Origin of the sequence: Nocardiopsis sp. NPDC006198 (genome assembly GCF_040613895.1) — a bacterium.
GTDB lineage: Bacteria > Actinomycetota > Actinomycetes > Streptosporangiales > Streptosporangiaceae > Nocardiopsis > Nocardiopsis tropica.
Genome location: NZ_JBEXSY010000041.1, coordinates 1 through 57,671 on the forward strand (window position 1 = coordinate 1; position 57,671 = coordinate 57,671).

Annotated in this window: 41 protein-coding genes and 1 pseudogene; 25 read left to right on the top strand and 17 right to left on the bottom strand. The window is 74.7% G+C overall.

What is annotated here, in order from left to right:
- Window positions 1-96: 96 nt before the first annotated feature.
- Together ABZ234_RS23485 and ABZ234_RS23490 are read left to right on the top strand one after the other, a co-directional pair.
- A pseudogene (locus ABZ234_RS23485) lies at window positions 97-279 on the top strand (hypothetical protein); the annotation flags it as partial.
- Between the two features lie 134 nt (window positions 280-413).
- Complete coding sequence (locus ABZ234_RS23490) at window positions 414-2,555, top strand: TIGR03986 family CRISPR-associated RAMP protein (RefSeq protein WP_355013485.1); 2,142 nt, start codon at window positions 414-416, stop codon at window positions 2,553-2,555.
- 157 nt (window positions 2,556-2,712) lie between these two features.
- On the opposite strand, the gene ABZ234_RS23495 is transcribed toward ABZ234_RS23490, so the two are convergent.
- Window positions 2,713-3,864, bottom strand: a complete 1,152-nt coding sequence (locus ABZ234_RS23495) for a hypothetical protein (RefSeq protein WP_355013461.1) — start codon at window positions 3,862-3,864, stop codon at window positions 2,713-2,715.
- A gap of 375 nt (window positions 3,865-4,239) precedes the next feature.
- On the opposite strand from ABZ234_RS23495, the gene ABZ234_RS23500 reads away from it, so the two are divergent.
- The 7 genes from ABZ234_RS23500 (at window position 4,240) to ABZ234_RS23530 (ending at window position 16,092) form a co-directional block, all read left to right on the top strand.
- Window positions 4,240-4,614 carry a hypothetical protein gene (locus ABZ234_RS23500; protein WP_267949013.1) on the top strand — a complete coding sequence of 125 codons (375 nt, stop codon included), beginning with the start codon at window positions 4,240-4,242 and terminating at the stop codon, window positions 4,612-4,614.
- Between the two features lie 163 nt (window positions 4,615-4,777).
- Entirely contained in the window at window positions 4,778-6,940 is a 2,163-nt protein-coding gene (locus tag ABZ234_RS23505; protein WP_355013462.1) for a CRISPR-associated protein, read from the top strand.
- 328 nt (window positions 6,941-7,268) lie between these two features.
- Entirely contained in the window at window positions 7,269-8,843 is a 1,575-nt protein-coding gene (locus ABZ234_RS23510) for an alpha/beta hydrolase (protein ID WP_355013486.1), read from the top strand.
- A gap of 226 nt (window positions 8,844-9,069) precedes the next feature.
- Window positions 9,070-10,596, top strand: a complete 1,527-nt coding sequence (locus ABZ234_RS23515) for an alpha/beta hydrolase (RefSeq protein WP_355013463.1) — start codon at window positions 9,070-9,072, stop codon at window positions 10,594-10,596.
- Between the two features lie 120 nt (window positions 10,597-10,716).
- Window positions 10,717-12,843: a multicopper oxidase domain-containing protein gene (locus ABZ234_RS23520; RefSeq protein ID WP_355013464.1), complete on the top strand. Its 2,127-nt coding sequence runs from the start codon at window positions 10,717-10,719 to the stop codon at window positions 12,841-12,843.
- Between the two features lie 671 nt (window positions 12,844-13,514).
- Window positions 13,515-15,017, top strand: coding sequence for a UDP-N-acetylmuramoyl-L-alanyl-D-glutamate--2,6-diaminopimelate ligase (locus ABZ234_RS23525; RefSeq protein ID WP_355013465.1), 1,503 nt, complete (start codon window positions 13,515-13,517; stop codon window positions 15,015-15,017).
- A gap of 214 nt (window positions 15,018-15,231) precedes the next feature.
- Window positions 15,232-16,092, top strand: coding sequence for a MerR family transcriptional regulator (locus ABZ234_RS23530; protein WP_355013466.1), 861 nt, complete (start codon window positions 15,232-15,234; stop codon window positions 16,090-16,092).
- An 82-nt stretch (window positions 16,093-16,174) separates the two neighbouring features.
- Here ABZ234_RS23530 and ABZ234_RS23535 read toward each other — a convergent pair whose 3' ends face one another.
- The 6 genes from ABZ234_RS23535 to tkt form a co-directional block, all read right to left on the bottom strand.
- Complete coding sequence (locus ABZ234_RS23535) at window positions 16,175-16,777, bottom strand: pyridoxamine 5'-phosphate oxidase family protein (RefSeq protein WP_267949019.1); 603 nt, start codon at window positions 16,775-16,777, stop codon at window positions 16,175-16,177.
- 148 nt (window positions 16,778-16,925) lie between these two features.
- Window positions 16,926-17,672, bottom strand: coding sequence for a 6-phosphogluconolactonase (gene pgl, locus ABZ234_RS23540; RefSeq protein WP_355013467.1), 747 nt, complete (start codon window positions 17,670-17,672; stop codon window positions 16,926-16,928).
- Window positions 17,669-18,595 (bottom strand): glucose-6-phosphate dehydrogenase assembly protein OpcA, encoded by a 927-nt coding sequence (locus ABZ234_RS23545; protein ID WP_355013468.1) that lies wholly within the window; start codon window positions 18,593-18,595, stop codon window positions 17,669-17,671. The genes pgl and ABZ234_RS23545 overlap by 4 nt, the downstream gene beginning before the upstream one ends.
- Before the next feature lie 28 nt (window positions 18,596-18,623).
- On the bottom strand, window positions 18,624-20,189 hold the full coding sequence (gene zwf / locus ABZ234_RS23550) for a glucose-6-phosphate dehydrogenase (RefSeq protein ID WP_267950321.1): 1,566 nt from the start codon (window positions 20,187-20,189) through the stop codon (window positions 18,624-18,626).
- 144 nt (window positions 20,190-20,333) lie between these two features.
- Window positions 20,334-21,440, bottom strand: coding sequence for a transaldolase (gene tal, locus ABZ234_RS23555; protein ID WP_267949022.1), 1,107 nt, complete (start codon window positions 21,438-21,440; stop codon window positions 20,334-20,336).
- Between the two features lie 84 nt (window positions 21,441-21,524).
- Window positions 21,525-23,618 (bottom strand): transketolase, encoded by a 2,094-nt coding sequence (tkt, locus tag ABZ234_RS23560; protein ID WP_355013469.1) that lies wholly within the window; start codon window positions 23,616-23,618, stop codon window positions 21,525-21,527.
- Between the two features lie 669 nt (window positions 23,619-24,287).
- On the opposite strand from tkt, the gene ABZ234_RS23565 reads away from it, so the two are divergent.
- The 6 genes from ABZ234_RS23565 to ABZ234_RS23590 all read left to right on the top strand — a co-directional run bounded on the left by ABZ234_RS23565 (window position 24,288) and on the right by ABZ234_RS23590 (window position 38,661).
- A complete protein-coding gene (locus tag ABZ234_RS23565; protein WP_344183291.1) occupies window positions 24,288-25,253 on the top strand; it encodes a heme o synthase in 966 nt (321 codons plus the stop codon).
- 275 nt (window positions 25,254-25,528) lie between these two features.
- Window positions 25,529-26,422 (top strand): DUF4132 domain-containing protein, encoded by an 894-nt coding sequence (locus ABZ234_RS23570; RefSeq protein WP_355013470.1) that lies wholly within the window; start codon window positions 25,529-25,531, stop codon window positions 26,420-26,422.
- Entirely contained in the window at window positions 26,419-31,272 is a 4,854-nt protein-coding gene (locus ABZ234_RS23575; protein ID WP_355013471.1) for a hypothetical protein, read from the top strand. Before ABZ234_RS23570 ends, ABZ234_RS23575 begins: the two co-directional genes overlap by 4 nt.
- Window positions 31,273-31,455: 183 nt before the next feature.
- Window positions 31,456-32,598 carry an AAA family ATPase gene (locus tag ABZ234_RS23580; RefSeq protein ID WP_267949027.1) on the top strand — a complete coding sequence of 381 codons (1,143 nt, stop codon included), beginning with the start codon at window positions 31,456-31,458 and terminating at the stop codon, window positions 32,596-32,598.
- A 5-nt stretch (window positions 32,599-32,603) separates the two neighbouring features.
- Entirely contained in the window at window positions 32,604-36,446 is a 3,843-nt protein-coding gene (locus ABZ234_RS23585; RefSeq protein WP_355013472.1) for a DUF5682 family protein, read from the top strand.
- A gap of 286 nt (window positions 36,447-36,732) precedes the next feature.
- Window positions 36,733-38,661, top strand: a complete 1,929-nt coding sequence (locus tag ABZ234_RS23590) for a hypothetical protein (protein WP_355013473.1) — start codon at window positions 36,733-36,735, stop codon at window positions 38,659-38,661.
- A gap of 72 nt (window positions 38,662-38,733) precedes the next feature.
- Here the strand turns inward: ABZ234_RS23590 and ABZ234_RS23595 are convergent, their stop codons facing one another.
- A complete protein-coding gene (locus tag ABZ234_RS23595) occupies window positions 38,734-39,135 on the bottom strand; it encodes a hypothetical protein (protein ID WP_267949030.1) in 402 nt (133 codons plus the stop codon).
- A gap of 186 nt (window positions 39,136-39,321) precedes the next feature.
- Here ABZ234_RS23595 and ABZ234_RS23600 point away from each other — a divergent pair, with 186 nt between their 5' ends.
- On the top strand, window positions 39,322-40,617 hold the full coding sequence (locus ABZ234_RS23600; protein ID WP_355013474.1) for a PrsW family intramembrane metalloprotease: 1,296 nt from the start codon (window positions 39,322-39,324) through the stop codon (window positions 40,615-40,617).
- Here the strand turns inward: ABZ234_RS23600 and ABZ234_RS23605 are convergent.
- The 4 genes from ABZ234_RS23605 to ABZ234_RS23620 all read right to left on the bottom strand — a co-directional run bounded on the left by ABZ234_RS23605 (window position 40,544) and on the right by ABZ234_RS23620 (window position 43,772).
- The gene (locus tag ABZ234_RS23605; RefSeq protein WP_355013475.1) at window positions 40,544-41,677 is read right to left on the bottom strand and encodes a COX15/CtaA family protein; all 1,134 of its coding nucleotides are present in this window, start codon (window positions 41,675-41,677) and stop codon (window positions 40,544-40,546) included. The genes ABZ234_RS23600 and ABZ234_RS23605 overlap by 74 nt on opposite strands.
- A gap of 257 nt (window positions 41,678-41,934) precedes the next feature.
- Window positions 41,935-42,135, bottom strand: a complete 201-nt coding sequence (locus ABZ234_RS23610) for a hypothetical protein (protein WP_267949033.1) — start codon at window positions 42,133-42,135, stop codon at window positions 41,935-41,937.
- Window positions 42,136-42,383: 248 nt separating this feature from the next.
- Entirely contained in the window at window positions 42,384-43,328 is a 945-nt protein-coding gene (locus ABZ234_RS23615) for an EamA family transporter (RefSeq protein WP_344182361.1), read from the bottom strand.
- Between the two features lie 6 nt (window positions 43,329-43,334).
- Entirely contained in the window at window positions 43,335-43,772 is a 438-nt protein-coding gene (locus ABZ234_RS23620; protein WP_355013476.1) for a hypothetical protein, read from the bottom strand.
- 133 nt (window positions 43,773-43,905) lie between these two features.
- On the opposite strand from ABZ234_RS23620, the gene ABZ234_RS23625 reads away from it, so the two are divergent.
- Complete coding sequence (locus ABZ234_RS23625) at window positions 43,906-44,595, top strand: RICIN domain-containing protein (RefSeq protein WP_355013477.1); 690 nt, start codon at window positions 43,906-43,908, stop codon at window positions 44,593-44,595.
- A gap of 55 nt (window positions 44,596-44,650) precedes the next feature.
- Here the strand turns inward: ABZ234_RS23625 and ABZ234_RS23630 are convergent, their stop codons facing one another.
- From ABZ234_RS23630 to ABZ234_RS23640, 3 genes are all read right to left on the bottom strand, one after another.
- Window positions 44,651-45,448 carry an inositol monophosphatase family protein gene (locus ABZ234_RS23630; protein WP_344182367.1) on the bottom strand — a complete coding sequence of 266 codons (798 nt, stop codon included), beginning with the start codon at window positions 45,446-45,448 and terminating at the stop codon, window positions 44,651-44,653.
- A gap of 66 nt (window positions 45,449-45,514) precedes the next feature.
- Entirely contained in the window at window positions 45,515-46,360 is an 846-nt protein-coding gene (locus ABZ234_RS23635; protein WP_355013478.1) for an ABC transporter permease, read from the bottom strand.
- The gene (locus ABZ234_RS23640) at window positions 46,357-47,298 is read right to left on the bottom strand and encodes an ABC transporter ATP-binding protein (RefSeq protein WP_355013479.1); all 942 of its coding nucleotides are present in this window, start codon (window positions 47,296-47,298) and stop codon (window positions 46,357-46,359) included. The genes ABZ234_RS23635 and ABZ234_RS23640 overlap by 4 nt, the downstream gene beginning before the upstream one ends.
- Window positions 47,299-47,594: 296 nt before the next feature.
- Between ABZ234_RS23640 and ABZ234_RS23645 the strand changes: the two genes are divergently transcribed.
- Genes ABZ234_RS23645 through ABZ234_RS23680 form a run of 8 tightly spaced genes read left to right on the top strand, consistent with a single transcriptional unit; the run spans window position 47,595 to window position 54,242 of the window.
- Complete coding sequence (locus ABZ234_RS23645; protein WP_355013480.1) at window positions 47,595-48,371, top strand: metalloregulator ArsR/SmtB family transcription factor; 777 nt, start codon at window positions 47,595-47,597, stop codon at window positions 48,369-48,371.
- A gap of 19 nt (window positions 48,372-48,390) precedes the next feature.
- Complete coding sequence (sufB, locus tag ABZ234_RS23650; RefSeq protein ID WP_355013481.1) at window positions 48,391-49,803, top strand: Fe-S cluster assembly protein SufB; 1,413 nt, start codon at window positions 48,391-48,393, stop codon at window positions 49,801-49,803.
- 1 nt (window position 49,804) lies between these two features.
- Complete coding sequence (gene sufD / locus ABZ234_RS23655; RefSeq protein ID WP_355013482.1) at window positions 49,805-50,965, top strand: Fe-S cluster assembly protein SufD; 1,161 nt, start codon at window positions 49,805-49,807, stop codon at window positions 50,963-50,965.
- Complete coding sequence (locus tag ABZ234_RS23660; protein WP_267949043.1) at window positions 50,958-51,293, top strand: non-heme iron oxygenase ferredoxin subunit; 336 nt, start codon at window positions 50,958-50,960, stop codon at window positions 51,291-51,293. Before sufD ends, ABZ234_RS23660 begins: the two co-directional genes overlap by 8 nt.
- Before the next feature lie 9 nt (window positions 51,294-51,302).
- Window positions 51,303-52,064 (top strand): Fe-S cluster assembly ATPase SufC, encoded by a 762-nt coding sequence (gene sufC, locus ABZ234_RS23665; RefSeq protein WP_344183881.1) that lies wholly within the window; start codon window positions 51,303-51,305, stop codon window positions 52,062-52,064.
- Window positions 52,065-52,067: 3 nt separating this feature from the next.
- Complete coding sequence (locus ABZ234_RS23670) at window positions 52,068-53,369, top strand: cysteine desulfurase (RefSeq protein ID WP_267949045.1); 1,302 nt, start codon at window positions 52,068-52,070, stop codon at window positions 53,367-53,369.
- A 19-nt stretch (window positions 53,370-53,388) separates the two neighbouring features.
- Window positions 53,389-53,865 carry a Fe-S cluster assembly sulfur transfer protein SufU gene (sufU, locus tag ABZ234_RS23675; RefSeq protein WP_355013483.1) on the top strand — a complete coding sequence of 159 codons (477 nt, stop codon included), beginning with the start codon at window positions 53,389-53,391 and terminating at the stop codon, window positions 53,863-53,865.
- A complete protein-coding gene (locus tag ABZ234_RS23680) occupies window positions 53,865-54,242 on the top strand; it encodes a metal-sulfur cluster assembly factor (protein ID WP_355013484.1) in 378 nt (125 codons plus the stop codon). The genes sufU and ABZ234_RS23680 overlap by 1 nt, the downstream gene beginning before the upstream one ends.
- Before the next feature lie 137 nt (window positions 54,243-54,379).
- On the opposite strand, the gene ABZ234_RS23685 is transcribed toward ABZ234_RS23680, so the two are convergent.
- Both ABZ234_RS23685 and ABZ234_RS23690 read right to left on the bottom strand, forming a co-directional pair.
- Complete coding sequence (locus tag ABZ234_RS23685; RefSeq protein WP_267949048.1) at window positions 54,380-55,138, bottom strand: DUF2470 domain-containing protein; 759 nt, start codon at window positions 55,136-55,138, stop codon at window positions 54,380-54,382.
- 164 nt (window positions 55,139-55,302) lie between these two features.
- A complete protein-coding gene (locus tag ABZ234_RS23690; RefSeq protein ID WP_267949049.1) occupies window positions 55,303-57,669 on the bottom strand; it encodes a hypothetical protein in 2,367 nt (788 codons plus the stop codon).
- Window positions 57,670-57,671: the final 2 nt, after the last annotated feature.

Genomic DNA, 57,671 nt, shown 5'->3' on the forward strand with positions numbered 1-57,671 from the left:
GCCCCGCCCCCCCCCGCCGCGCCGGCGGCGCGGGGCGGGGGCGGGCCCGGCCCCCCCCCCCCCCGCGGGGCCGCCCCCCCCCCCCCCCCCCCCGCGGCCCTGGAGAGCGCCGGCACGTGGCTGACCGTGCGGGAGTACTGGGCGTCCGACCCCGGGACGGGGGCGGTGGGGGTGGCCTTCCACCGGCTCACGGGGATGCGGTCCGGCGCCAAGCCGACAGGACCGGAGTTCGACGTGGGCACCGGGGACGAGATCGCCGAGGAGGAGCGCCGGTGGTGAACCCCCGCGACGTCGCCTCACGCTTCGGGGGCAGGCCGTGCCCGCCGCCGGGGGCGGCCCCCGGGCCCGCCGCCGCGGCGGACGCGGCCGCGGGCGGGCGGGGCGGGCGGTTCCACGCCACCGCGCCCTACGGCCTGGTCGCGCTCGCCGAGACTCCCGTGCCCGCGGCCGACCTGCACGCCGGGCACGTGACGGACGACCTGCTGCGCAGCCACGACCGCACGGTGGACGGAACCCGCTCGGGGTGGATCGACCTGGTCGTCACCACGCTCACCCCCACCTTCGTCGGCCAGACCCCCGAACCCGGCCGGGTCGGCTCCTCCCTCCGGTTCCCCCACGGCGAACGCCTCCTCCCCGCCCTGCCCGGATCGAGCCTGCGCGGCCTCGTCCGCAACACCGTGCGCATGCTCACCGGCGGCGAGACCGGCCCGGTCAACACGCCGATGCTGTTCTTCCGCGCTCCCGTGCGCATCGATCCCGGCAGCGCGGACAGCGGCCTGTCCACCCGCGCACGCCGGGTCATGGCCCGGCAGCACGCCGACTACCGCAGGCGCCGCGCGGGGCTGCGCACCAGGCAGGGGTTCCTGTTCCACTCCCCGCCGGACGGCTGCTGGTACGTCGTGGAGGTCCCCGGCACCGCTGTCTCGGCCGAACCGGGCCAGGCCCTCAAGGTGCCCTTCACGGTCCTGCGCGAGAGCCTGCGCACCTGGGACTTCGGGGTCGACGACTTCCCCGACCCACCCCGCGGGAACACCTACGTGCCCACCGCCCACGAGCAGCACGGACGCCTCCAGCACCGGTGGGTGTACGCCGTCCACCTGCCGGGGGAGCGGCGGATCGCCGCCGTCGCCCCCACGGCCCGCCAGGCGCGGGAGTACCTCGCGGCCCTGACCGCCGGAGCGGGCGGCCCCGACCGGGGAGGGGTCGTGCAGGCCCTGGTCGTGCTGACGGGGGCCGCCGCGGGGGACCGCCGCAACGCCTACCTCTTCCCCCGCCCCCGCGACCTGCGCGGGGGGCGGTTGCGGGTGCCCGGGTCCATGGTGGAGCTGTTCGAGTCGGCCGAACAGGTCACCGGCTACCAGAGGGCGGCCTTCCCCGACGGCCTGGGGGCCGGCGGCGCCGAACCGGCCCGCGAACCGGTGGCCGGGACCGGCGGCGGCGGACTGCCGCGCCGCAGCCTCGAACCCGTGTGGTTCGACGTCGACCTGTCCGGGGCGGTGGTGTCCTTCGGCCGCTCGGGCGGCTACCGCATCGCGGTCAGCGAGGACAACCCCGTCCGCCGAGCCGTCCCCGGGCCCGTGCTCGGGCCCCAGCACGGCGACCCCGACCGCGCCGGGCGCGCGGGCCGCCCGGTGGACGTGTGCCGCGCGCTGTTCGGCGACACCGACACCTTCGCCGGCGAGGCCGGGGCGTCCAAGGGACGCGTCTCCTTCGGCAGCGCGCTCTCCTTCGACCCCGACCCGGACTACCCCGACGGGGCGGTCCTGCGGGTGCGCCTGCTCTCGCCCCAGCGCGGCTGCTTCGCGAACTACCTGGTGCAGGGGCCCGACGCGGGGTCGGGGGACCGGCCGGACATCGTCACCTGGTCGCACGAGGGGCACGTGCGCCTGGGCGGGTACAAGGTGTACCTGCACCGCCACCCCGCGGGCGGCGCCCGCCCCTTCCGCCACGACGCGCGCGCCCAGGAGGAGCTGGACCTGACGGTGCTGGACCCCGGACACCGGGCGAAGCCGCCCCGGGACACCGAGCGCGACGTGGTCCCCCTCCGGGACGGCCTCACCTTTCACTCGCGAATCACCTTCACCAACCTCACCGACGGAGAACTCGGCGTCCTGCTGCGGGCCCTGCTGCTCGACAACCCGGTCGGCGGCGGGGACCCCGCCGACCCCGAGTACGCGCACAAGATCGGGATGGGCAAGTCGCTGGGCATGGGGAGCGTGCACCTGGCGCCGGAGCTGTACCTGGTGGACCGGCGCGCCCGCGCCCTGGACCTGGACCCGTCCGCCGGGGTCGTCCGGGCCACCGACGAACAGGTCAGGGGGTTCCTCGACGCCTTCGACGGCGCTCTGGCGGCGCGGCGGCTGCCCGGCGGGCCCGGCCCGGAACGGTGGCGCGAGGTGGAGCAGGCGCGCGACGTGTGCCTGGCCGGCCGGTGGCGCGGACGCCTGCCCCTGGAGGAGACGGCGGTGATGTCCTTGCGCGAGTTCGCCGAGTACCCCGTGCTCCCCCCGCTGGCCAGGCGCTTCTCCGAGGCGGGGCGGGGGCCGGGGACCTGAGCGGCGAGGGGCCCTTCCGGCGCGCCGCGCGGCAGGCCCCCGGCCCGCGGGGCCCGGAGTACGGTTCGGTGACCGGACCCGCCGCGGTCCGGGGCCCTCGGGCGCGCCCCCGCTCCGCACCGGCAGCGGTCCGGGCCCCGGGCCGTCCGGGGAGGCCCTACCTGTCGATGGCCTCCGCCAGGGCCTCCACGAGGTCCGCGCGCAGGTCGGGGTCGTCCTGGGCCCCCGCCCACAGGACGGGGACGTCGGTCCCCTCGTCGAGCAGCCGGCACAGCAGGGTCTCCAGGGCGCCCTGCGGGTCGGCGTCGAAGGCCGACCGCGACTCCTGGGCCCGCGTCGTCAGCGCGAGGCCGGTACGGCGCAGCCAGGAGCGCTCCGCCTCGCTCAGCACCTCGCGCCGCCGGGAGGGGTCCTCCGCCGGGTCCGCCGGGTCGGGGTCGGGGACGGGGGAGTAGGGGGCGCTGCGGGCCCGGCCGCGCGCCTGCTGCACCAGGGCGAAGTGCCGGGGCATGGTCGTGGCCATCCGCCCCAGCACACCGGTCAGCCGGCGGGCGACGTCCTCGCCGTTCAGTTCCGGCAGGAGGCCGCGGAGCACGAGGCGCCGCCGCTGGTCGGGGGTGCGGCCCGGGTCGGCGTCGCGCCCGGCGGCCAGCTCGGCCAGCTTGCGCAGCAGGTAGTCGCCCGTGGCGGTCGAGACCATGGGCGGCTCCTTGACGGCGGTGAGCGTGCGGCCGTGCAGGTCGGCGACCGGCACGGCGCTGCCGTCCTCCGTGAAGGAGACCGTCTCGCCCGGGTGGATGTCCTCGGGCAGGTCGGCGGCGGGGTTGCCCCAGCCCGCGGTGAGCACCAGCATGGCGAGCGCCTCCTGGTCGACCACGTCCGTGGCGACCAGGGCGACGTCGCGGCGCTGCGCCCAGCGGCGCGGGCGCTCGGAGAACGCGCAGCGGATGCGGCCGTCGGGCGCGCTCTGCGGGTAGACGCGGCGCAGGTTCTTGTAGGAGCGGTCCCGGCGCACGTCGTCCAGGGCGTCCCGCAGCCGGTGCGCGGCGGTGCGGTCCACCCCCGCGGCGCCGGGCGCGGCACGCCGCATGCGCACGGCGATGACGCCGTCGGGATCCGCTCCGTGCACCGGGCACGGGCAGTGCTCGGCGCACAGGTCGACGTAGTCGCAGAACTGTTCGGAGTGGCCCGAGCAGCCCTGCGCGGTTCCGTCCGCGGAGCACGGCCCGCACCCCAGGACGCGCGTGAAGACGCGAAGGAAGGCGGCGGAGCCGAACAGCTCCCAGGCGGAGCAGTGGTGCGTGCTCACGAACTCTTCTCCCCGGGTGTTCCGGGGCCGGTTGCTTTCCCAGCCCTCCGGGAAAGCACATGTGGAAGAGACGTGAGACCTCAGGTGACACCCCCGCGTGAACGGGAGGTCGTATAGCAAAATAGGGCCACACATAGGGAAATGTCAATTCTTGGGCTGGATTATCAGGTTGCATAAACCAGTCCTGATGCTGATGAAATGGACATCCGAAACAAGGGCCCCACGTCTTTCCCGGGATTGGCCCGGTACGCACGTCCGCCGCCCCCCGCGCGTGTGTCCGAGAGAGTGCGGTGAAGGCCTTGGACCGGTGCGCGGTACGGCCGGACCCGGCACGCCGGCCGGCCGCCGCGGACCGAGACGAACGGAGGGTGCCGGATGCCGGTGGTCAACCTGACGCCGCATGCGGTGACGGTCGTGGACGAGAGCTCCCGCGTCATCCGCCGCTGGCCGGGGTCCGACGCGCCGGCCAGGGTCGAGGCGGTGCGCGTGCCCGTCGGACTGGAGGTGGCCGGGGTGCCGCTGATGGCCGAGGAGCGCACCAGGGCCAACCTGCCCGAGCCGCAGGACGGGGTGTGGTTCATCGTGTCCTCCGTCGTCGGCTCCGCCCACCCCGAGCGCCGCGACCTCCTGGTCCCCTCCGACCTCGTGCGCGACGGCAAGGGCGTGGTGACCGCCTGCCGCTCCTTCGTGATCAGCGGTTCACCGGTGCGCGGAAGGGCCCCCGCCGCCGAGGAGAGGGTCGGGGCCTGACCGCCCGGCCTCCCCGCCGGACCCGGGGGCGACCCCTTCCGACCCGCCTCCCCCCGGGGCCCGACCGCCCGGCGGCGAACCGGCGCCCGCCCTGGAGAAGGGCGGATCCCGGCAGTAGCTTGTGCGTACCGAAACCGCCCCCGCTCCCCGTGCGAAGGACAATGTGGACAGTCCCCGAACCGCCGTCGTGCTCGTCGGGCAGAACCCCACCCCGGCCCTGTTGTCCTCGCTCACCCTCCCCGCCGACCGCCTGCTCCTGCTCGGCAGCGACGGAACCCTCCCCGTCGCGCACCGGGTCGCCCGCGCGGTGGAACGGCTCGCCGGCCGGGCGTCGGTGCGGGTGGCCAGCGTGGGACCCGACCCGCACGACTTCGGGCCGGTCACCGACACCCTCGCCGCGTTCCACCGGGACAACGGGGGAGAACCCTGGTTCCTCGACTACACCGGCGGGACCAAGGTGATGAGCGTGGCCGCCGCGCTCTTCCACGAACGGGCGCTGCCCCCCGACAGACACCCCCGTGCCCCCCGCTGGCGCCACTACCTCGACGCCCAGCGCGACATTCTGCGCACCGCGGACGGCTCCCATCCGGGACGCCCCGTGGTCGGCGACGGCGTCGACCTGCGCACCCTGGCCGGGATCCACGGCGCCCGCTGGCTCGACGACCGCGACCCCGAACCCGTCCGCCTCTTCGTCCAGGGCGGCAAACAGGCACTCCTGGCGCGGTTCCCCGACATGTCCCCGGCGGTGCGCCGGGGCGTCGTCGCCGAGGGCCGGGTCCTCTCCCACCTGCTGCGGCACACGCGCCGCCACCGGGGCACGGAGGTGCTCGGCCCCCGGCAGGTCGCCGACCCGCTCCACCCCGGCGGAGCCGTCGCCGACTTCGACGCGGTCGTCCGCTACCGCCACCGCGTGCTGTGCGTCGAGGCCAAGTCCCGCCCCGACGACGTCGTGGCCCGCGCCGGGTGGACCGTGACCAAGGCCCGCCGGGTGTTCGGCGGAGCGGTCCAGGTGCTGTTCGTCCACTCCGGTCCCGCGGTCCCGGGGCTGCGGGACCGGGTCACCGCGTACAACCCCGCGCTGAGCGCGCGCAGCGTCCACGTGTGGAGCCTGGACGACCTGCTCGCCCGGCTCACCTCGTTCGAGGAGGTCCGCAAGGCGTTCTTCCCGGGCCTGGGCGCCCCGCCGCGTCGCGGCGGTGGCGCGCGGACGCCCGCGCCGCCGGAGCCGCCTCCGGACGGGGCGGAGCCGCCCGAACGCCACCCCGGACCGGGGGACGGCCCCCTGCTGGTCACCTCCCTGGGCGGCAGCCGCATGGGGACCCTCACCGCCGTGCACGCCCACCGCCCCGCCGACACGCTCGTCCTGCCCTCCCGGCAGAGCGTCCTGAGCGGCGTGCGCGAGGCCGCCGCACGCACGCTGCACGCGGCCGAGAACCCCGGCGCGGACCGGCCCGAGGCCGCCGAGCTGAAGGAGGGCGGCTACCGCGACCGCGTGCGCTTCACCCCGGAGCCGGTGGACGGGTCCGACACGGAGGCGGTCACCGGGGTCGCCCGGCGGTGGATCGCCGAACAGCGGTCCGGCGGGGCAGCGGCACCGGTGGTCGTCGACATCACCACCGGGACCAAGGCGATGAGCCTCGGCCTGGCCCTGGCCGCGCGCCGGTCGGGCGCCTGCGTCACCTACCAGCTCGGGCGCAGGCGCACCGTGGTCTGCATGACCCACGGCCCCGTGCCCCTGAGGGGGCGCGCCGCCGTGGACTGGCCGCTGCTCCTTCCGGGGTACTCGCCCCTGACCGGCCCCCTGGCGGAGTGGGCGTGCGGGGAGGCCCGCGACCAGGTGGACGCCGACCTGCTCGACGCGGCACGCGACGCCCTGGTCCGGGCGGCCGGGGGCCCGGTCGGGGTGTGGGCGGACGCCTCGCTCGGCCACCCGGTGGAGTGCCTGTCCGCGCAGGAGCGTCCCAGCCTCGTGCTCACCTTCGACGACCGGGCCGTGGGGCTGGCCGCCCCAGGCTGGTCCCGCCGCCGCACCCCCGGGGGCGGCGCGCACCCGGTGGGCCGGGGCGCGTGGGCGCAGAGCGTGTTCTCCGCGACCCTGCTCCTCAACACCGGCTGTGACGTGGCGGGGACCGTGGTCGCCCTGACCCGGCCCGGCGGGGACGTCAGCCGCGCCGTCGAACTGGTCGACTGGATCACCCAGACCGAGGGGGAGGGGCGGGGGCGCCACGCGCGGATCGGCTTCGGCGAGCCCCTGCGCCCGCTGGTGGCGGTGGCCTCCCCGGAGGACCTCCCTGACCTGTTCGACACCGACGTCACCCTGCTCTGAGCCCCGGCCGGGGCCCGGCAGGGCGGTCACGTGCACTCCGGTCCGCCCCCCTCCCGCGGCCCGGCGGGACGGCCCCTCGCCGTGAGGGGGTGGCCGCCCGGCCGGGGGCGGGCCCTCCGGGGGCCGCCACTTCTGTTTTCCGGGACGGCGCCGGACCGGCGGGTGGATCGCCCGGGGTCCGTACGGCACCCTCTCCGGTGAGGGACGAGCCGGTCCCGGTGTGACACGGCCGCCGCGCGGGGGCGCGGGGACAGGAACGGAGCCGCGCGTGGGCAGGGGAGCAGCGGGCGTCGGGGGAGGCACGGGAGCGGGGGCGGCCCCGAGGGCGGTGCCGGCGGGGGCCGCGGCCGCGGTGCTGCTGCTCGCCGGGTGCTCGTCCGCGCCTCCCGGGGAGGAGGGGCCCTTCGCCGGGCAGGAGGTGCGCTGGCGCGCCTGCTACGACGAGCGGCAGGTCGGCGAACTCGCCGGGTGGGGGGCCGACGCGGCCTGGCTGGAGACCCTGGAGTGCGGAACCGTGGCCGTCCCCCTGGACCACGACCGGCCCGACGGGACGGTGCTGGAGATCGCGCTGATCAGGGCCCCCGCCACCGGCCCGGCGGAGGAGCGCCTGGGGTCCCTGGTGCTCAACCCGGGCGGCCCCGGTGTGTCGGGCATCGAGATGCTGGACTTCCCGTACTTCGGCGACGAGGTCCGCGCCGCCTTCGACCTGGTCTCCTTCGACCCCCGCGGCGTGGGGGAGAGCGGGGGCTTCGCGTGCGGGGACCGGTACGTCCTGGACGACGCGTTCCGGCGCGTCGCGGACACCGACCCCGAAGACCTGACCGACGTGGAACTCCAGCCGCTGGAGGACGCCGCCCGCCGCTACGCCGAGGCGTGCACCGAGGCGGTGGGGGAGGAGTTCCTCGCCCACCTGGGCACGGTGAACGTCGTCCGCGACCTGGACATCGTCCGCGACGCGCTGGGCGACGAGCGGTTGAGCTTCGTGGGCTACTCGTACGGCACGCACATCGGCGCCCTCTACGCCGAGATGTTCCCCGCGAACACGCGGGCGCTGGTCCTGGACGGTGCCGTGGAGACCGAGCTGTCCAACGCGGGGATCGCCCTGGACCAGGTGGCCGCCCACCAGAACACCTGGGACATGTTCGCAGCCCACTGCGCGGCGGAGGCCGACGGGTGCCCGTTCGCCGGGGCGGACCCCGAGGGGGGCGGCGCCGACGCGCGGATGCAGGAGCTCCTGGCGGGGCTCGACCGCGAACCCGCCGAGGTCGAGGGCATCCCCGTCGACGGTGAGACCCTGCTCCAGATGATCGGCACGGAGCTGTACCACGAGGAGAGCTGGGACTACCTGGCCGCCCTCCTCGGCGCCCTCGCCTCGGACGACGGAGAGGGGACCGCGCGCCACCTCGGTGAGCTGTACGACAACACGTTCGGCAAGTACGAGGACGTCGACCCGGAGGACGTCGACCCCCGCCTGGAGCACCAGGACGCGAACGCGGTGTTCACCGCCGTCAACTGCGCGGACCGCGCCGACCCCGAGGACGTGGCGGCCTACCGGGACGCGGCCGACCGCGCGGCCGGGCTGTCCCCGCTGTTCGGCCCCGACCTGGTGTGGGAGCAGCTGCCGTGCGCGTACTGGCCGGAGAGCGAGGAGGCGCCCACGGGGATCACCGCCCCGGACGCCCCGCCGATCGTCGTCATCGGGACCGTCGGGGACCCCGCCACCCCCTACGCCTGGGCCGAGGAACTCGCGGACCAGCTGGAGACGGGCGTCCTGGTCACCTACGAAGGGGCGGGGCACACCCTGTACGGCAAGGAGCGCAGCCCCTGCGTGGACCGGCCCGTGGACGCCTACCTGCTGACGGGGGAGGCGCCGCGTTCCGGTCTCACCTGTCCGCGCGCCTGAGACGTGGACGGACGCCCGCAAACAAGACCGACTGTTTACCTCCCGAACGGAATGTTACCGTCCGTGATCGGTGTGTTCTCCGCTGAAATGGTGCGAAAGGCCCCGGCAGCGGCCGGTCGGCGCTGACGGGAACGGAGCCACGGTGCGGACAAGGCGCTGGTGTACGGGTGCTCTCGGGCGGTTCGGCGGAGCGGGAGCCGTCCTCGGGGCCGGAGGACTGGCGGTCGTGCTCGCGGTGACCACGGGTTCCGCGCGGCCGCCCGCCGACGCCTACGTGCCCCTTCCGTTCTACGGCCAGGACATCGCGTGGAGCCCGTGCTTCACGCAGGCGGAGCTGGACGCGGTCGACGCCGACGCGGGCGGGGGCACCCCGCCGTGGATGGCGCAGCTGGAGTGCGGCACCCTCACGGTCCCGGTCGACTACGGCAGCCCCGACGGGGAGACGGTCGGGATCGCGCTGGCCCGGAGGCCCGCGCACGGCCCGGAGTCGGAGCGCCGGGGATCGCTGGTGGTCGACTTCGGGGGGCCGGGGGTCTCGACGGTGGACGGCATGCGCAACCCCTTCCTGGGGGAGCGGGTGCAGGCCTCCTTCGACCTGGTGGGGTTCGACCCCCGCGGGGTCGGGCGGAGCGGGGGCCTGGACTGCGACGGGTCGCGGGCGTGGGAGCGGGAGCTGGAACGCGTGGCCCCCGGGGACCCAGCGGCGAAGACCGCCGCCGACCTGCGCGGGCTGGGCGAGGCCGCCGAGGCCTACGGGCGCAGCTGCGCCGAGGCCGTCGGCGGGGAGTTCCTGTCGCGCATGGGCACCGTCAACGTGGTGCGCGACCTCGACGTCCTCCGCGACGCCCTCGGGGACGAGGGGCTGACGTACGTCGGCTACTCGTACGGCACCCACGTCGGGGCCCTGTACGCCGACATGTTCCCCGACCGGACGAGGGCGCTGGTCCTGGACGGGGTCGTGGACACGGCGCCCTCCAACGCCCGGCTCGCGGTGGAGGTCCAGGAGGCCTTCCAGGACTCCTGGGAGATGGTCGCCGAGCACTGCGCCCGGACCGTGGAGGGCTGCCCGTTCACGTCGGGCCGGGCCGCGGTGAAGGAGACGCCGGCCCTCCTGGAGCGGTTCGACCGGGACCGGCCGACCGTGCGGGGGCGGACCGTCACCGGCGAGATGCTGGCGGAGATGGTCGCCACGCAGCTCTACGACGAGTGGACCTGGGACTACCTGGCCGGGTTCTTCACGGATCTGGCCGAGGGGGACACCGGGTCCGAGACCTACCGGCGGTACCTGGAGTACATGTACGACCGCGCCTTCGGCGAGGAGGCGGACGAGGACGCGGACGCCTACACGGCCGTCATGTGCGCGGACCGGGACGACCCGGAGGACCTGAGCGCCTACCGGGAGGCCGTGGAGGCGGCCGAGCTGCGCGCCCCGCTGTTCGGCGGCGCGCCCGTGTGGGCGACGGCCTCGTGCGCGCGGTGGCCCCTCGCGGAGACCGGCGCCCAGGAGTTCACGGCGTCCGCCGCCCCGCCGATCGTGCTCGTCGGCAACGCGGGGGACCCCGCGACCCCCTACCGGTGGGCGCAGCGCATGCACGCCCGGCTGACGACCTCCGTCCTGGTCACCTACGAGGGCGGCGGCCACACCGTGTACGGCAGGGGCAAGAGCGCCTGCGTGGACGACCCCCTGGACGAGTACCTGATCAGCGGGAAGGTGCCCGAACACGGTCTGACCTGCCCTCAGGTCCTCGCCTAGGCCGCGCCCGCGGCCGCCTGCCGCTCCCGCCCCGGGCGGGCCGCGGCGCCGCACTCCCCCGACACCGGCGCGGGAGGGGGACCGCCCGCGCGAGCCGTTCCGACCACACGGAGGACGACCATGGCCGACCTGCCCAAGCAACTCGGACTGACCCCCTTCAAGGACGCCCTGCCCGTCCCGGCCGAGGCCGACCTGTCCGAGAAGGGCCCCGACGGGGTGGCCCAGGTGACGGTGAGGCTGAAGCGGACGAAGGTGAGCCTGCACTCGGAGCTGGACGTGCGGGGCAAGCCCGCCACCGAGGCGTTCGCCTACGACGGGACGGTCCCCGGGCCGACCTTCGACGTGGTCAGGGGCACGCGTATCCGTGTGATCTGGGAGAACGCGATCACGACCGGCGAGAAGTACCCCGTACGCCACGTCTGGGTGCCGCCGAGACCGCCCGGCACCCCCTCCCGGCCGGGCAGCGAGGGCGCCGCGACCGCGACCGCCGTCGAGGCGATCCGTCCGTGGAGCGTCACCCACCAGCACGGCGGCTACACCGACGGGGGCAGCGACGGATGGACGGACGACGCCGTCTACACGGGACGCGCCCAGCTCTCGGAGTACGCCAACGACCAGCCCGGCACCCTGCTCTGGTACCACGACCACGCGATGGGGATCACCCGCTGGAACGTCTTCGCCGGGCTGTTCGGGGCCTACATCCTGCGGGACGAGGACGACGAGGCGCTCACCCCCACCAGCGGCGCGGACGGCGGCACGGTCCACGAGGTCCCGCTCATCCTCGGCGACCGCAACCTGGAGACCACGGACGGCAGGCCGGGGAGCCCGCCCACCGCGCAGCTCCTGCACAAGGTGGTCGCCCTGGCGGACGGCCCGGCGACCGGTACGGGCAGCGACGGCGTGGATCCGGACGACCCCACCACCTGGCCGTCCACGCTCCCCTTCACCGGGCCCTACCAGACGGTCAACGGGAGGATCTGGCCGTACCTGGAGGTGGAGCGGCGCTGGTACCGCTTCCGGGTCCTCAACGGGGCCAACGCCCGCACCTACACGCTGCGCCTGTTCAAGGAGGACGACGGCGGCAACCTGACCGCGCCGACGCCCGAGGAGGTCCGCGGGGCGGTGCTCCAGGTCGGCACGGACAGCGGGCGGCTGGGCAGGCCCATCGACATCCGGGGGCGGCTGACCATCTCCCCGGCCGAACGGGTCGACCTCCTCGTGGACTTCAAGAAGTTCGGGACGGAGGCGGGGAAGGCGTCCCGGCTGCGGCTGGTGATGGTCGACGACCAGGGGGACCCGACCCGCGGCGAGCTCTTCCCCGCCGTCATGCAGTTCCGGGTCTCGGCGACCGGGGTCACGGACTCCTTCACGCCTCCGGCCGACCCCGCGCTCAAGGCCGGGTACGTGAGGGTGAGGCACGAGGACCACCCCCACCACGGCCACCGGATGGTGCTGATCACGCAGCCGGACGCGTTCGCGCACCCCAAGTTCCTGGAGCTGGAGCACGTGGCGGCGCCCGGTGACCACTCCCCGCACGCGGCGGGGGCGCACCCGGCGCACGCGGACGACGGCCACGCGGGGCACCCCGAGGGGGGCCACATCCGGATCCGCGACCACTCGGGACGCCTGCGCACCTACCGCAAGGCCGCCTCGACCTTCATGGACACGATCAACTTCGTGGTCCCGCTCGACGGGTGGGAGATGTGGAGCTTCCTCAACCTCGGGGGTCCCATGCACCCGATGCACATCCACCTCACCAGGTTCCAGGCGCTGCGCCGCGACACCTACGACGTCTCGGGCTTCGACCGGGTGAGCGAGACCACCCGGCACCCCCTCGCCTTCGCGGGAGCGGGCGTGGTCAACCCGGACGAGGAGGGGTGGAAGGACGTGATCCGGGTCGGGCCGGGGACGATGGTGAGCGTGATGGGCCGGTTCACGGGAGGGACGGGCCGGTACATGTACCACTGCCACCTGCTCGAACACGAGGACATGGGCATGATGCGCCCGTTCAACGTGGCGCCCCCGGAGATCGCCAGGTTCGGCCACACCATGGGCCACGGCGCCGCGGCGACGGCGGTCCGGATCGCCCGGGAGGCGGCGGGCCCGGAGGAGCTCCCGCGGGAGGGCCCGCCCCGGGCCGCCGGGCGCGAACCGGGCGGGTCCGCCCGTGACCCGCGCCTCGTCGGAGGGGCCGAACCGCAGGCGCCGGACGCCGGGGCGGAGGAGTCGGAGGCCGAGCGGGGGTGAGGCGCGGCCCCGCGGGCCGGGCCCCGCCGACCGGGCCCGTGCGGGGGGCGGACGCGTGTCGCGGGCCGGGGCGGAGGCGCCCTGTCACCGGCCCGGCCGCCCTCCCCGTCCCGCACGGCACCGCCGGCCGAAGCCGCACGTCCCCGGGTGGGCGCTGCCCTGCGGCACGTCCCCGGGCGGGCGCTGCCCCGCCCCGCGCCCGCCCCGTGTACGGGCGCCCCCGCCCCACGCCCCCGTACCGGCGCTCCGCCCGCCGCGGTCCGCGACCGGGCGCGTACACTCGGAGCATGGCCGGTACTCGCGCGTGTGGACAGGGTTCTCCCCTCGCCGCCCCGTGCCGTGCCCCCTCCGCCGTCACCGGCTCGACCTGCGCCGTGCCCGAGGCCCCCCGTACCGGGCTCCGGGCTCTCCACGGCCACGGCTAGCGACCTCCACCCGCCGTTCCGGCCGCCTCTCCACCGCGTCGTCCCCGTGGCCCCCGTGCGCCACGGTGCGCCACGCCCCCACCCACACGGTGCGCCGCCCCTTGACCGGGAGCCGCGCCCGCCCCTCACCGGGCCCGCCACACCGCACCACCGCTCCCTGCTCCGCCGGCCCACGGCATCCCGTCGGCCGCGCCCACCGGTGCCGCCCGTGCGAACGGCGCGCGCCACGCTCGAAGGGAACCCCTCGTGAAGCTGAGCGAGCTGCTCGAAGGCCATGACCACCGGATCCTGCACGGCGACCCGGACATCCGGATCACCGCCGGCCCGTGCCTGGACGCCCACAGGGCGTCCCCGGGATCCCTGTTCGTCGCCGTGCCCGGACACGAGGGGGGCGGGGCCGAAGGCGTCGCGTCCGCCCTCGCCCGGGGCGCGGCGGCCGTCCTCGTCGAGACCGGGCCGCCGGACCCCGTGTCCCGGTTCGCGCCCCGGGGCGCCTGCGTGGTCGAGGTGGCCGACGCCCGTGTCGCCGCGGCCCTCGTCTCCGCCCGCTACCACGGTCACCCGGGCCGGGGGATGGATGTGGTGGCGGTCACCGGGACCAACGGCAAGACCTCGGTGTCGTCCATGTACGAGTCGCTGCTGCGCATCTCCAAGGGAGCCCGGGTCGGTGTCATCGGCACCTCCGGCAGCCGCACCGGCGGCGACCCCGTCCCGATGCCGCGTTCGGTGCTGAGCACCCCCGAGGCCCCCGACCTCCAGTACATCCTGGGGCGCATGCGCGACAGGGGGACCCTCAGCGTGGTGCTGGAGGCCACGTCGATGGGCCTGCTCCACCACCGCGTGGAGGGCTCCTTCGTGGACGTCGGGATCTTCACCAACCTGACCCAGGACCACCTGGACGACCACGGCACCATGGACGACTACCGCGACGCCAAACTGCGCCTGTTCCAGGGCATGTGCCGCCACGCCGTGGTCAACGCCGACGACCCGGTCGGTGCGGCGATCCCCGCCATGATGCCCGGCGCGGTGACGACCTACGCCATCGACGCGGAGGCCGACTACCGGGCGACGGACCTGGAGGTCGACGCCTCGGGGACGCGCTTCGTCCTGCACCACGGCGGCCGCGGGTACCCGGCGGCCATCCCGGTGCCGGGCCGCTTCTCGGTGTCCAACGCGCTCGCGGCCCTGGCCGCCTGCCACTGGTTCGGCCACGAACTGGGCGCCCTCGTGGACGCGCTCGAACGCATGCCGCAGATCCCGGGCCGGTTCGAGCGCTTCGAGGCCCCGCACGGGGTGTCCGTGGTCGTCGACTACGCCCACTCGCCGGACTCGCTGGACAAGGTCCTCCGGACGATCCGCGGGTTCGCCCGGGGGCGGGTCCTCACCGTCTTCGGCTGCGGGGGCGACCGCGACACGACCAAGCGCGCGCGGATGGGGGAGATCGCGGGAACCCATTCCGACCTGTGCTTCCTGACATCGGACAACCCGAGGTGGGAGGACCCTGAGGCGATCATGGACCAGGTCGCCCCGGGTCTCACGGGGACGGGCACCCCGTACGAACGGGACGGGGACCGCCGTGCGGCCATCTCCGCCGCCCTGGCCTCGGCCGGTCCGGGGGACGTCGTCCTGCTCGCCGGCAAGGGCAGCGAGCCGTACCAGATCGTCGGCGGCGAAATGCTCCCCTTCGACGACATGGCGACCGTCCGCGAGCTCTCCCGGGCCCGGCCCGCGGTGCACTCGGGGGCGTGAGGGGAGGCGGCCCCGGGAGCGCGGCGACGGGGTCGCGACCGCCCCGCGCCCGGCCGCCGGGGAGGCCGCCCCGCGTGGCGGGGGAGCGCCCCTCCGCGGCCGGCGTGACAGGCGCCGCCTCCCACGCGGTGTGAGGGCCCGGGCTCCCGGGCGGCGGGAGGACTCGCGGCCGCGGGCTTGACCTTGCGGTTACCGCAACCCCGAGACTGGCGGCATGAGCCTGTCCATCAAGGAATTCAGCGAGATGAGCGACCTGTCCCCGCAGACGCTGCGCTTCTACCACTCCGAGGGGCTGCTGGTCCCCGCCGAGGTCGACGGGGAGACCGGGTACCGCTACTACTCCATCGAGCAGGTCGCGACCGCCGTGCTGGTCACGGCGCTGCGCGGCGCCGGTATGAGCGTCAAGGACGTCCGCCGCGCCCTGGAGGCCCCCGACACCGCCGCCGCACTGCTGGAGGAGCACACCGGGGCCCTGCACCGCCGGCGCCGGGCCGAGGACGAGGCGATCGCCACCGCCCGCGCACTCCTCACCGCCCCGCCTGCGGTCCGGCGCGGGGAGGCGCCGGGGACGACGGTCCTGTCGAGGACCGTTCCCCCGGTCGCCGTGGAGCGGAGAGCGGGCCGACCCGACCAGTACGACTGGGACGCGGTCACCGGAGCCGTCACGGCCACGGTGGCGGAGCTCGGCGCCCTGGCCGCCGAACACGGCGCCACCGTCACGGGCGCCCCCTGGTTCACCTGGTCCGGGGAGACCGCCGAGCAGAGGGAGAGGGCACTCACCCCGGAGGGCCCGCACTGGGTGGCCAAGGTCCCGGTCGCCGCGGGGGCCGAGGCGCTGGCGGCCCTGGCCGGGGAGGTCGAGGTGCAGGACTTCGAGGCCCGTGAGGAGCTGTCCATCCGGCTCCCGGGCCGGAACTCGACGCCCAAGTACGCCATGGCCCACCTCCAGCTGCTGGCGCACACCCCGGAGGGACTCTTCCCCGACCACTCGGGCATGCGCCACATCCTGCACGGGGACGGGACGGAGACCGCCGTGCGCCTGCGCCCGCTCGGCGGGGCAGGGGACGCCGACTGAGCCACGCGGCCGGGGCGCGGGGAAGGGGCCGCGCGCGGTGCCCGGACCCCGCCGTGCCCGCGCTCCCGTGACCGGCGCCCTCTCAGGCGCGTGTGCGGGCGTCCCCGGGGGTCCCCGCATCCGGACCGGACGGCTCGGGCACGCCGGACAGGCCGTCGATACTGGTGGCGTTGCGTGTCCGCCAGTAGTCGGTGAAGTAGGAGGGATCGCGGCGTTCGTGGTGGCGGTCCAGCAGGTCGCGGTCGCCGCGCACGTCCATCAGGGGGACGGAGAAGCCGCACGAGTCGGAGACGCGGTGGACGTCGACCACGATGATCGCCCGCTGCCCGAGGGTGCGCTCCTTGGGGAAATGGGAGCGAAGCTCCTCGAACCCGGCCTCGGCGGGCAGGACGGCACGCCCCCGGCCGTGGAGGCGGACGATGTTCGGCGGTCCGTCGAAGGCACAGAACATCAGCACGATGCGGCCGTTCTCCCGCAGGTGGGCGATGGTCTCGGTGCCCGACCCCGTGTAGTCGAGGTAGGCCACCCGGTGCTCGCCGAGCACGGCGAAGGTGCCGTCCATGCCCTTGGGGGAGACGTTGACGTGACCCTCCGCGCCCAGGGGCGCCGTGCCGACGAAGAACACCGGCTGGTCGAGGAGGAACCGGGCCAGCCGGGGGCCGATGGTGTCGTGGATGTTCGCCATGGCGGCCATTCTGGCAGGAGGGGGCGCCGCTGCCCGGGGCGGGACCGGCCGGATGCGGCCACGGGGCGCCGCCGCGGCCGGCGCCGGGGCCGGACACGCGGGCGCCCCGGCCGGTTCCGGCCGGGGCGCCCGCACACGCCGTCTCGCGCTACAGCTCGGAGGCCGCGGCCTCGTCCACCCAGAACACGGTCCTCTCCGCGCCGCGGGCGCCGGCCACCGGGGCCTCGTCCACGCTGCCCCCGGCCAGCCCCAGGCGCACCGCCTCGGCCTTGCCCTCGCCCGAGGCCAGCACCCACACCTCGCGGGCCGCGCGGATGGACGGCAGCGTCAGCGTCACCCGCTCCGCCGGCGGCTTGGGCGAGTCGCGCACCGCGGCGACGGACGCCTCGTCCTCGCGCACCCCCGACAGCCCGGGGAACAGCGAGGCCACGTGGGCGTCGGGGCCGACCCCCAGCAGGCACACGTCGAACACGGGCACGGGTCCCTTCCCGCGCGCCGCCACCGCCAGCTCCCGGCCGTAGCGGGTCGCCGCGTGCTCCACCTGGCCCCCGTCCAGCCCGTCGGAGGCGGGGATCGGGTGCACCTGGTGGCTCGGTACGGAGATCGAGTCGATCAGCGCCGCGCACGCCTGGGTCTCGTTGCGCTCGGGGTCCTTGTCCGGCAGGTAGCGCTCGTCCCCCCACCACAGGTGGACGTGGGCCCAGCTGATCCCGGCCTCGTTGGCGTGGTCGCGCACCGCCTCCAGGGCGCGGATGCCGATCCCGCCACCGGTCAGGACCAGGTGGAAGTCACGCTTGTCCGCCTCGGCCTGGACGATCATGTTGACCAGCTTCAACGCGACGCTGTCGGCCAGCCCCGCGGCGTCCGCGTGGCGGACGATCTCCGGTTCGCTCATCCTCGTGCTCCGCTCTCCGCGAGCAGCGGACCCAGGTGGCGGGCCGCGCTCTCGTAGGTCTCGTCGGCGTCCAGGCGGCGCAGCTCCTCGGCGAGCGCCAGTGCGGCGCCGCGCCGTGCCAGCGCCACCGTCTGGTCCGGCTGCCCGAACCGGGACAGCGTGGCCACCCTGCCGTCCACCCGGGAGACCGCGATGTCCCCCTCCGAGGTGGTCAGCCTGACCTCGGTCAGCCCGGGGCCGTGGGAGACGGCCCGTTCCACGGGGGCCTCCAGCCGGTCCGACAGCCACGCCGCCAGCAGTTCGGCGCTCGGGTAGTGCGCCTCGGCCGTCACCCTCGCCGAGTTCACCCACCCGCACGGCTGGTCCATGGCACTGGCCAGGAGCGAGCGCCACGGCGTCAGCCGGGTCCAGGTCAGGTCCGTGTCGCCCGGACGGTAGTGGGCCACCCGTTCCACGAGGTCCCGCAACGGGTCGGGGGCGCGCAGCGCGTCGGTGATGCGGCGCTGGGCCAGGCGGCCCACGGGGTCGGCGGCCGGGTTGAGGGGGCCCGCGCCCGGCCACCACGCCACCACGGGGGCGTCGGGGACCAGCAGCGGGGTGACCACCGAGTCCGCGTGCTCGCCGAGCGGACCGTACAGCCGGAGCAGTACGGCCTCGCCCGGCCCGGAGGTGCCGGGTCTGCGGATCTCGGCGTCGATGGCGGGTTCGGCGTCGGGGTCGCGCCGGATCAGGGCCACCACACGCGAGGGGTGCTCGCGGCCCGCCTCGGTGGCGGCGCGCACGGCGTCGTAGTGGTCGGCCTCGTCGGTGACGATGACCAGGGTCAGCACCATGTTCATGGCGCCGCCGCCGACGCTGAGCCGCTCGGACATGAGCGCCTCGGTGATCTGCGACGTCGTGGTGCGCGGCAGGTAGAGCGTCATGGGTTCCTCCCCGCGTGGTCGTGGCTGGTCACGGGCGCCGCCACTGGCGGCCGTCCCTGGCGAGCAGGTTCTCGGCGGACTCCGGGCCCCAGGTGCCCGAGCCGTACTGCTCGGGCCGGCCCGACTCGGCCCAGTACTCCTCGACCGGGTCGAGGATGCGCCAGGAGAGCTCGACCTCCTCCTGCCGCGGGAAGAGGGGCGGGTCGCCGATGAGCACGTCCAGGATGAGCCGCTCGTACGCCTCGGGGCTGGCCTCGGTGAAGGACTGCCCGTACGTGAAGTCCATGCTCACGTCACGGACCTCCATGCTCGCGCCCGGCACCTTGGAGCCGAACCGCAGCGTGACGCCCTCGTCCGGCTGGATGCGCAGCACCAGGGCGTTCTGCCCCAGTTCGCTGACGTCGGTGCGCGGGAACATCTGCTGCGGGGCGGCCTGGAACACCAGGGCCACCTCCGTCACCCGCCGGCCCAGCCGCTTGCCGGTGCGCAGGTAGAACGGCACCCCCGACCAGCGGCGGGTGTCCACCGCCAGCTTCAGCGCCGCGTAGGTCTCGGTCACGGAGTCGGAGGGGATGCCCTCCTCCTCCAGGTAGCCCCGCACCGCCGCGCCGCCCTGCCATCCCGCGGCGTACTGGCCGCGGGCGGTCCCGGTCCCCAGGTCCTCCGGCAGCGACACCGAGGCCAGGACCTTCTCCTTCTCGGCGCGGATCGCGTCCGCGCTGTAGGAGATCGGCTCCTCCATGGCGACGAGGGCCAGGAGCTGCAGGAGGTGGTTCTGGATGACGTCGCGGGCCGCGCCGATCCCGTCGTAGTAGCCCGCGCGTCCGCCCACGCCGATGTCCTCGGCCATGGTGATCTGCACGTGGTCCACGTAGCTGCGGTTCCACAGGGGCTCGAACAGGGTGTTGGCGAAGCGCAGCGCCAGGATGTTCTGGACCGTCTCCTTGCCCAGGTAGTGGTCGATGCGGAACACCGACGACGGCGGGAACACGTCGTCCACCACCGCGTTGAGCTCCTGCGCGCTCTCCAGGTCGTGGCCGAACGGCTTCTCGATCACCACCCGGCGCCAGGGGGTGACCCGCAGGCCGCCCCCGCCCGCGGGCCCGTCGTCCTCGCCGGGCTCGGCCAGGCCGGACCGCTTGAGCTGCTTGACCACCGTCGGGAACAGCTTGGGCGGCAGCGAGAGGTAGAACGCGTAGTTCCCGCCCGTGCCGCGCACCTCGTCGAGCTCGCGCACGGTCTCCGCCAGGCGGTCGAACGCGTCGTCGTCGTCCAGGTCGCCCTGCACGAACCGGACGCCCTCGCTGAGCTGGCGCCACACGTCCTCGCGGAACGGCGTGCGCGCGTACTTGCGCACCGCCTCGTGCGCCTGCTCGGCGAAGTCCTGGTCCTCCCAGTCGCGGCGGGCGAACCCCACCAGGCCGAAGCCCGGCGGCAGCATCCCCCGGTTGGCGAGGTCGTAGATCGCGGGCAGGAGCTTCTTCCTGGCCAGGTCGCCCGTGACGCCGAACAGCACCAGCACGCTGGGGCCGGCGATGCGGGGCAGTCTGCGGTCCAGGGCGTTGCGGAGCGGGTTGGGTACCGCTCCGGGCATCACCGGTTCTTTCACAGGTCTCTTCCTTCTGAGAGCGGCCGGTGGGCGGTGGCCGGCCGCCCGCGCCCACGCCTCGGGGGCGCGGGCACGGGCGGCGACGGGCCCGGGGCGGTCCCGCCCCGGGCCGCGGGCCGGGGGGACGCCTCAGGCCGAGGCGGCCAGCTTCTCGGAGAGGCCCTTGAGCAGGCTCTCCCACGAGGCGACGAACTTGGCGACGCCGTCCGTCTCCAGGTGGCCGAACACCTCGGTCAGGTTCACGCCCGCGGCCTCCAGGGCGGCGAAGTCGGCGTGGGCCTGCGCGTAGCTGCCGAGCACGGTGTTGCCCGCGACCACCGCGTGGTCGCCGACGGCGTCCAGGGTGGCCTGCGGCATCGTGTTGACGGTGTCGCGCGCGACCAGCCCGGTGACGTAGAGGGTGTCCTCGTAGGCGGGGTCCTTCACGCCGGTGGAGGCCCACAGCGGGCGCTGGGGCTTGGCGCCGAGCGCCTCCAGGGCCTTCCACTCCTTGCCCTCGAACACCTGCTCGTAGGCCTGGTAGGCCAGGCGGGCGTTGGCGAGCGCGGCGCGGCCGAGGAGGGCCGTGGCCTCCTCGGTGCCGATCGCCCGCAGCCGCTTGTCCACCTCGGCGTCCACGCGGCTGACGAAGAACGAGGCCACGGACTGGATCCGGGAGAGGTCGTGGCCGTTGGCGCGGGCCAGCTCCATGCCCTCCAGGAACGCGTCCATCACCTGGCGGTAGCGCTCCAGGGAGAAGATCAGCGTGACGTTGACGCTGATGCCCAGCCCCAGCACGCGGGTGATGGCGGGCAGGCCCTCCGCGGTCGCGGGGATCTTGATCATCAGGTTGGGCCGGTCGACCAGCCACCACAGGGCCTTGGCCTCGGCGACCGTGCGCTCGGTCTCCATGGCCATGCGCGGGTCCACCTCCAGGGAGACCCGGCCGTCGACGCGGTCGGTGGCGTCGTACACCGGGCGGAGGGTGTCCGCCGCCCAGCGGATGTCGTAGGCGGTGAGCAGGCGCACGGCCTCCTCGACCGAGACGCCGCGCGCGGCGAGCTCGCTCACCTGCTCGTCGTAGGCGTCGCCCTCGGCCAGCGCCTTGTCGAAGATGCTCGGGTTGGACGTGACGCCGACGACCTTGTGGGTCGACATCAGCTCTGTCAGGTTGCCCGTCCGCAGCCGTGTGCGGCTGATGTCGTCCAGCCAGACGGACACGCCTGCCTCGGACAGGTCCTCGAGTGGGTTGCTCATGGTGTTCGCGCCTTCCTCACGGGCGTTGCCGCCCTCTCGCACAAGGGGAGCGGGTCCCGCCGGTCGGCGGCGGGACCCGCGCTGTCAGCGTCCGGCCCTGGCGGCGCTCTTGCGAGCCGCCTCCACGACGGCCTCGGTGGTGAAGCCGAACTTCTCGTACAGGGTCTGGTACGGGGCGGAGGCGCCGAAGTGCTCCAGGCTCACCGACTCGCCGGCGTCGCCGACGTAGGAGCGCCAGCCCATGGCGATGCCGGCCTCGACGGACACGCGGGCGCGCACCGACGACGGCAGCACGCTCTCGCGGTACTCCTCGCTCTGGTCCTCGAACCACTCCACGCACGTCATGGACACGACGCGGGTGGGCGTTCCGGCCTCCTCCAGGACCTTGCGGGCCTCCACGGCGATCTGCACCTCGCTGCCGGTCGCCAGCAGGATGACCTCCGGGGAGCCGCCGGTCGCCTCGGCCAGCACGTAGCCGCCCTTGACGGCCTCCTCGGCCGGGGCGTACTCGGACCGGTCCAGGACGGGCACGTTCTGCCGGGTCAGGGCGAGCGCGGCCGGGCGGCCGGAGTTCTCCATGACCGCGCGCCACACGACGGCCGTCTCGTTGGCATCGGCCGGGCGGATCACGTCGAGGCCGGGGATGGCGCGCAGCGCCCACAGGTGCTCGACCGGCTGGTGGGTGGGGCCGTCCTCGCCCAGGCCGATGGAGTCGTGCGTCCACACGTAGGTGACCGACAGCTTCATCAGCGCGGCGAGGCGGACGGCCGGGCGCATGTAGTCGCTGAACACCAGGAAGGTGCCGCCGTAGGGGCGGGTCGGGCCGTGCAGCGCCATGCCGTTGAGGATCGAGCCCATGCCGTGCTCGCGGATGCCGAAGTGCAGCACGCGCCCGTACGGGTTGCCGGGGAACTTGCTGCTGGCCCGCTCGAACGGCAGGAAGGACGGCTCGCCCTTGGGCGTGGTGTTGTTGGACCCGGCCAGGTCGGCGGAGCCGCCCCACAGCTCCGGGAGCACCGGGGCCAGGGCCGAGAGCACGTCACCGCTGGCCTTGCGGGTGGCGACGCCCTTCTCGCTGGGCTCGTACGTGGGCAGCGCCTCCTCCCAGCCGTCGGGGAGCTTGCCCGCGGCGAGGCGGTCGAACAGCTCGGCGCGCTCGCCCGCGCCCTGGTGCCACGCGTCGAAGGCCGTCTGCCACTCGGCGCGGGCCTCGCCGCCCCGCTCCAGGGCCTTGCGGGTGTGCGCGATGACGTCGTCCTGGACCCCGAACGGCTCGTCCGGCAGGCCGAGGATGCGCTTGGTGGCGGAGATCTCGTCGGTGCCCATGGCGGCGCCGTGGACCGCGCCGGTGTTCTGCGCGTTGGGCGCGGGCCAGCCGATGACGGTGCGCAGCTTGATGAAGGTCGGACGCTCGGTCTCGGCCTTGCCGCGCAGGATCGCCTGGTAGAGGGCGTCGATGTCCTCCACGTACGAGCCGGTGGAGGTCCAGTCGACCTCCTCCACGTGCCACCCGTAGGCGCGGTAGCGCGCGGCCACGTCCTCGGAGTGGGCGATACGGGTGTCGTCCTCGATGGAGATCTGGTTGTCGTCCCAGATCATGATGAGGTTGCCCAGGTTCTGGGTGGCGGCCAGGGCGCTCGCCTCGTGGCTCACGCCCTCCTGGACGTCGCCGTCGGAGCAGAACGCGTAGACGTGGTGGTCGAACGGGCTCGCGCCCGGGCCGGCGTCCGGGTTGAACAGGCCGCGCTCGCGGCGGGCCGCCATCGCCATGCCGACGGCGTTGCCCACGCCCTGGCCCAGCGGGCCGGTGGTGGTCTCCACGCCGGCGGTGTGGCCGACCTCGGGGTGGCCCGGGGTCAGGCTGTCCCACTGGCGCAGGGACTTGAGGTCGTCCAGCTCCAGCCCGTATCCGGCGAGGTAGAGCTGGATGTACAGGGTGAGGCTGGAGTGGCCGATCGACAGGACGAACCGGTCCCGGCCGACCCAGTCGGGCGCGGCGGGGTCGTGGCGCATGACCTTCTGGAACAGCAGGTACGCGGCGGGAGCCAGGCTCATCGCGGTGCCGGGGTGTCCGTTACCCGACTTCTCTACCGCGTCCATCGCCAGCGCCCTGACCGTGTCGACGGCGCGGAGGTCGAGGTCCGACCACTCCAGGGATTGCGGGGTGTGGGCGTTCACGGACTTTCGTTCTCCTTCTCGGGCACCCCTCGCGCCCGGTCTGCGGGCTGGGTGCGTCGGTTGCGTTGGTCGTCGGCGGCGCCGGGCACCCCGGGACGGCCCGCCGGAGGGACGGGGCCGTGAGGGGTGCGGGAGGGCGGGCCGCGCTGCGGTTGTCAAGGCGCGGACGCGTCATCGGTGCCCCCGGCGACGGCCGCCGCGGCCGGGAGACCACGACAGGTTCGGCCGTGTTCGAGCCTATCGTCCGCGCCCCGGGATGTCGTTGCCCGACACCTCTCATTACCGAGTGGTAGCTCCGCTGGTCCGGGGGTGCGCGGGCCGTGCGCAGCGGGAGGCCCGTGCCCGGGGGACCCCGGCGCGTGGCAGGCTGGATGAGCGACGGGGCGTGTGCGACCCTTCTGTACACCCGGCGGCCCGTGTGCGATCCGCGGAGCCGGGACCAGGGCCTTTCGTTGTGAGGGGGCTGGTCCACGGTCCCCGCGAGGAAGTACTACAGTATGTCGTTGACGGGGTTTTCGCCGTTCCTGACGCTTTGTCGGTCCGCTCGGCCCCGCGTGGCGAGCAGTGTCGAAATCCCGAGAGTTGTCGAGGTATCCGCGTGTCTGAAACCGAGCCGGTACCCCCCGTGGGGACGCGAGCGAGCCGTCCGGCCGTGAGGGCGCGGCACTGATGGCGCTCACGAACCGCGTACCGGGCACCACCCCCGACGGCCACGAACCCGGGGCCCCCCGCAGGGCCACCACGGGCGAGTACGTCAAGGCCTACGTGGCGCTCTCCAAGCCCCGCGTCATCGAACTCCTCCTCATCACCACCATCCCGGTGATGTTCGTCGCCGCCGGAGGCGTGCCACCGCTGTGGACCGCGGTCGCCACCCTCCTCTTCGGCACGATGTCTGCGGCCAGCGCGAACGCGATGAACTGCTACATCGACCGCGACATCGACCGTGAGATGCGTCGCACCAGGCAGCGTCCCGGCGCGATGGACCTGGTGACCCCCCGGGGCGCCCTCACCTACGGGCTGGTGCTCGCGGTCGGCTCCACGGTCGGGTTCGCGCTCCTCGTGAACCTGCTGTCGGCCGCGCTGTCGGTCTTCGCGATCCTGTTCTACATCTTCGTCTACACGCTGCTCCTCAAGCGGCGCACGGCCCAGAACGTCGTCTGGGGCGGCATCGCCGGGTGCATGCCGGTGCTGATCGGCTGGGCGGCCGTCACCGACAGCCTCGACTGGGCGCCGTTCGTCCTGTTCCTGGTCGTGTTCTTCTGGACGCCGCCGCACACGTGGACGCTGGCCATGCGCTACCGGGAGGACTACGCGCAGGCCAAGGTGCCGATGCTGCCCGTGGTCGCCAGCGACCGCCGGGTCCTGCTGGAGTGCGTGCTCTACAGCTGGGCCACCGCCGTCGTGTCGGTCGTCTTCTGGCCCGTCGCCGGCACCACCTGGTTCTACGGCGCGGTCGCCGTCGCCCTCGGCGCGCTGCTGGTGTTCCAGGCGCACCGCCTGCTCAGCCGCTCCCGGGCGGGCGTCACCGGCGCCCAGCTCAAGACGATGGGCTTCTTCCACCTGTCCAACGCCTACCTGGCGCTGCTGTTCGTGGCGGTCACCGTCGACCCGCTGATCGCGAACGCGCTGGGCTGACCCCCGCCGACGCACACGTGGCGCCGTCCCCTCGGGGGCGGCGCCACCGTGCTCTCCGCCGCCCGCCGCCCGCCGCCCGCCGCCCGCGGCCCCGCGCGCGTGCGGGGGCGGGCTGAGGTCGAGCAGGATCCGGTCGGGGCCGGCCTCGCGAGTCCCGGCCCGGCGGCCCCGGCCGCGGTGACCCGCGGTGCACGGGAACGCCACCCTTCGTGGCGGAGAAGGCGCCTACGGCGACTGTGTCCCGTGTTGTCACCGGTCACCGCTATAACCTCACCATGGCAACGACTTCCCCACCCCCTGACGCCGACCCGGTCTGGACCGAGGGCCCGGACGGCTACGCGCTCGCCCTCGACGGCGCCTCCCTCGTGTGCCGCAACGCCAGGGGCCGCAGGCTCAAGACCGTCCCCAAGAAGGTGCGCGAGTCCGCCGAGGCCGAACACCTCCGCGGCGTCCTGCTCCGGCTCGAACGCCACGAGCGCGAGTGCGTCGAACGGGTCGAGTCCTGGCTCCTGGGCTCCCTCCCCGTGCCCGCCTCCGTGATCGCCCGCGTGTGGGCCGACCCCGCCTGGAGGGAGCTGCTCACCGACCTCTTCGTCGTCCCGGCCGGGGGCGGCGACGGCGGCTTCCTGCGGGGCGTGGACGACCGGGGCCGGATCGGCGTCCTCGACCTGGACGCCGAGAGCGCCTGGCTGGACGCCGACCGGGTCGTCCCGGCCCACCCCGTCCTCCTCGAGGACCTGGAGGACGTCCGCGAGTTCGCCCTCGAACTCGGCATCACCCAGCGCCTGCCGCAGCTCACCCGCGCGATCCACCGCAGGCCCGACACCGTCGAGGCCGGAGCCACCGCCGTCGAGGACTACTCCGGCGGGGAGTTCGACCAGCTGCGCCACGCCACCGGCCGCGCCCAGCGGTACGGGTTCACGGTCCGCGGGGGCTACGCCGTCTGCCGCGTCACGGAGCGGGGACGCCCGGTCCAGGCCCGCTACTGGATCGGCTCCGACGCGCCCGACTACGGGACCGAGACCGGCCGGCTCCTGTGGGTCGACGACGCCGAGCGCCCCCTCCGGCTCGGCGACGTGGGACCCATCGCCTGGTCCGAGGGCATCCGCATGGCCGAACTGATCCACGCGGGCCGCAGGAACACCGAAGAGGAGACGACGCAGTCGTGACCACCACCCCCGGCACCGGCCTCCTCGAGGCGGGCCTCGCCCCCCTGGACACCCCGGCCGACGGCGCCACCGACACCGTTCGCGCCCGCGCCTACACTCATCCGGCGCTGGGCGGGCGCACCGTCGTGCGGCTCGTCCCCGACACCCTCGCCCCCGCCGAGGACGCGGCCCTGGACTTCCTCGGCTTCACCGTGGAGGAGGCCTCCGAACCCCTGGCGCTGGCCCGCCCGCGCGGCCTCGGCTACCCCGAGTGGGCACTGGTCAACGACCCGGAGCGCCGCGCCGAGGCGCTCGCCCTGGTCCGCCCCATGGAACGCGCGGCCCGCCTGGCCGCGAACCGCCCCGGCCCGGCCTCCGACGAGTTCGCGCGCATCGCCGAGGGCGTGCCCCTGCACCACCTGCCCTCCTACTGGGAGCAGGCGGGCCGCGCGTTCGTCGCGGCGGACAACGCGCGCACCGCCGCCGTCATGTTCGGCCGCGCCCGCGAGGCCGAACGCGTCTACAGCCTGCCCGTGGACGAGGCGACCCGCCGGGAGGCCTTCCTGGAGTTCGCCTTCGCCGGCGCCCTCACGGTCAAGGCCCTGGCCGGGCACGCCGCCGAACTCGCCGCGCGTTACGAGCCCGCCCGCGCCTACGCGGAGTTCCGCGAGCTCAGCATCCGCCGGACCCTGGGCGGGCTCCCGCCCTGGACCGGCCTGCCCAAGCAGATCCGCTCCCTCGCCGGGGCCGCCGGGCTCGACCCGGCCGAGGAGGAGGTCGCCGTCCTGCGGGAGCTCCTGACCGTGCCCGCCACGTCCTCGGCCCCGGAGGGCTTCTGGAAGGCGGCGCGGCCGGGCCTGGTCGCCCTGGGCCGCTCCGACGAGGACGCCGCCCGCGCCCTGCTCGGCCTCTTCGTCTCCGGCGGGGCCGCGTTCCAGCAGTGGTGGCTGCAGATGCTCGACGACGCCGGGGCCGTCGACCTCCTCGCCGACCCGGCCCGGCCGGTCCCCGGAGGCGCCGCGGCCTGGTTCTCCCGGATGGTCTCCCACTGCCGTGGCTGGCGGCGGAGCGTGCCGGACCGCCTCCTGGAACTGGTGCCGCGCCTCGCCGACCGCCTCCGTGCCGACGGCGACCCGGTCGGCCTCGGAGGGCGCGGCAGCCGGTTCCGCGGCGAGGTCTCCCCGGTGCTGCTCGACATGTGCCTCGAACTGGGCGTGCCCGTGCTCCCGCCGGGGGAGGCCGCCCTGGACCTGGAGTCCTGGGTGTCCGACCGGAGCGGAGCCCCCCGGCGCGACCTCGCCCACGTGCGGGCCGACCCCGTGTGGGAACCCGTGCTCGCCGCCTCCGCCACCGGGTACGGCCGGCACCACGGCCGGGTCCTGGACGAGCTGCTGCCCTACGAGTACCTGCACCCCTACGTGGACCGGCGGCTCGGAGAGCTGGTCGGCGCCATGGGCGGGACGGCCCTGGCCCAGCTCGGCCTCCACCTGGAGCAGCTCAGGTCCGAGGTCGGGGGCGACGCCTTCCGGGCCTTCCCCGACCGCCTCGCCCAGCTGGAGTCCGTCGACGTCGCCGGGGCGCTCGCCGTGACCCTGCGCGCCGGGATCGTCGGCGAGTACGCCTGGGAGGCGCTGGAGGAGGCCGCCAGGGAGCTCGGCGCGACCGGCACCGGCAAGGGTCCCGGGATCACCGGCACCGCCAGCTGGCCCGTCCTCACCCTGGCCTCCGCCGCCAAGGTGATCGCGGTCGGGCCGCGCGGCCGGGTCGCCGAGCACGCGCCCCGTCTGCCCGCCGGGGCCAAGGACGTCCGGGCCGCGTACGCCGACGGGGCCTTCCTCGTCGTCTACCGGGTCGACCGCGAGAACCGCGGCTACTGGACCACCGACCCCGACACCGTGCTCACGTTCTCCGGCTACGACTCCGCCGTGTACTCCTGGGGGTCGCGCGGCGGGAGCCCGGGGACCGCCCAGCTCACCGCGGACGGCGCCCGCATGGGCGGCCACCGCGCCGTCCGGGCCGGCGACGACCCCGGCAGGGCCGACCGCCACGTGCTCGGCGACGGCCGCACCCACTGGGTGCTGGACCGCGGCCGACTGCACGAGACGGACCCCGCCACCGGGGACCGGGGCCGCAGGAGCCTGCCCGCCTTCCTGGAGGAGCAGCCCCTCGCGGAGGGGGAGCGGCTGCTCGTGCACGCCTGCACGCTGGGCCCCCTGGAGGAGCCCACGGAGGGCTCCCCTCTCGGAGGGGCCGACGGGGTCGCCGGTTTCGCGGTCGTGGGGCTCGGCCGCGGCGCGGGACACACCGCGTTCCGGATCACCGCCCCCGACGGGCGCTCCGCCGAGGTGCGCGTCCCGGACGGGAGGGGACGCCACTCCTACGCCTCCGCCGCCCCGGCCGCCCTGTTCACCGCCCCGGGCGGCGCCACCCACGCACTCAGCGGCGCCGGGGGCGCCACCCTCCTGGCGGCGGACGGCTCCGGGCAGATCTGGAGCTGCCACACGGGCACCGCCTGCGAGTGCACCGCCAAGTGGGGCGTCCCCTACCTCCCCGAACCCGTGTTCTGGCACTTCATGACGGTGAGGGACCCCCGCTCGTCCGAGCTCCTGCGCCGCGTGTCCGCCGCCGACCTGGGCCCGCTGCTGGACGCGGCCGAGACGGAGCGGCGCGCGGACAGGACGGCGGGCACCGAGCTCACCCCGAAGGCGGCCGGGGCACTGCTCTCCGCGGACGGGGCCGTCCCCGACGAGAGCCTGGTCCGGAACGTCGCCGGGTTCGCGCACTCGGCCGCCGGGCTCCGGGCGGAGCTGGGCGACTACCTCGCCGGGATCCGCCGGACCGTGGAGGGCGTGCCGAGGAGGCCCGAGTCGGAGCCCCTGGCCCGCGGCCTGTACCGCTTCCTCCCCGCCCTGGGCAGGGGCGACCACGACGCCAGGGCCCACCTGGAGGCCACCTCCCGGTTCCTGCGGGGGGAGGCCGACGCGGGGGAACTCGCGGACCGGCCCCGCACCAGCGCGGACTGGAGCGTCCTCCTCGGCCGGATCGGCGCCCTGGCCTGGCAGGCCGCCCTGCCCGCCGTCGGCGAGGACGAGCGGGCAGCCCTGCTGGACTTCCTGCGGAGGTGGTCGGGGACCCTCTTCGCCGACCGCGCCGCGACCGTGGAGACGGGGAAGGTCGTCGGCGGGGAGGAGTTCACGCCCCTGGTGGAGGAGGGGATCCGCCGCGCCGACACGGGGGCCCGTTCCGGGGTCCCCGGCTCGGAGGGCCGCTCCGAGCGCGGCACCGTGCACACCTACGTGGAGGCCCGCACGGGCGGAACCCCGCCCTCGGAGTCCCCCGGGGCCGGCTACGAGCGCCGCCGGGCCGACCTGGCCTGGGGCGACGCCGACCAGCTCACCGCGTTCACCGCCGCCGTCGCCGAGCGGGGCCCGATCCCCTGGGACCCCGGTGCCGCCGAGGCCCTGGCCGGGGACACCGGGCTGATCCCGGAGGCCGCGGAACTGCTGCTGCGCGCCCCGTGGAGGGTCGGCGGGGGCGCGGTCCCCGACCTGACCCGGCGCGAGCTGGGACTGTCGGCGGTCGGCGCCCGGTTCGCCGCGGAGGAGTTCGCCGGCGTCACCGCGCAGGACGTGCTCGACCTGTACCGCGAGGCCCTGCCCGGAACCCCCGAGGGCATCGCCGCCCTGTGGGAGCCGGGAGGCGTGTCCGGGGTCGCCGAACGCGTCGCCCGGGCGTGGAACGCCCGCTTCGGACGCCGGTTCGCCCTGCCGGAGTCCACCCTGACGGCGTTCGGGGCGTCGGGGCTGGACCGGGTCGGACTCCAGCGGCTGCGCCTCCTCGCCGACCACACGGGTGAGCCGGCCCTGAACCGCGACGTCGTCTCACGGCTCCGGCTGTCCAAGGGCCGCCACCACGACTACACGGAGCTCCTCCACACCACGGTGGAGGCGGGGCGGCTGACCGCCGTCCTCGTCGACCTCGCCCACCTCGTCCCGTGGGCCTGCAACGAGCTCTCCGCGGGGGACCCGGTCCGCGAGGGCGTCCCCGCCGCCCTGACCGCGGTCCGGGAGCTGCTGGGCGCCCCCGGGCTGCTGCTCGGCGCCGGGGCGATGTGGGTCACCGACGCCCGGCGGCGCCTGGAGGAGGTGGGGGGCGAACCCTACCGGGACCCCGCGGGCGGCACCCCGTTCGCGGAGAGCGCCGACAACGGCGTGGCCGTGCTGACGGCCGGCGGCCGCGGCGTGCTGCAGGTGTGGTTCCGCCCGTCCGGGCTGGGCCGGGACGTCCGTTCACGGGTGCTGCGGAGCGTGGTGGCCGACGACTCGGGCTACGTCGGGCAGGGGGTTCTCGCGGAGGTCGAACTCCTGCTCGGCGAGGACTTCACCTCCCTGGCCGAGCGGGTCTCCTCCGGGAAGCTGCCCGAGGGCGCTCGGGAGCACGACCCGGTCGCCTCGGCCCCCGGGGTCCTGGAGGAGGCCCGAGCCGAACTCGGGCTCTCGCCGGACGCCGCCCGCCTGTACCTCCAGCTGCTGACGCTGCTCGAACCCACCGACCGCAGGATCCGCGCGGTCAACGGGTGGACCCCCGCCCGCCACAAGAAGGTCCAGGCCGAGCTGGCGGCGACGGACCTCGTGCTGACGGCCAAGCGCTCCCGGTCGGGGCGCTCGGTGTTCGTCCCCGGTCCCTGGACCGACGCCAAGGCTCCCAACCTGCCGTACGAGGCGTGGAAGCTGCCGCTGTACGACCTGGGCGCGCGGAGGAACCGCCTGCCCTCCGGCCGACAGGTGAGGTTCCACGCCACCCGCCCCCTGCCGGACCTCTTCGCCGAGGCATGGGGACGCTTCCGCGACGGGGACCGGCCCGGCCGGTAGCCCGCCGGTCCGCGGCCGCGCCCCCGGGCACGGACGCGGACCGGGACCCGTTCCCCGCCGGCTCCGCACCGCCGGAGCCGGCCGGGGCGCCCCTCGGGGCCGCCGCGGGCGCCCTCCGCGCCGCGCGGACCGGCCCCGCACGCCCCCGCCGGACCCGACCAGAACCCACCCCGAGGAGAAGCGGTGCCAGAAACCGCGCCCGACGTCCAGATCGAGCCCGCCGAACTCCGGTACGCCGGGGAACTCGCCTTCCTCGCCGCCCACGACCCCGGGCCGCGCCCGCCCGGCTGGCGGCTCACCCCCCGCGCCGTCGTGACCTTCGTCGTCGGCAGCGGCGGCGCCGCGCTGCGGCTGCCCGCCCCCGTCGACGGGCTCCCGTCGAGCATGGAGATCCCCGCCAAGTTCGTCGGTGAGCGGGGGCTCGTCGAGCGCTGCGTCGTCACCCTCGCGGGCGAACGCGGCCTGCTGCTCGTCGGCGAACCGGGCACCGCCAAGTCGCTCCTGTCCGAACTCCTCGCCGCCGCCGTCAGCGGAACCGGCTCGCTCACCGTGCAGGGGACCGCGGGAACCACCGAGGAACACCTGCGCTACGGCTGGAACTACGCGCTCCTGCTCGCCAAGGGCCCCACCGTCGATGCCCTCGCGCCCTCCCCGGTGCTCACGGCGCTGCGGACGGGCCGCGTCGTCCGGGTCGAGGAGGTCACCCGCTGCCTGCCCGAGGTCCAGGACTCCCTGGTCTCGCTGCTCTCCGACCGGCGGATGGCCGTCCCCGAGCTCACCGACGACGGCCAGTTCCTGGCGCGGCCCGGCTTCAACGTGATCGCCACCGCCAACCTGCGCGACCGGGGCGTGTCCGAGATGAGCGCCGCGCTCAAGCGCCGCTTCAACTTCGAGGTGGTCCCGCCCATCGCCGACCTGGAGGCCGAGGTGGACCTCGTGCGCCGCCAGGCGGGCACGGCGCTGGCCCGCCACGGCCACGAGCTCCCCGTGGACGACGCCGTGCTCGAAGCGCTGGTCACCGCCTTCCGGGACCTGCGCTCCGGAGCCTCCGTCGAGGGCTGGCCCGTGGAGCGGCCCACCACCGTCATGAGCACCGCCGAGGCGGTGGGCGTCACCACCTCCCTCGGTCTGCAGACCGCCTACCTGGGGGCGGCCGACCCCCTCGCCCTCGTCCCCGGCTACCTGCTGGGAGCGGTCCGCAAGGACGACCCCGACGACCAGGGGCGCCTGCTCGCCTACTGGGACTCCGCGATCCGCCACCGGGCGGAGAACGGGGCCCGGCTGTGGAAGCGCCTGTACGAGCTGCGCCACGTCGTGGGGGAGTGAGCCGCGTGTCCCACGAACCGGACCACCGGGGGCCCTCGCCCGCCGAGGGCGGGGCCCCGGCGCCGGACGCCGCAGAGGTCCTCTGCGGGCCGACGGGAGCCGCAGCCGTCCCCGAGGCGCTGGCGGCGTGCACGGAACCCCTCCTCATCGGGGTGCGCCACCACTCGCCCGTGCTCGCCGCGGCGGTCCCCGCGCTCCTGGACGCGGCGGACCCCGACGCCGTGCTCGTCGAACTCCCGCTGGAGGCCGGGCCGTGGCTGGAGTGGCTGGGCCACCCGGACACGGTGGCCCCGGTCGCCCTCGTGCTCGGCGACGCGGGACGGGGGGACCACTCCTACTACCCCTTCGCCGACTTCTCGCCCGAGCTCGCGGCGGTCCGCTGGGCGCGTGCCCGGGGCGTGCCCGTGCACGCCGTGGACCTGCCCGCCTCCCTGGCCGTCGACGACGGCGGCGGCTCCGGCCCTGCCGAGGGCCCGGCGCCGGACCGCGCACTGCTGCGCGCCGGCGGCGTCGAGGACGGGGAGGAGCTGTGGGACCGGCTGGTGGAGGCGCGCTCGTACGGCGCCGCCCCCGAGAGGGTCCGCAGGGCGGCCCTCGCCCTGGGGTGGGCGCACCGCGCCGCCGCCCTCCGCGCGGGCGGGGTGGGAGCCCGGGACCGTGCCCGCGAGGCCTGGATGCGGCGCCGGATCGGCGAGATCGGCGCCGCCAGGCCCGTGGCGGTCGTGGGCGCGTTCCACGCCGCCGCGCTCCTTCCCCCGCACGCCCTGCCCGCCGCGGTCCGGCCGCCGGGGGAGGGGGCCCCGGGCGGCGCGCCGGACACCGCCGCAGCGGCGTTCCTGAGGGGTCCCGAGCCGGAGGGCCTCCCGCCCACCGGCGGGATCACGGTCCCCGCCCCCGGGGAGCAGCCCCGCGAGGGGGTCTCCACCGCCCTCATCCCCTACACCTTCGCCCTCCTGGACTCGCGTTCGGGCTACCCGGCCGGAATCCGTGACCCCGAGTGGCAGCAGGACGTCCACGCGGCCGGGGGAGACCCCGAGGGGATCGAACGCGCGGCCGTCCGGCGCCTGTCCGCCATCGGCGGCCGCCTGCGCGCGGACGGGCACGTGTGCGGGGTGCCCGACACGACCGCCGCCTACCGGATGGCCCGCGACCTCGCGGCCCTGCGCGGACTGCCCGCCCCGGGCCGCCGCGAGCTGGTGGAGGGTCTCTCCTCCGCTCTCGCCCAGGGCGAGCCCCTGGGCCGGGCCCGCGCCCTGGCCCGTGCCGCCCAGCGCGAGCTGGTCGGCTCCCGGCGCGGCGCCCCCGCCCACGGCGCCCCGGTCTCCGGCCTGGTCGCCGACGCCACCGCCCTCCTCCGCCGGCTCGGGCTGCCCGGCCCGGGCGAGGAGGGCCGGGACCTGAGACTGGACCCCCTGCGCGGCGGCCGCGACCGCGAACGCCACATCGCCCTCCACCGCCTGTACGCGGCGGGCGTCTCCTACGCCGAACCCCGGCAGGGCGGCCCCACCGCCGACGGGGAGACCCTGGGCCGCCTGTGGACCGCGCGCTGGACACCGGCCACCAGCGCCACCCTCGAACTCGCGTCCTGCTACGGGCCCACCCTCGAACAGGCCGCGCGCGGCCGCGTCGCCGCACGCCTCCGCGACGCCGGCGACGGCGGGGAGGGCTCCCTGACACCGGAGGCGGCCGGCGCCCTCCTCACCCAGGCCGCCGAGTGCGCCCTGACCGACCTGGCCGCCGACCTGGGCGACCGCGTCCGGGAGGAGGTGCTGCCGCGGGCGGGCCTGTCCGACGCCGTGGAGCTCCACGACCGGGTCCAACGCGTCGTCTCGGGCCAGGTGCCGGGCATGCCGCGCGCCCCCGAGCCCCTGCACCGGCTGCGCGTGCGGCTGGCCGAGGCGGCGGTCGCCTCCGTCCCGGGCGTCTCCGGCAGCACCGACCCGGCGGACGCCGCCGCGCTGCTGCGGGTCGTGCGCCTGGTCCAGGACCAGGCGCCGCTTCCCGGCGCGGTGGGGTCCCAGCGACTCCTGTGGCACCTGGGACTGCTCGCCGAGAGCGGCGGGCCGCTCGCCCAGGGAGCCGCCTCCGCCGCGCTGATGGTCCTGGGCGACCTCGCGCCCGGGGACATGGCCGTACGCCTGGCCGGCTGGGTGGAGGCGGCAGCCGGGGGCGGGCCGCTCGCCCTGCGCCTGGCCGGGGCACTGACCGTGGCCGCCCCCGTGGTCGAGGCCGACACCGGCGTCCTGGACGCGCTCACAGCACGTGTGGAGGCCTGGTCCGACTCCGGCTTCCTCACGCGGCTGCCCGCCCTGCGCGAGGGGTTCGAGGCGCTGTCGGCGGCGGCGCGCTCGCGCTTCCTGGACGCGGTCACCGAGAGGATCGGCGAGGTGCACGCCCGCCTGGAGGTGCCGCCGGAGCTGGCCCTCGTGCTGGCCGGAGCGGACACCGCCGCACGAGCGGCCCTGGAGGCCCTGGTGCCGGGGCTCCTCCACGGCGCGGACGCGGCCCCCGCGGACGCGGGGACCGCCGCCCCCGCAGCCGGCCACCGGCCCGCGGACGGCCCCGCACCGGGCACGTCCGCCCCCGGCGCCCCCTCCGCACCGCTTCCCACCGGGGCGGGGGACGCCGCCGGTCCGTCCGTCCCGGCAGGAGCGGTCCCTCCCGCGGACGGGCCGGGGCGTCCCGGGGCGGCCTACTCGGCGGCGCCCCCGGAGCCGTCCCCGGGTGGGGACGCCCCGCACGCCATCGGGGCGGCGGACCGGTGGCGGCTCGTCCTCGGGCGCCGGCCCCGGGGCGGCGGGACCCTGGCCCGCAGGGCGTCGGCGGCGCTCGACGAGCTGTACGGCCGCGGCCACGGGGAGGGCTCCCAGGAGCCCTCCGACCGCCCCGGCGCGAGGGGCGGCGACGGGAGCCCGGAACCCGCCGCGCGCCGGTGGGACGAGGAGCTCCAGGACCTCTTCGGCGGCACGGTCCGCGAGGAGGTGCTGGGCCGGGCCGCCGCGCGCGGCCGGGCCGACGCCCTCGACCGCCTCGACCCCGGCCGGGTCACGGCCTCCGTCGACCTGCTCGAACAGGTGCTCTCGCTGGCCGGGGCGCTGCCCGAGGCGCGTCTGGCCAAGCTGCGGCCCCTGGTCGCGGCGATCACGGAGCAGCTGGTGCGGCAGCTCGCGCGCCGCATGAGCCCCGCACTGTCGGGCCTGTCCGTGCCGCGCCCCACCCGCCGGCGCGGCGGGCCTCTCGACCTCGGCCGCACGGTCCGCGCCAACCTGCGCACGGTCCGCCCCGGCCCGGACGGACCGCTGCTGGTCCCCGAGGCCCCGGTCTTCCGGACCAGGGCGCGGCGGAGCGCGGACTGGCACGTCCACATCGTCGTGGACGTGTCGGGGTCGATGGAGCGCTCCACGGTCTACGCGGCCCTCGTCGCGGCGGTGCTGCACGGCCTGCCCGCGCTGAGCGTGTCGTTCACGACCTTCTCCACGGAGGTCGTGGACCTCACCGACCGGGTGCCGGACCCGCTGTCCCTCCTGTTGGAGGTGTCCGTGGGCGGTGGCACCGACATCGGCGCGGGGCTGGCGCACACCCGGGCCAGGGTCAGGGTCCCCAGCAGGACGATCGTCGCGCTCGTCACCGACTTCGAGGAGGGCGGGAACCTGTCCCGCACCCTGGCCGAGGTACGCGCGCTCGCCGCCTCCGGGGCCCACCTGCTCGGGATCGCCGCCCTCGACGACACGGGGGCGCCGGTCTGCAACCAGGCGCTCGCCGCGCAGTTCGTCGCCGCGGGAATGCCGGTCGCGTCGCTGAGCCCGCAGGAGCTGGCGTCGTGGATCGGTGAGAAGGTGCGGGGGTGAGTGCCCGGGACGGGCACGCCGCCGGCGGGGTCCCCCCGGCGGCGCCGCGCGGGTCGGCCGCCCTCCGCACCCCCCTGCGGGACGCGCCCGCCGGGCCCGCGCCGGAGGGGAGCCCCCGGGGCGCCGCGCCCCGCGGCCGGACGGGGCCGCGGACCGGCCCCCGCACGCACCGGCCCGCCGGCGGACTCCGACCGCCGCCGTGCGGCGACCACCGTGCCCGACCGACCGCCGGGGGCCGCCGAGCCGACCGGCCCCGTACGCACACGCAGTCCGAGGAGGACCCCAGGTGACCGCCGAACGCCCCCGTATCGACCCGGGCCTGCTCGCCGAGCTGCTCGAAGCCGCGCCCGGCCGGGTCCGCCGCAAGCTGGACGCCGCCCCCCGCGCGGCCGAGGAGTGGGACTGGAGCTCGGACGGCCCCGTGTGGACGGTCGGGACGGGGAGCGAGACCGTGACCCTGATCGGCCCGCGGATCACCGAGGCCTCCCAGGCGGTCTGCACCTGCCTGCTCGCCCCCCGCTGCCTGCACCTGCTCTCGGTCGCCGGCCTGCTGGCGCCCACGGGCGACGACGACGCGGACGGTCCGGAGCCCGGCCCGGAGCCGGAGCGCTCCGAGCCGCCAGGAGAGCCCGCCGGGGACCGGGCCGCCGGAGCCGTCCCCCCGCGGGACGGGGAGCCGGGGCCGCCCGCGCCGGCCGGGCGGCCGGGGGGAGCGGGCGGCCCGGCCGCCCCCGCGGGCCGGAGCGGTGCGGCGGAGACCGCCCGCGCCTCCGGGGACGACCCCCTCACCGCCCCGGCCGCTGTGGACGGCGACGCCCGCGCCGCGGCCGCGCTCGCCTGGGCCGCCGGGGCCCGGACCCTGGCGGCGGGGGTCCGCGCGGCGGGCTCCTCCCAGCGCTCCGAACTCCTGCGGGCCGCGGCGACGGCCCGCGCCGCCCGCCTGCCCCGCCTGGCCGCCGCCTGCACCGCCGTGGCCGCCGGTCCGCGCGACCACGCCACACCGGCCTTCGCTTTGGCCGAGTACACCGCGGCCCTCACCGGGCTCCTCGACACCTCGTGGCGGCTCGGCGGCGGACCGGAGGGCCCCCGCCCCGCGCCGACCCTCGCGGACGTGGGGATCGGACGCCGCTCGTACACCGAGGTCGGCTCCCTCCGGCTGTACGGGCTGGGCTGCGAACGCGTCGTCACCGCGTCCGGATACGCGGGCGTCGTCACCCATGCCGTGTCCCTCGCCGGCGGGGCGCGCCTGTGGCGGATCGGCGACGTCGCCCCCGGGGGCCCCGACAGGGCCGCCGCCGTCTACGGAGCGGGGATCGCCTTCGGGCGGTCCGCGCTGAGCCACCGCGACCTCGGCCGCTCGGGCATGGTCGCCCAGCGGGTCGCGGCCAGCGCCGACGGCCGGCTGAGCGGGGGGTCCGCGACGACGGCGGCGGTCTCCGCCGGGTGCGCCTGGGACGAGGAACCCCTGGCGGGGCTGTGGGGGCGGCCCCTCGCCGATCAGGTCGCCGCGGCCGTCGCCGCGCAGGCGGCCCCCGTCCACCGCACCGGCGACGACCTGGTCTTCGCCGACCTCACCGTCACCGGCGAGGCGGAGGGCGGGACCGCGGTCGTGGAGGCGGCCACCGGCGCACCCCTGGTCCTGGGACCCGACGGCGCCCAGGACCTCCTCCGGGCGCGCAACCTCCTCCGGCTGGCGGCCGAACCCGGGCTCGCGCTGCGCGCGGTGGCACGGCCGGTCCCCGAGCGGCCCGGGTTCCTCGTGCCGGTGGCGGTGCACGCTCCGGGGCTGCCGCTGCCCGCCGCCTGGAAGGGACGGGTCAACCTCTCCCTGGACACCCTGCCCTCGGCCGGATCGGCGGTCCCGAGCCGCCCCCGGCCGACGGAGCCGCCCGGAGTCGACCCCGGCCTGGGCGCCCTGACCAGGGTCCTCGCCCGGATCGCCGAGGCGGGGCGGGAGGCCGCCCCGGACGGCTCCGCGCTGCCCGCCCGGCTGCGGGGCCACCACCTGCCCACCGCCGCCGACGTCCTCGGCGAGGTGGTCGGGGCGGCCCGTGAGCGCCGTCGCACCGCCACGGGTGAGTCGGTGGTCCCCCCGCCGGACCGCCTGGCCCGCGCGTGGCTGGCCGCGACGACCTACCTGGGAGCCGCGCACCGGCACCTGCGTGTCCTGGCGTGGGCCGAACGGGTCGGCGGTCCGCACCGGCCGGCGGCCTGACCGGGGCCCGGACCCGGCGGGTCCGTCCCCGGGCCGGGTCGTCCCGGGTGCGCGGAATCCGTCCCGCGCGGGTCAGGGCCTGCGCCAGGCCAGCACGGCCGCCCACACCGCGGCCCCGGTCAGGACCAGGGCGAGCGGGACGTGGGCCTGGAGCGGCCCGTAGGTCCCCAGCGCGGCCTGCGGGAAGCCGAGCAGGAACGCCGCCAGGCCGGCCAGCAGGATCGCGCGGGGGCGGCCGGGGCCGCCCCCGGAGCGGTACCAGTACAGGCCCGCCGCGACCACGAGCAGGCCCGCCGCCACGTGCACCCCGAACGCGCCGTAGTAGTGCAGGGGCAGGGCGGCGGTGTTGAACGTCACCAGCTGCCCGGCGGTCGCGCCCTCCCAGAGGACGGCGGCCAGCTGGAGGAGCGCCGTCACCCGTATCAACCACAGGAGCGGTGGTGCGGTGGTGGACGGCATGGTGGTCGGTTCCATGGCGGGGCCCTTCCGTTCTCGTGCGCTCGCGCATCGCGGACTCCGATCCTGCCCCATACGGGGAGTGCCGTCCCCGCGTGCGGCGGCCGGAGCGTGTCGCCCCCCGTCGGCCGCCCGCCGGGGCCGCGTCCCTCTCGCCGGGGGTGAAACACGTGGTCGACGCGGTTCCCGCTACGATCGGTGCCCATGCCCCGACTCGACAGCAAGGCCATCCTCCAGGGCCGACGCTCCCGTTACTCGACGACCCTCGTCCTGGGCATCACCGTCAGCGTGGTGTGCATGGCCGGCATGCTCGTCTACCTGTGGCTGCTCGCGATGGCGGGCGGGGCCGCGGCGGGCATCGACGGCGCCCTCGGATTCGTCGTCAGCCTGGTCGCCGCCGTCATCCCGGTCGGCATCCTCGTGCCGCTCATCCTCATGCTCGACCGGATCGAGCCCGAGCCCGGGTGGGTGCTGTTCTTCGCCTTCGTCTGGGGCGCGGGCGTGGCGGTGGTGGCGTCCCTGCTGCTCAACGGCTGGGGGCTGGCCCACGTCACCGTGCCGCTGTTCGGGCAGGAGCTGGGCGGCTTCCTGGGGACGTCCGTGGTGGCGCCCCTGGTGGAGGAGAGCGCCAAGGGCGTGGTGCTGCTGATCCTGCTGTGGCGCAGACGACACGAGATCGACACGTTCACCGACGGTGTGATCTACGCGGGGATGGTCGCCACCGGTTTCGCCTTCACCGAGAACATCCTGTACTTCCTGAGCGCGTTCTTCGACGGGACCCTCGTCGCGACCTTCGCCATCCGCGGGATCATCGCCCCCTTCGGCCACCCGGTCTACACCGCGATGATCGGCATCGGCGTCGCCTACGCGGCCACGCGCACCGGGCGCCTGCGCCTGCTGGCGCCGGTCGGGGGCTGGGCGCTGGCCGTCCTGCTGCACGGCATGTGGAACGCGTCCACCCGTTTCGGCTGGTACGGCCTGGCCGTCGCCTACGTCGTGCTGTTCGCGGTGCTGATGGGCGTCCTGGCGCTGGCGGCGCGCGACCGGCGGGGGCAGATCGGCGCCATCGACCGGTACCTGCCGTCCTACATCTCCACCGGCCTGGTCACGCCGTCGGACATCACCATGCTCAGCTCCATGCAGGGGCGCCGCCGGGCCCGTGAGTGGGCGGGGCGCAACGCCGGCCGGCGGGGGCGGACGGCGATGAAGGAGTACCAGCTGGCCGCGACCGAGCTGGCACTGCTGCACCAGAGGCTGGACGCCGGGTCGGCCCGCCAGGACTGGAAGGTCCGCAGGGACTCCTTCCTGGCGCTGATGCACGTGGCCCGGGACACCTTCCTGGGGCGGGTGCCCCAGCCGGTCACCCCGGGCTGGGCGGAGAAGCCGACCGACTCTGGGTTCCTGCGCCGGGCCGACTTCGCCCACGTCATAGCGCAGGCGAGGAGCCAGCAGGAGTACGTCCCCCGTCACGGCCAGCAGGCCCCTCCGGGCCTCGGCTGAGGCCGTCGTCGACGACCTCGCCGACGGGCACCAGGCGGCTGGTGGAGAAGTACAGCCGGGAGACGGCGACCCAGGTCAGGGCGGAGCCGAGCACGTGCAGGACGACGAGCGCCTCGGGGAGCTCGAGGGCGTACTGGGTGTAGCCCAGGACCCCCTGGAGGAGCACGACCGCCACGAGGGCGGCGCTGCTGATCCGGACGGGGCGGCGGGCGCCGCCACGGAAGGCGATGACGGTGGCGGCCAGGGCCCCGACCAGGGTGAGCCAGGCCAGCGCGGAGTGGATGCGCGTGACGACCGGGATGTCGAACCCGAAGCGCGGGGCCGCCGCGTCGCCTCCGTGGGGACCGCTGCCGGTCACGACCGTGCCGGCGACCAGCAGGAGGAAGCCGATCACGACCAGGCCGACGCTGATGGCGTGCAGCATGGGGCCGACGGAGACCTGCGGCTTGCCCTCGGGCTCCCGGCAGCGCACGTACAGGGCGACCGTGATGAAGGTCATCACCATGGACAGCAGGAAGTGCGTGGCGACCGAGGCGGGGTGCAGGTCGGTCCACACGGTGATGCCGCCGACGACGCCCTGGCCGAGGACGCCGAACGGGATGATGGCGGCCATCCGGACCAGGTCGCGGCGGCGCGGCGTCATCCGCATGACGGCGATGAACGTGATGACGGCCACGGCCAGCACGACGAAGGTGAGCGTCCGGTTGCCGAACTCGACGGCGGCGTTGAAGGCGGCGTGTCCCGTGTCGACGGGCACGAAGCTCTCGGGGGTGCACCTGGGCCACTCCGAGCAGCCGAGCCCGGACTCGGTGACGCGGACGGTGGCGCCCGTCACGGCGATCCCGGCGTTGACCGCGATGTTGCCGAGGGTCCAGGCGCGCAGGGACCTCGGGGTCGGGTTCCAGATGGTCCGGGCCAGGAGGACCAGGGCGAGCACCCCGGCGACGGCCACGGCGACCTGCCAGGCCCACAGGGGGGCGCCGAGAAGAATGATGTCCTCCGCCGCGAGCGGGGGGAGCGTGTTCGGGGCCAGCGCCGCGGCGGCCGGGAAATCAGACATACGACAGAGCGTAGTACGTTCTCCGACCGTCGTGCGACTGGGTCCCTGATTACGAAAACGCCAGGTGACAGGGGCCAGGGCGCGGACCCGTCCGATCGTCGTGCGAGGGGTGGTGCCTCGTTCCCGGGGCCGGGAACCGGCGCCCTGTCGGGCCGGGAGCGCTGCCCGGAACCGTGCCCGCGGCCGTGCGCCCGGGGGCGTGCCCCCGGGCGCACGAACCGCTCCCCCGAACCGGGACCCGGTTCAGGAAACAGGCATTAGCGGTTGTAGTTCGCGATGCACTGGTTGAGCAGGTTCAGGTCCAGGTTGATCAGACCGAGGAAGCTCTGCTGGCTGGTGCAGGCCTCGTACGCCTCGATGTCCGAGCCCTTCTCGCCCGCCAGGGCGGCCCCGGTGCCCATGCCGAGGAGTCCGGCGGCGAACAGAGCGGTCATGGTGATCTTGGCAGCGGTGCGCATTGCTTCCCTTTCGAGAGCGAATATTCGAAGAGGTCGGCCGACCCACCAGGACTGATAACCGTTTGATCACGTTCGGAAACGCAGAGTAGTCAACCAGGTTCTCCGAGGTGGGGTCGAGGGGGGTCTTCGCGGTCGCGATCTTTTCAGTGTCGTGGCAGCTCAAGGCACCTTTTTCGTAAGTGATTACGAGAGGTTTCGGGTAACTGAAAATCTTGACAGGAGAACCGGGTCGAACCGCCGTGCGGGTCTCAACCCCTCCGGTGGTCCTCCGGCGGGGACGGGGCGGGCGAGCCGTCGCGCGTCCGTCCGCCGCGCTCGCGGGCGGAGGTGCGGGTCGAGCCGGCGCTGGCGACGATCACGCACCCCACCGCGAACCACTGCCAGGGCGAGAGCAGTTCGCCCAGCAGGACGAGCCCCACCACCGCGGCCGCGGCGGGCTGCAGGCTCATCAGCACGCCGAACACCCGGGGCGGCATCCGGCGCAGCGCGTTCAGTTCCAGGGTGTAGGGGACGATCGAGGAGAGCACGCCCACCACCAGGCCGAACAGCAGCAGCCGCCAGTCCAGCAGGGCGGCGCCCCCCTCCGCGATCCCGGCCGGGGCCATGATCACCACGCCGACCACGCTGGCGAACGCCAGGCCGGAGGCGCCGCTGAAACGCTGTCCCGTCGCCGCGCTGAGCAGGATGTACCCCGCCCACGCCACCGCCGCGAGCACCGCGAACAGGATGCCCAGCGGGTCCATGGAGCCCGACTCCAGGCCCAGCGCCACCACGCCCAGCCCGGCCAGCCCGGCCCACAGGAGGTCGATCCTGCGCCGGGAGCCCAGGATCGCGATGGCCAGCGGTCCGAGGTACTCGATCGTCACCGCGATCCCCAGCGGGATGCGCGCGAACGCCTGGTAGATGAGGAAGTTCATCATCGCCAGCGCGACGCCGTAGCCGACCACCACCAGCCAGTCGGTCCGGCTGCGGGCCCGGAGCGCGGGACGGACCAGCAGGACCAGGAGCACCGCCGAGGTGAGCAGCCGCAGCCACACGACGGCGGCCGGGGGAAGCTCCTCGAACAGGTTCTTGGCCACGCCCGCGCCGGTCTGCACGGAGACGATGCTGACCATCACCAGCCAGACCGGCGGTATCGCCTCCGCCGCGGTCCGCAGGGAGAAGGGTTCCTTGGGGGTGGCCGGGGTGCTCATGGGTATTCATCCTACGTTTTCGGTTCTCCGCTCGGCCTCCCCGCCCTCGTCCCGGCGGCCCTCCGGTCCCGCGGTCCCCGCAGGCGCGCGCGACCGCCGGGGTTCCGCGTGCGCCCCGGCGGCCGGGACCACGGGCGGGACGGCGGGCGGGCGGTGGATCACGGCGGTCAGGACCAGCAGCCAGGCCACCACCACGACCAGGGGCTGGAGCAGGGTCATGACCAGGCCGAACACCGTCCTCTCCGCCTGGTCGGTGAGGATCTGCAACCCGATCCACAGGAACGGCAGTGCCGCCGCCACGAGGTTCGTCACCAGGGCGGCCCACACCAGCCCCCGGCGGGCGGGCGGGCGCCACACCAGCAGTGCGCCGCCCGCCACGAGCAGCATGAGCGGCGGTCCGAGGTACCGGACCACGATGAACCAGGGGACTCCGATGGCTTCCATGGCGGGACCCTATCGAGGCCCGCCCCGGCAGGAGGTCGAGGGCGAACGTGCGCGAAGTACGTCAAGTGGTGTCAAATGGTGCGGGGTCGTGGCCGACACGGCCCTCACCCGTCGCCCGCTGGAGTGTCCTCACATGTCCCGACGCCGAGCCCGCAGCGCCCCCCGTGTCCAGGAACGGCACGTGCCGACCTGGCCGGTCTTCGTCGGAGCGCTGGCGCTCGTCCTCGTCGCCGTCATCGGCGGCTACACGGGCGGCCTCCTCGCCGCCGGCTCCGGAGAACAGGAGGAACCGGGGATGGACGTGGTCTCCGGCATCCTCGTCGAGCCCTCCGGCGCGCCGGAGGAGACCGGGGAGCCCGAGGAAGAAGAGGAGTACGTCCACCCCGCCGGGATGGACCCCGCGCTCTCCTACGTCCTCCAGAACGTGCACGGCGACCGCGTCGCCGACGTCGCGGGCGCCTCCACCGACAACGGCGCCCCCGTCCACCTGTGGGACCGCCACGACGCGGAGAACCAGCAGTGGAGGTTCGTCCCGCTCGACGAACAGGGCTTCTACGAGATCGAGGGCGTCGGCAGCGGCAAGGTCCTGGAGGTCGCGGCCGACCCCGCGCAGCCCGCCGCCACGCTGCTCACCCGGACCGGGGCGCCCAACCAGCACTGGTCGGTGGTCGAGGTCGGCAGCGGGGTCGTCCGGCTGGTCAACCGGGCCACGGGCCGCGCCCTCGAAGGGCAGGGCGGCGCGCCCGACAACGGCACGGCGATCGTCCAGGCGCCCGACGGCTCCCACACCCACCAGCAGTGGCGCCTGCTCCCCATGGGCTGATCCGCGACGGGCCCCCGAGGCCCGGACGGCCCCGCGGCGACTCCCCGGTCCGGTGTCAGCCGACGAGGAGCGACCGGGCGGTCTTCCAGCACTCGTCGTCGGAGGCGCAGAGCAGGCCCACGGCGTCGTCGCCCGGACGGTACTCGCCGCCGTCCGGGCGCAGGCACACGCCTCCGGCCTCGGTCAGCATCAGGGAGCCGGGGGCGTGGTCCCAGGGCAGGGTCCTGTGGAACAGCAGGAAGTCCTGCCCGCCCTCGAACAGGAGCGGGTAGTCCACCCCGACGCAGTGCGAGCCCGGTCCCATGGACGCGAAGCGGGTGGCGGCCTCCTCCACGCGCCGCTTCGCGGCGGGGGCGAGGAACCGCGTCGCGGCCGAGCCGTGCAGGCGGGCCGGATCGGCCGGTGCGGGCTCCCGGCGCACCCTCACGCCGTCGCGCCAGGTGCCGGACCCGCGCTCCGCGACGTACACCCGGTCCTCGGTGGGGCGCAGGATCCACGCCGCGACGGTCTCGCCGTGGCGCACCAGGGCGGCCATCACCGCGAAGCGCGTGTCGCCCCGGACGAAGTTGCGGGTTCCGTCGACCGGGTCGACCAGCCACGCCACGGGCTCCCCGTACAGGGCGCGGAGCAGGCCGGGGTCGTCCGAGGCGGCCTCCTCGCCCACGACCGGCGCCGCGACGACGTCGCGCAGGCGGGCGCCGATCAGCTCCTCGGCCTCGCGATCGGCGACCGTGACGAGCTCGCCGGGGGCCTTCTCGGTGACCTCGCCCTCGGACAGGGACCGGAAGCGGGGGAGGACCGCCGCCTCCGCCGCCTCGCGGAGGATCTCGGTGACCGCGTCGACGTCGAGCATGCGCCCCATCCTAGGAGCGGCGGGCGCGGGCGCGGGGACCGCCCCCTCCCGGGAGGCCCGCGGGCGTCACTCCCAGCGGAAGAGGCGGCTGGCGAGCAGTCCGCAGACGAGGGCCCACACGGCCAGGACCGCGAACGCGCCCCAGCCGGGCAGGGACCCGTCCGCGAGGACGGTCCGCAGGCCCGAGCTGAGGGCGGTGACCGGCAGCAGCGAGGCGGCCTGCTCCAGCGGCGTGGGGAAGCTGCTGGTCGGGAACAGCACGCCGCCCAGTCCGAGCATCAGCACGTACACCAGGTTGGCCCCGGCCAGGGTCGCCTCCGCCCGCAGGGTGCCGGCCATGAGCAGGCCGAGCGAGCTGAACGCGGCGGTCGCCAGCAGCACCAGGGCGACCGCCGACAGCACGCCCGCCGGGTCGGGGTCGGGGGACCAGCCCAGGGCCAGCGCCACCGTGCACAGCAGCGCGATCTGGATGGCCTGCACGCCCAGGACGGCCAGCGTCTTGGCGGCCAGGAGGCCGAACCGGGACAGCGGCGTCGCCCCCAGGCGCTTCAGGACCCCGTAGCGCCGCTCGAAGCCGGTGCCGATGGCCAGGCCGGTGAACGACGTCGACATCACCGCCAGCGCCAGGACACCCGGCGTGAGGGCGTTGACGCGGGGGCCCGGGCCCACGTCCAGGACCGAGGTGAGGCTGAAGCCCACCAGCAGGAGGACGGGGATGACCATGGTCAGCAGGAACTGCTCGCCGTGGCGGAGCATCACCCGCAGTTCCATGCGGGCCTGCGAGGCGACCATCCGCCACATGGGCGCGGCCCCGGGCGCAGGGGTGAACAGCGAGGCGCCGCCGCCCCGGGAGGGGGTGGTCGGGGGGGCGTCGGCGGCCCGCGTGGTGGTGCTGGAGGTGTGCTCGGTCATTGGTCGCGCAGTTCCCGGCCCGTGAGTTCGAGGAAGACGTCTTCGAGGGTACGCCGTCGCACGCGCAGGTCCTCGGCGAGGACGCCGGCCGACGCGCACCATGCGGTGACCGTGGCCAGGAACTCCGGACCGAGCGCGGCGGCGTCGTCGGTGGTGACCACGTACTCGTGGCGGCCGTCCGCGGTGGCGCCGTCGGCGACCCTGCTGCCCTCGGGCAGGGCGGCCAGGAGCGCGGAGGAGTCCACGGGCGTGCTGGAGAAGCACACCTCGCGGCGCCCCTCGGTGAGCGCGGCCGGCGCGCCCTCGGCGACCACGGCGCCGCGGTCGATGATGACCACGTGGTCGGCCAACCGTTCGGCCTCCTCCATGTGGTGGGTGCTCAGGATGACCGCCACGCCCGCCTCGCGCAGGGCCGAGACCAGGTCCCAGGTGGCCATGCGCGCCTGCGGGTCCAGGCCCGCCGTCGGCTCGTCCAGGAACACCAGCTCGGGCCGTCCGACCACGGCGCAGGCCAGGGAGAGGCGCTGCTGCTGGCCGCCGGACAGGCGGCGGAAGGGGGTGGCGGCCACGGAGTTCAGGCCCAGCCGCTCCATGAGGAGGGCGGGGGCGATCGGGCTGGCGTGGAAGGAGGCCATCAGGTTCAGCCACTCCGCCGCGCGGGCGCCGGTGGGGACCCCGCCGGACTGGGGCATCACCCCGACGCGGGGCTTGAGGGCGGTGGCGTCGGCCACGGGGTCCAGGCCCAGGACCCGGACCCGCCCGCCGTCGGCGCGGCGGAAGCCCTCGCAGATCTCGATGGTGCTCGTCTTGCCCGCCCCGTTGGGGCCGAGCAGGGCCGTCACCGCGCCCCGGCGCGCGCTGAACGTGAGGCCGGAGACTGCGGTGGTGGCGCCGTAGCGCTTGACCAGGTCGACGACCTCGACCGCGGCTGTGTCCATGGGGCCTGAGTTTACGTGCGGCCGGGCGGGGCCCTTCACCGCCCCGCTCGGGGAGGAGCCGCCGAAAACTCGGGAGGTCCACATCTTGGTCATGCGGTATCAGCATGCGGGCAATCCGGGTCGTTCCGGCCCCTCGCGCGGTGGCGACCTCGGGTTTCGGGAGCATGAACCCGCTGTTAGGCAAGCCTGACCTTCGTGATGAAGGGCATGGAGCGGCGTTTGCCTCAACGGACTTATTTAGGCCACACTGATGTTGTCAAAACCACGAGCTGCGTACGACGAGGGAGGGGAGCGCCGTGCCCGAGGCGACCAGTGTGCCCCGTGCCCTGGCCGGACCCGACCGCGGGGCCGAGACCGGCACCCGCGCCCGCGTCGCGCGGCTCATCCTGGAGAAGGGCCCGATCACCGCATCCTCCCTGGGGGAGCGGCTCGGACTCACTCCGGCGGCGATCCGCCGCCACCTCGACAACCTGACCGGTGAGGGCATGGTCGAGGCCCGCGACGCCCGGCCCCACGGCGGACAGCGCCGCAGGGGCAGGCCCGCCAAGGTCTTCGCCATCACCGAGGCCGGGCGGGACGCCTTCGTCCACGCCTACGACGACCTCGCCACCAGCGCGCTCCGCTTCCTGGCGGAGACCGCCGGGGACGGGGCCGTCGGCGAGTTCGCCCGCAGTCAGGTCGCCGATCTGGAGAGGCGCTACAGGCCCCTGCTGGACGCTGTCCCCCCGGAACAGCGCGTCCGGCTCCTGGCCGAGGCACTCTCCAACGACGGTTACGCCGCCACCGCGGGCCGGGCGCCCGCACCCGGCGGCGGTGACCAGCTGTGCCAACACCACTGCCCGGTCGCCCACGTGGCCGCGGAGTTCCCGCAGCTCTGCGAAGCCGAGGTCGAGGCCTTCTCACGACTTCTGGGCACCCCGGTGCGCAGGTTGGCCACCATCGCCCACGGCGACGGTGTGTGCACCACGCACGTCACCCCTCGGGGCGACGTGGCGGGCGGGGACAGCCAAACCCCCGCGTCAGAGGCCATCCGCCAGGGGGCGGGCGGCTCAGTTCACCACAAGGACGCCTGAGTCCTGGAGGAGTCCGCGCATGACGTCTATCGCGCATCCCGAGCTCGAAGGGATCGGAAACTATGAGTACGGCTGGTCCGACTCCGACAAGGCGGGGGCTACCGCCCGCCGCGGCCTGAACGAGGAGGTCGTCCGCGACATCTCCTCGAAGAAGGACGAGTCGGAGTGGATGACCAAGCTCCGGCTCAAGTCCCTCAAGCTCTTCGACAAGAAGCCCATGCCCAACTGGGGCGCGGACCTGTCCAAGATCGACTTCGACAACATCAAGTACTTCGTGCGGTCCACGGAGAAGCAGGCCACCTCCTGGGAGGAACTGCCCGAGGACATCAAGAACACCTACGACCGGCTCGGCATCCCCGAGGCGGAGAAGCAGCGCCTGGTCTCCGGCGTCGCCGCGCAGTACGAGTCCGAGGTCGTCTACCACCAGATCCGCGAGGACCTGGAGGAGCAGGGTGTCATCTTCCTCGACACCGACACCGCACTCAAGGAGCACCCGGAGATCTTCGAGGAGTACTTCGGCTCGGTGATCCCGCCCGGCGACAACAAGTTCGCCGCGCTCAACACCGCGGTGTGGAGCGGCGGGTCGTTCATCTACGTGCCCAAGAACGTGCACGTCGAGATCCCGCTGCAGGCCTACTTCCGGATCAACACCGAGAACATGGGCCAGTTCGAGCGGACGCTGATCATCGTCGACGAGGGCGCCTACGTCCACTACGTCGAGGGCTGCACCGCGCCGATCTACAAGTCGGACTCGCTGCACTCCGCGGTCGTCGAGATCATCGTCAAGAAGAACGCCCGCTGCCGGTACACGACCATCCAGAACTGGTCGAACAACGTCTTCAACCTGGTCACCAAGCGCGCCATCGCCGAAGAGGGCGCGACCATGGAGTGGATCGACGGCAACATCGGCTCCCAGGTGACCATGAAGTACCCGGCCGTGTACCTCATGGGCGAGCACGCCAAGGGCGAGACCCTGTCCATCGCCTTCGCGGGCGAGGGCCAGCACCAGGACACCGGTTCCAAGATGGTGCACTGCGCTCCCAACACCTCGTCCACCATCATCTCGAAGTCGGTGGCACGCGGCGGGGGCCGCGCCTCCTACCGGGGCCTGGTGCAGGTGCAGGAGGGCGCGCACAACGCGAAGTCCTCGGTCAAGTGCGACGCGCTGCTGATCGACACCGTCAGCCGCTCGGACACCTACCCCTACAACGACCTGCGCGAGGACGACGCCGAGCTCGCGCACGAGGCGACCGTCTCCAAGGTCAGCGAGGACCAGCTCTTCTACCTGATGAGCCGGGGCATGAACGAGGACGAGGCCATGGCCATGATCGTGCGCGGGTTCGTCGAGCCCATCGCGCGCGAGCTGCCCATGGAGTACGCGCTGGAACTGAACCGGCTGATCGAGCTTCAGATGGAAGGAGCGGTTGGTTAAGTTGACCGGCCCCAGCATCGAACCCAAGGCCCACAGCCACGGCCTCGGGGACATCCCGTTCTCCAAGTTGGCGACCCACGGGTCGTTCGACGTGAACGACTTCCCCGTCCCCAACGGCCGCGAGGAGGAGTGGCGCTTCACGCCCGTCCGCCGCCTCAAGGGCCTGCACGACGGCACCGCCGTCGCCGGCGGCGCCGACAAGCTCGACATCGACGCCCCCGAGGGCGTCACCGTCGAGACCGTCGGCCGCGGCGACGCCAGGCTCGGCACCGCGGGCTTCCCGGCCGACCGCGTGATCGCCCAGGCCTACACCTCCTTCGAGGAGGCCACGATCGTCACGGTCGCCAAGGGCAAGGCCCTGGAGCAGCCGGTCGTCATCAACCGGGAGGCCCAGGGCGGCACCCGCTTCGACCAGTACGTCATCGACGTCGAACCGCTGGCCGAGGCGATCGTCGTCCTCAACCAGACCGGTACGGGCGTCCGTGCGGGCAGCGTGGACATCCACGTCGCCGAGGGCGCGCGCCTGACCCTGGTCAGCGTGCAGGACTGGGACCGCGACGCCGTCGACGTGTCCCAGCACAACGCGCAGGTCGCCAAGGACGCCACGTTCAAGTCGATCGTGGTCACCCTCGGCGGCGACCTGGTCCGGCTCTCCCCGAAGGTGGCCTACAAGGGGCGCGGCGCCAACGCCGAGCTCCACGGCCTGTACTTCACCGGCGACGGCCAGCACCACGAGCACCGCTCGCTCATCGACCACAACATGTCCAACACCCGGTCCCGGGTGGAGTACAAGGGTGCGCTGAGCGGCAAGGGCGCGCACGGCGTGTGGATCGGTGACGTGATCATCGGCGAGGGCACGACCGGCACCGACTCGTACGAGCACAACCGCAACCTCCAGCTCACCGACGAGACCCGCGTCGACTCGGTGCCCAACCTGGAGATCTTCACCGGCGAGGTGGAGGGCGCCGGCCACGCCGCCGCCAGCGGCCGCCTCGACGACATCCACCTGTTCTACCTCCGCTCGCGCGGTATCCCGGAGGACGAGGCCCGCCGCCTGGTCATCCGCGGCTACTTCCTCGAGCTGATCAACCGCATCCCGGTCGGTGAGCTGCGCGAGGGGATCATGGACAAGGTCGAGCGCAAGCTGGCCGAGCATGAGTGAGGGCACTCGCTGGGTGAAGGTCGCCGAGCTCGCCGAGATCCCCGAGGAGGGGGTCCTCGGCGTCGAGACCGACGACGAGACACCCATCGCGCTGGTCCGCTCCGAGGGTGAGGTGTTCGCCGTGCGGGACGTGTGCTCGCACGCCGAGGTCCGCCTCTCCGAGGGCGAGGTCGAGGACGGCACCATCGAGTGCTGGCTGCACGGCTCCTGCTTCGACCTGCGTTCGGGGGCGCCGATCAACCCGCCCGCGACCCAGCCGGTTTCCACCTATGACGTGAAGATCGACGGCGACGACGTACTCGTGTCGTTGGACGAGAAGAATTCCTGAGGCTTTGACATGACGAAGTTCGAAATCCGCGGTCTGCGTGCCGACGTTCTCATCGGTGAGAACGAGAGGCAGGAGATCCTCAAGGGCGTCGACCTGACCATCAACTCCGGTGAGACCCACGCCATCATGGGCCCCAACGGATCCGGCAAGTCCACCCTGGCCTACGCGATCGCCGGCCACCCGCGCTACGAGATCACCGAGGGCGAGGTGCTCATCGACGGGGAGAACATCCTCGACATGAGCGTGGACGAGCGCGCCCGCGCCGGCGTGTTCCTGGCCATGCAGTACCCGGTCGAGGTGCCCGGCGTCTCCATGTCCAACTTCCTGCGCAGCTCCGTCACGGCGGTGCGCGGCGAGGCCCCCAAGCTCCGGCAGTTCTCCAAGGAGCTCCAGGGCGCGATGAAGGACCTGTCCATCGACTCGGCCTTCGCCGCCCGCGGCGTCAACGAGGGCTTCTCCGGCGGCGAGAAGAAGCGCCACGAGATCCTCCAGCTGGAGCTGCTCAAGCCCAAGGTCGCGATCCTGGACGAGACCGACTCCGGCCTGGACGTCGACGCGCTCAAGGTCGTCTCCGAGGGAGTCAACCGCGCCAAGGCCAACGGTGAGATGGGCGTCATGCTCATCACGCACTACACCCGCATCCTCAACTACGTGAAGCCGGACTTCGTCCACGTCTTCGCCCAGGGCCGCATCGCCGAGTCCGGCGGGCCCGAGCTGGCCGACGTGCTGGAGGCCGACGGCTACGAGCGCTTCGTGAAGGTGGGCGCGTAACCCATGACGACAGTCCGCGAGTTCGGTCGGGCCGACGCCGGTCCGCTTGACGTCGCGGCGCTCCGGGAGGACTTCCCGATCCTCTCCCGGACCGTCCGCGACGGGCGTCCGCTGGTGTACCTCGACTCCGGGGCCACCTCGCAGAAGCCCCGCCAGGTGCTCGACGCCGAACGTGAGTTCTACGAACGCCACAACGCGGCGGTGCACCGTGGTGCGCACCAGCTCGCGGAGGAGGCGACCGACGCCTACGAGTCGGCCCGGGAGACCATCGCCCGGTTCATCGGCGGCGACGCCGGCGAGGTGGTGTTCACCAAGAACGCCACCGAGGCGATCAACCTGGTGGCGTACGCCATGGGCAACGCCGCCACCGCCGACGAGGGACTGCGCGGCTTCCAGGTGGGTCCCGGTGACGAGATCGTCGTCACCGAGATGGAGCACCACGCCAACCTGGTGCCGTGGCAGGAACTCTGTCGGCGCACCGGCGCGACGCTGCGGTGGTTCCCGGTGACGGGGGAGGGCCGCCTCGACCTGTCCGGCATCGGCGAACTGGTCAACGAGCGCACCCGCGTGGTCGCGTTCACGCACCAGTCCAACGTGCTGGGCACCGTCAACCCGGTGGCGCCCGTCGTCGCCCGCGCCCGCGAGGTCGGCGCCCTGACGGTCCTGGACGCCTGCCAGTCGGTTCCGCACATGCCGGTGGACGTCACCGAGCTGGGCGTCGACTTCCTGGCGTTCTCCGGGCACAAGATGCTCGGCCCCAACGGCATCGGCGTCCTGTGGGGCCGCCGGGAGCTGCTGGAGGCGATGCCGCCGTTCATCACCGGCGGATCGATGATCGGCGTCGTCCACATGGAGTACTCCACGTGGGCGGAGCCGCCGCAGCGGTTCGAGGCCGGCGTGCCGATGGCCCCCCAGGCCGTCGCCCTCGCCGCGGCCTGCGACTACCTGTCGAAGGTGGGCATGGACCGGGTCGCCGCGCACGAGCACGAACTCACCGAGTACGCGCTCGAGCGGGTGGGCGCGCTGGAGGGCGTGCGGATCATCGGTCCCACCGAGGCGGTCGACCGCGGCGGCGCGGTGTCGTTCGTCGTGGACGACATCCACCCGCACGACCTGGGCCAGGTGCTCGACGACCGGGGCGTGGAGGTCCGTGTGGGCCACCACTGCGCCTGGCCGCTGCACCGCACACTGGGGGTCCAGGCGACCACGCGCGCGTCCTTCTACCTCTACAACACGCTGGAGGACGTGGACGCGCTGGTGGGGGCCATCAGGGACGCCCAGGGGTTCTTCGGAACCCGGCCCTAGAACGAGGAACAGCCTGACCATGCAGCTGGACGCGATGTACCAGGAGATCATCCTGGACCACTACCGGAACCCGCACCACAAGGGGCTGCGGGAACCGCACGACGCGGAGGCCCACCACATCAACCCCACCTGTGGGGACGAGGTGACGCTCCGCGTGGCGCTGACCCCGGCCGAGGGCTCGGCCGGGCTCGACGAGAAGGCCGTCGTCAGCGACGTCTCCTACGAGGGGATGGGCTGCTCGATCAGCCAGGCCAGCACCTCGGTGCTGACCGACCTGCTGATCGGACGGACGGTCGCCGAGGGCATGACCACCCTGGACGCCTTCACGGAGCTGATGCAGTCCCGGGGCAAGGGTGAGCCCGACGAGGACGTCCTGGAGGACGCCGTGGCGTTCGCCGGGGTGTCCAAGTACCCCGCGCGCGTCAAGTGCGCCCTGTTGGGCTGGATGGCGTGGAAGGACGCGGTGTCGCAGTCCATGGAGAAGGAAGGCGTCTGATGAGCGAGAACGAGACGACAACGGCCGAGGCTGCCGAGGCCCCCGAGACCGCGCCCCTCTCCCCGGAGGCGGAGGCGCTGGCCGAGGAGATCGGCGAGGCGCTCAAGGACGTGATCGACCCCGAGCTGGGCGTGAACGTCGTCGACCTGGGCCTGCTGTACGGGGTGAGCGCCGACGACCAGGTCATCACCCTGGACATGACGCTGACCAGCGCGGCGTGCCCCCTGACGGACGTGATCGAGGACCAGGCCAACAGCGCCCTCGACGAGTTCGAGCGCGAGGTCAGGATCAACTGGGTCTGGATGCCGCCGTGGGGTCCGGACAAGATCACCGACGACGGGCGGGACCAGCTGCGCATGCTGGGCTTCAACGTCTGAGGCATCACGGATGACCGCGCGGCGGGCCGGGACCACGGGTCCCGGCCCGCCGCGTTCGTGTGCCGGGGGCCTCTCGCGGGGACCGGTTCCCGCCGCGGCCGCCCTCCCCGGGGGAGCGGAGGCGGCGCGGCCGCTCCTCAGGGACCGCAGCGGTGGGGGAGGCCCGCCATGCCGTGGACCTCCGCCGCGACGTCGTGGGGGGTGTCCGCGGGCCTGCTGAAGGGGAGCCGGGCGTCGACGTCGCCCTCGGGGCCCTCGAAGCGGAGCGTGATCCCGTACCGGTCCACGCCCAGCGGCCGCGGTCGCCCGGGCGGCAGGGGTTCGGGGGAGCGCACGGCGATCGCGTGCAGGATGTCGGGGTGGTCCTCCTCCAGGTGGCGCAGCCACTCGCCCTCCCGGCGCCCGAAGGGATCGGTGCGCGCGCGGACGAACTCGTCCGTGCGCAGGAGGTGGCAGCCGTCGGTGTCGGAGTGGACCACCAGGTAGGGCTCCAGGGCCACCATCGTCCGTCCGTGGCCGATGTCGAGCAGCCGTTCGTCGGGATCGTCGCGCAGGACGCGGAGGGCGCGCAGACGGGCCGTCGGGTGGTCCAGCCGGGTGAGGGTGCCGCTGATCCACAGGAGGGAGCGTGTGCGGTCGCGCAGGGGCACAGGGGCCGTGTCGGTGAACTCGACCGTGGCGGCGGTGGTGTGGCGGCCGATCCGCTCCAGGAGGAGGTGGCGGTCGGGGACCAGCAGGCTCACGGAACCGTTGGGGTGGATGTGGCAGGCGGGTTCGTCGAGGTGCACGGCGTGGTCCCGGGTCGTCACGGTCACGGGGTTGGGACGGCCCAGGACCGACCGCGCGCGTTCGGCGGGCGGGGGAGCCAGGTGCTGGTACGTGGACAGGGGAACCACCTCGATTCTTACTTAGGTGAGGCTAACCTACATGGTTCGCCCCCTGGTAGGACACCCCCGGGCGCGCCTTTTCGCGGAGAGGCGGGCGCACGACGGAAGCCGCCCCGGGACGGCGGTCCCGGGGCGGCGAGGATCGAAGGGGCGGAAGGAGCCCCCGGAAGGGGTCAGTGCGCGGCGAACAGCCCCGAGCGCAGCTCCCCGGCGATGTCGTTGTCACCGCGCAGGTTCAGCAGGTCGATGAGCGACTGCGGGTCGGCGAGCGCGTCGTCGTCGTGGTCGGTGATACGGCGCGACAGGATCTTGAGGGCCTCGTCGGTGGAGGCGGGCGCCGTGTACCCGCTCAGGTGCAGCGCCCGGGCCGCGGGCGTGTACCCGCTCAGGTCCGTGGCGGGCAGCTTGCGCGCGTCCAGGCGGTCGCCCGCCACGGTGATGAACATGCGGTCGCCGGGCTGGGCGGCCTGGCGGCGCAGCAGCGGCCGCAGCGAGTCGAACGCGGGCTGGTCCCTCCAGACGAGGACCAGCAGGTCCGCGCCGGGCGCGGTCAGGCACAGCAGGCGGCCCGGCTGGAGCCCCAGGTGCGTGGCGTAGCCGTTGGGGACGGCCACGGGGGCGCCGTTGAGGTGGTCGGCGGTGATGTCGATGCGGTGCCACCAGCGCCCGTCCGGGGCGCGGAAGCACCGGGCGGCCATCGCCGGGTCGCTCGCGCCGGGGCGCGCCGCGGGGGCGTGCGAGGCGAGGACCGGCTGGAGGGCGGGGCCCGGGCCCCCGTGCGGGTGCCCGAGGAGCACGGGCCGGTGGGGTTCGAGGCCTGTGGGGACGAACACCGCGCCCGCCTGGTCGTGGACGGTCCTCTGCCGGTGCTCCGGAAGAGCGGCGACGGGCTCGGGCTGCGCCGGGGCCCCGGGCCCCTCGACGCGTCGCCGGATCGGCAGCCCGTTCTCGGTGGTGGCGCCCGAGTCCTCCGGGGCGATGTGCCCCGGGTGGCTGGTGGGAGCCTCCATCGGGACAGAGGCGTCGACGAACACGTGCCCGTCCTTCAGGCTCACCCCGGGGGTGCTCAGCAGCCAGGCCCGGAGCTCCTGCTGGCGGATGCCGATACGGCCGAGCCGCAGGCCGGCCTCGGTCATGTCGGGGGCGTCGCCCAGGAGCTCGCGGGTCTGCCAGCGCAGGCGGTTGGGGTCGTCGGCGATGAGCCAGCCGTTGTGCATGCGGCGGTCGGTGAACAGGGTGATGATGACCCGCCACAGGGGCGTGTTGAGGGTGGGCACGTCCACCGGGTGGTCGGGGTGCGCGTTGATCAGCCGGTCGATGGTGGTTGCGGACCCCAGCTGGTCGGACAGCTCGCGCATGTGCTTGGTGACCGCCGCGCCCTCGGGCGAGTTGAGCCAGCGCAGCAGGCGCTCCTCCACCTTGCGCTGGGCGCCGCGGATCTCGGTGACGTCCACCGCGATCTGCTCGGAGAGCACGCGGATGCTGATGGGGTCGGTGGCGAAGAGGCGCTCGGCGGCGACCGTCCGCTCCAGGTCGGGCCAGGAGCGGAACATCTCCTCGACCAGGTCCACCAGGGGGTGCTGGCCCAGGGCGGGGGCCGGGGGGCGCTCCTCGACGTGGTCGGGCCGCATGGCCTTGGGCGGGCCGAAGCTGGGCCGGCGCAGCGTGCGGCCGGGGCCCACCAGCGAACTGCGGAACTGGGAGCGCAGGTCGCCCGGGGCGCCCTCGCGCCCGGCGTCGGAGCCGGCGGCCTCGGCGCCCGGCGCGGGGCCGGGGAGCATCGCGGCGGAGCTCACCATGCCGGTGGGCGCGGCGCCGCCGTGCCCGTTGACGGGCGCCTCCTCCGTGAAGGGGGCTTCGGCCCCCTCGCGCTCCTCGCGCTGGGCCCGCAGGGCGCGCAGGGTCCGGATGGCGCGGGTGGCGGGTGTCTGCGGCGGCGTCGAGCCGTGGCCGGCGGACTCCGAGGCGTCGGCCGCGCCGTCGGCGCCCGTGGCCGCGCTCAGGTACTCCAGGGCGCTGCGCACGTGGTCCGGCACCGTGTCGGGGATCCAGTGCGCGATGGTGCGCACGGCCTCCAGCATCAGGGCCGGCGAGGGGGTCGGGCCGCCGGGCAGCTCGCAGCAGGGCTGGAGCGCCCGCCAGGCGACGGTGCTCACGACGTCGAGGACCCCGCATCCGGAGAGCGGCCACTCCCCGATCTCCTGGGGCGCGGTGGAGATGAGGCGGTCCCAGTCGCCCGCGGCGGCGGTGACGGCGCCGCGTACCGGCTCGGACAGGTCCGCGCAGCTCACCTGCTGGGTCCGCAGGCTCGGCAGGAACTCGGAGAGGGGCACGTGCCCCCACTGCTCGACCGCGAGGCGCGCGATGCCGTGGGCCAGCCACGGGGGGCCCGCGATGTCCAGGACGCGCGCGACCGGGAGCGAGTGCCACCAGCCGTCGATCAGCCGGTCATGGTGGAGAAGGGGTGCCACGTCCGGCGACCTCGACCACCGCAGGGCGGGAGCGAGGTCGACGAGGCAGATCGGAGAGACGGCGTTCATCC

Bases quoted from the DNA above. Each gene is read 5' to 3' on its own strand.
- ABZ234_RS23500 (WP_267949013.1), top strand. From the start codon at position 4,240: ATGCCGGTGGTCAACCTGACGCCGCATGCGGTGACGGTCGTGGACGAG.
- ABZ234_RS23680 (WP_355013484.1), top strand. From the start codon at position 53,865: ATGAGCGAGAACGAGACGACAACGGCCGAGGCTGCCGAGGCCCCCGAG.
- ABZ234_RS23640 (WP_355013479.1), bottom strand. From the start codon at position 47,298: ATGGACACAGCCGCGGTCGAGGTCGTCGACCTGGTCAAGCGCTACGGC.
- zwf (WP_267950321.1), bottom strand. From the start codon at position 20,189: ATGCCCGGAGCGGTACCCAACCCGCTCCGCAACGCCCTGGACCGCAGA.
- ABZ234_RS23610 (WP_267949033.1), bottom strand. From the start codon at position 42,135: ATGCGCACCGCTGCCAAGATCACCATGACCGCTCTGTTCGCCGCCGGA.
- ABZ234_RS23605 (WP_355013475.1), bottom strand. From the start codon at position 41,677: ATGTCTGATTTCCCGGCCGCCGCGGCGCTGGCCCCGAACACGCTCCCC.
- ABZ234_RS23620 (WP_355013476.1), bottom strand. From the start codon at position 43,772: ATGGAAGCCATCGGAGTCCCCTGGTTCATCGTGGTCCGGTACCTCGGA.
- sufB (WP_355013481.1), top strand. From the start codon at position 48,391: ATGACGTCTATCGCGCATCCCGAGCTCGAAGGGATCGGAAACTATGAG.
- ABZ234_RS23530 (WP_355013466.1), top strand. From the start codon at position 15,232: ATGAGCCTGTCCATCAAGGAATTCAGCGAGATGAGCGACCTGTCCCCG.
- ABZ234_RS23595 (WP_267949030.1), bottom strand. From the start codon at position 39,135: ATGGAACCGACCACCATGCCGTCCACCACCGCACCACCGCTCCTGTGG.
- ABZ234_RS23545 (WP_355013468.1), bottom strand. From the start codon at position 18,595: ATGACGCTCTACCTGCCGCGCACCACGACGTCGCAGATCACCGAGGCG.
- ABZ234_RS23625 (WP_355013477.1), top strand. From the start codon at position 43,906: ATGTCCCGACGCCGAGCCCGCAGCGCCCCCCGTGTCCAGGAACGGCAC.
- tal (WP_267949022.1), bottom strand. From the start codon at position 21,440: ATGAGCAACCCACTCGAGGACCTGTCCGAGGCAGGCGTGTCCGTCTGG.
- ABZ234_RS23670 (WP_267949045.1), top strand. From the start codon at position 52,068: ATGACGACAGTCCGCGAGTTCGGTCGGGCCGACGCCGGTCCGCTTGAC.
- ABZ234_RS23615 (WP_344182361.1), bottom strand. From the start codon at position 43,328: ATGAGCACCCCGGCCACCCCCAAGGAACCCTTCTCCCTGCGGACCGCG.
- ABZ234_RS23660 (WP_267949043.1), top strand. From the start codon at position 50,958: ATGAGTGAGGGCACTCGCTGGGTGAAGGTCGCCGAGCTCGCCGAGATC.
- pgl (WP_355013467.1), bottom strand. From the start codon at position 17,672: ATGAGCGAACCGGAGATCGTCCGCCACGCGGACGCCGCGGGGCTGGCC.
- ABZ234_RS23635 (WP_355013478.1), bottom strand. From the start codon at position 46,360: ATGACCGAGCACACCTCCAGCACCACCACGCGGGCCGCCGACGCCCCC.
- sufU (WP_355013483.1), top strand. From the start codon at position 53,389: ATGCAGCTGGACGCGATGTACCAGGAGATCATCCTGGACCACTACCGG.
- ABZ234_RS23535 (WP_267949019.1), bottom strand. From the start codon at position 16,777: ATGGCGAACATCCACGACACCATCGGCCCCCGGCTGGCCCGGTTCCTC.
- ABZ234_RS23565 (WP_344183291.1), top strand. From the start codon at position 24,288: ATGGCGCTCACGAACCGCGTACCGGGCACCACCCCCGACGGCCACGAA.
- ABZ234_RS23600 (WP_355013474.1), top strand. From the start codon at position 39,322: ATGCCCCGACTCGACAGCAAGGCCATCCTCCAGGGCCGACGCTCCCGT.
- ABZ234_RS23520 (WP_355013464.1), top strand. From the start codon at position 10,717: ATGGCCGACCTGCCCAAGCAACTCGGACTGACCCCCTTCAAGGACGCC.
- ABZ234_RS23630 (WP_344182367.1), bottom strand. From the start codon at position 45,448: ATGCTCGACGTCGACGCGGTCACCGAGATCCTCCGCGAGGCGGCGGAG.
- ABZ234_RS23570 (WP_355013470.1), top strand. From the start codon at position 25,529: ATGGCAACGACTTCCCCACCCCCTGACGCCGACCCGGTCTGGACCGAG.
- sufC (WP_344183881.1), top strand. From the start codon at position 51,303: ATGACGAAGTTCGAAATCCGCGGTCTGCGTGCCGACGTTCTCATCGGT.
- ABZ234_RS23690 (WP_267949049.1), bottom strand. From the start codon at position 57,669: ATGAACGCCGTCTCTCCGATCTGCCTCGTCGACCTCGCTCCCGCCCTG.